The sequence below is a fragment of the Amycolatopsis keratiniphila genome (genome assembly GCF_000400635.2).
GTDB lineage: Bacteria > Actinomycetota > Actinomycetes > Mycobacteriales > Pseudonocardiaceae > Amycolatopsis > Amycolatopsis keratiniphila.
This window is the reverse complement of the sequence record NC_021252.1, coordinates 1,187,074-1,244,744: the sequence shown is the minus strand read 5'-3', so window position 1 is coordinate 1,244,744 and position 57,671 is coordinate 1,187,074. Positions and strand designations below refer to the sequence as shown.

Here is a 57,671-nt window from a genome sequence, read left to right as displayed (position 1 = left end):
GTTAGCTACGGCACGGACAACGTGGATGTCGCCCACACCTAGCGCCCAACGTTTACAGCGTGGACTACCAGGGTATCTAATCCTGTTCGCTCCCCACGCTTTCGCTCCTCAGCGTCAGTATCGGCCCAGAGACCCGCCTTCGCCACCGGTGTTCCTCCTGATATCTGCGCATTTCACCGCTACACCAGGAATTCCAGTCTCCCCTACCGAACTCAAGTCTGCCCGTATCGCCCGCACGCTCCACGTTAAGCGTGGAGTTTTCACGAACGACGCGACAAACCGCCTACGAGCTCTTTACGCCCAATAATTCCGGACAACGCTCGCACCCTACGTATTACCGCGGCTGCTGGCACGTAGTTAGCCGGTGCTTCTTATCCAGGTACCGTCACTTGCGCTTCGTCCCTGGCGAAAGAGGTTTACAACCCGAAGGCCGTCATCCCTCACGCGGCGTCGCTGCATCAGGCTTGCGCCCATTGTGCAATATTCCCCACTGCTGCCTCCCGTAGGAGTCTGGGCCGTGTCTCAGTCCCAGTGTGGCCGGTCACCCTCTCAGGCCGGCTACCCGTCGTCGCCTTGGTAGGCCATTACCCCACCAACAAGCTGATAGGCCGCGGGCTCATCCCGTACCGCCGGAGCTTTCCACCCCTCACCATGCGATGAGAAGTCATATCCGGTATTAGACCCAGTTTCCCAGGCTTATCCCAAAGTACAGGGCAGATTGCCCACGTGTTACTCACCCGTTCGCCACTAATCCCCCACCGAAGCGGGTTCATCGTTCGACTTGCATGTGTTAAGCACGCCGCCAGCGTTCGTCCTGAGCCAGGATCAAACTCTCCAACAATGTCTTCGAATTCAATCGAGGCAATATAATGCTCTCAAAGGAACCTCTTACGAGGTTTCACTACATAAGCTCTACTGGCTTAGTTCACTAGCACACTGTTGAGTTCTCAAGCAACACGCTTTGCTTCAAGCGATATTCACAAGCTTTTGGTCGAGCATGCCGAATCCTACGGTCTTAGTCGTAGGGGGTCGGCGGCCGCTCGTGGGCCGACGCTGAACGTTACCTGGTCCGGTTCGCGGTGTCAACCCGCTCGGCCCTGGTTCCTGACCTCGGGGCTTTCGGCCCCGGCGGCCCGGTGTTCCTGGCGACGAAGAGAAGATTACATGCCCCGGAACCCCCCGAAAACAGGGGGGTCACTTAACGACATCGCCGCAGGTCAGCCGGTGTAAACCCCCGTCATCCGACGGTCTTCAGGTAGCGAGGCGGTTCGCGGGCGGGGACGACGCGTTCGAAGTCGGCCGCGTAGGCGAGCACTCGGGCGTCCGCCCACTGCCCCGCCATGAACGAAACCCCGACCGGGAGCTCGCCTACGAAACCGGCCGGCACGGTCACCGCGGGGTAGCCCGAGACCGCGGCCGGCGTCGACGACGGGATCACGTCGTTGTCGCCGGTCTTGCAGTCGGTCTTCCAGGCGGGCGGGTTGGTGGGCGCGGCGATGGCGTCGAGGCGGTACTTCGCGAGGGTCTCGTCGATCGAGCGTTTCGCCAGATCGGTGAGCTCGCGGCGGTTGGCCTGATAAGTGGGGTCGGACGGACTGGGCGCGACGAGTGCCTGTTCGAAGAGTTCCTGTCCGGCGAAGCAGGTCTGCTCCAGCGGGTCGGACCGGTTGTAGGCGATCAGCGCGGCGAGGTCGCGCGGGCCTTCGGGGCGCGTGGCCAGGTAGCGATCGATGTCGCGATGGAACTCGGTGAGCAGGGCCGGGAACTCCAGTTCGCCGAGCCTCGCCTGGTACGGCGGCGTCACCTCGACGACTTCAGCCCCCGCCTTGACCAGCGAGTTCTTGGTCTTCATCATCACGGCTTCGACGTCCGGCCCGAGGACCGGCAGGCGCCAAAGCCCGATCCGGGAGCCCTTCAGCACGCCGGGCCGCAGGTGCGCGGCGTAGTCGGTCGGCTGGTTCGGCGGGTACGTGCCGGTGGCGGGGTCGCTCGGGTCGCGGCCCTGGAGCGCGGACAGCGTCAGCGCGACGTCGACGACGTGCCTGGCCATCGGGCCTGCGGTGTCCTGTTCGGCCGAGATCGGCACCACGCCGGTGCGGCTGACCAGGCCGAGACTCGGTTTGTGCCCCACTGTCGCGGTCATCCCCGCCGGGCAGACGATCGAGCCGTCGGTCTCACTGCCGATCGCCACCTGGGCGAGTGAAGCGGCGACACCCGCGGCGGATCCGGCGGACGACCCACACGGGTTGCGGTCGAGCACGTACGGGTTGTTCGTCTGCCCACCGACGCCCGACCACCCGGAAGTGGGTTTGGCGGCGCGGAAGTTCGCCCATTCCGACAGGTTCGCCTTGCCTAGGACGACCGCCCCCGCGTCACGCAGACGGCGGATCAGGGTCGCGTCCTTCGCGGGCTTGCCGCGCAGTGCGCGCGACCCCGCCGTCGTCTGCTGGGAGCGGGTGTCGACGTTGTCCTTCACGAGGACCGGGATGCCGTCCAGCGGTCCCCGCGTCTTGCCGGCACGTCGCCTGACGTCGCTCTCCGCGGCTTGCGCGATCGCGGCCAGGTTGACCGCGATGACCGCGTTCACCTTCCGGTCGATCTTGTGGATGCGGTCGAGATAAGCCGAGGTCAGGCCGACGGCGGTCAGCCGTCCGGAGGACATCCGGGCCTGGAGCGCGGGGATGTCGGCGGCGTCGAGATCGAGTGGTTTTCCGGCGGCCGATGCCGCTGGTGCGGCGCTTGCCACGATGGTCGCGGCGACCAGCGCCGTCAGAACTCCGAACACCGGCCGCCGCACCATCAGGTCTCCTTCGTCTAGAGAACCGGAAGCAGGGTCCGCAGCTCGTACGGGGTCACCGCGCTGCGGTAGTTATCCCATTCAACACGTTTGTTGCGAAGGAAGAAGTCGTAAACGTGCTCTCCGAGCGCTTCGGGCAGAAGTTCCGATTTTTCCATCTCCGCCAGCGCCTCCCCGAGGTTCTGCGGAAGCTGGGCATATCCGGCCGCGCGGCGCTCGGCGTCCGACAACTGCCAGATGTTGTCCTCGGCGGGCGGCGGGAGCTCGTAGCCCTTCTCGATGCCCTTGAGACCGGCGGCCAGGATGACCGAGTACGCCAGATAGGGGTTGCACGCCGAGTCGAGCGTGCGGATCTCCACGCGGCGTGACGACGCCTTGCCCGGCGAGTACATCGGCACCCTGACCAGCGCGGAGCGGTTGGCGCGGCCCCACGAAACGGTGGTCGGGGCCTCGCTGCCGCTGATCAGCCGCTTGTAGGAGTTCACCCACTGGTTGGTGACCGCCGAGATCTCCTTCGCGTGGTGCAAGAGCCCCGCCACGAAGGCCTTGCCCGTCGCGGACAACTCGTATGGGTCTTCCGCGTCGTAGAAGGCGTTGCGATCGCCCTCGAACAGGCTCACGTGGGTATGCATGCCGGAACCCGGCTGGTCGGTGAAGGGTTTCGGCATGAAGGTCGCGCGAACCCCCTGGGTGAGTGCGACCTCCTTGACCACGTAACGGAAGGTCATCACGTTGTCGGCCATGGTCAGCGCGTCGGCGTACCGGAGGTCGATCTCCTGCTGGCCGGGCGCGCCCTCGTGGTGACTGAACTCGACCGAGATCCCCATCGCCTCGAGTGTCTCGATGGCGTGGCGGCGGAAGTGCGTCGCGGTCGCGTGGCTCGCCTGGTCGAAGTAGCCGCCGTTGTCCGCGGGCTCGGGCTCGCTGCCGTCGTCCGGCAGGTTGGAGAGCAGGAAGAACTCGATTTCGGGGTGGACGTAGCAGGTGAAACCCGCTTCGCCCGCCTTCGAGAGCTGCCTGCGGAGGACGTGCCGGGGATCCGCCCAGGACGGGGAGCCGTCCGGCATCGCGATGTCGCAGAACATGCGCGCCGAGTACGGGCCGCCGTCAGGCGTTTCCCACGGCAGGACCTGGAACGTGGCCGGGTCGGGCTTCGCGACCATGTCCGACTCGTAGACGCGCGCGAATCCTTCGATGGCCGATCCGTCGAAGCCGATGCCCTCGCTGAAGGCGCCCTCGAGCTCGGCGGGCGCCACCGCGACGGACTTGAGAAACCCCAGCACATCCGTGAACCAGAGCCTGACGAAACGGATGTCGCGCTCTTCCAAGGTACGGAGCACGAACTCCTGCTGGCGATCCATGGCCGCACCCTAACGAGAACGTGTTAACGACATGTTTCGCGACGCGCCGATCGACCGGAAGTGGTGGTTCACCCCACGAGGACCGGCTCGGGCTTGGCCGCCTTGGTGATCGACAGCGAAGCGACCGAAGCGATCACGGCGAGGCTCGCGGCGATGTACCAAGCGAGCGCGTAGCTACCCGAGGAATCGCGGATCGCGCCCGCACCGAAGGCCGCGAGACCGGCTCCGAGCTGGTGGCTGGCGAAGACCCAGCCGAAGACGATCGGCCCGGCGGCGCCGTATTGCCGGACACAGAGCGCGACGGTGGGCGGAACCGTCGCCACCCAGTCGAGGCCGTAGAAGATGATGAACGCCCACATGCTCGGTTCCACCGTTCCGCTCAGCAGTTGTGGGAGCAGGGCGAGCGAAACGCCGCGAAGGGCGTAGTAGACGCCGAGCAGGATCCGGGGATCGACGCGGTCGGTGAGCCAGCCCGAGGCGATCGTGCCGACGACGTCGAAGATGCCGACGAGGGCGAGCAAGCCGGCGGCGGTCGTCTGCGGCATGCCGTGGTCGTGCGCCGCGGGCACGAAGTGCGTGCTGACCAGGCCGTTCGTCGTGGCGCCACAGATCGCGAAGCCGACGGCGAGCAGCCAGAACGTCCTCGTGCGGGCTGCCGAGCCGAGGACCGAAAGCGCGCGGCGGGCGGAACCGCCCGTGCGGGCGACCGGAGCGACTTCGCCCGGCTCCGCGCCGTAAGCGGTCGTTCCGACGTCGGACGGGTGATCGCGGACGACCAGGAGGACGACGGGGACGACGGCCAGCGCGGCGATGGCGATGACGAGCGACGCCGTCCGCCAGCCTTCGTCGACGGCGAGGTTCGCCACGATCGGCAGGAAGATCAGCTGGCCGGTGGCGCCCGCCGCGGTGAGGACGCCGGTGACGACGCCGCGGCTGCGGACGAACCAGCGTGCGGCGACGGTGGCGGCGAAACTCATCGCCATCGAGCCGGTGCCGACGCCGACCAGTACTCCCCAGCAGAGGATGAGCTGCCAGCTCGCGTTCATGAACACCGTGCCGCCCGCGCCGATCGCGACGACGAACAACGCCGTCGAGGCGACGCGTCGCATGCCGAAGCGCTCCATGAGAGCCGCCGCGAAGGGCGAGAAGAGTCCGTAGAGGACGAGGTTCACGGAGACGGCCGAAGCGATCGTCGCGCGCGACCAGCCGAACTCGTTGTGAAGCGGGTCGATGAGTACGCCTGGGGCCGCGCGGAAACCGGCGGCGGCGAGCAGGGCGATGAAGGCGGCGGCGGCGACGAACCACGCGCGGTGGAGCCGGGTCTCGGATTGCACGGGTACAGCGTCATGGGCGGCGGCGCCCGGCGAAAGCGGCCGGAAGGACACTGTGCGAAAGATTCGGGCCAAGCCATAGGCTTCGGTCATGCGCTGCCGTCACCTCGTGCCGGCGCTGCTGCTCACGCTCGGGCTCATCGGCGGCTGCGCGGGGTCTCCCCCGCTGCCGCCTGCCCAAGACTACGTGAGCGCGGCGGCCGACTCCCTCGTTTCGTTGCGCAGCGTGCGGTTCACGCTCGGGGTGAACGGCGTCGTCACCGGCCTGCCGGTGCGCGGGCTGGACGGCGATGTCAGCCTCGATGGAGGCGCGGTCGGTAAGGCCGACCTGCAGGACGACTCCGGGCGGCGGAAGGTCGAGTACCGGATGTCTGGCTCGGAGGTCACGCTCAGCGGGCCCGACGGGGAGCAGGTGCTGCCGGCTTCGGCGCCGTACACGCCTGAAGCGATGCTTGGGCCCGAAGGCGGGCTTCGGCGGCTGCTGACCGGTGCGACCGACCTGCGGGGCGAGCGGTGGGAGCGGGTGCAGGACACCGAGTCGTTCCGGATCGCCGCGAAGGTGCCGGCCGCGGTGATCGGCGGGATCGTGCCGGAGATCAAGTCGGACGTGTTCGTGAAGCTGTGGATTTCGCGGGACGAGCCGCGGCGGCTGGTGCGGGTGTGGCTGCAGGTGCCGCCGACGAAGCCGGAGGAGTTCGCGGTGATGTTGGAACTGGCGTTGACCAGGCATAACGCGGTGGTCGTGGGGGCCGGGCGGTAGCAAAGGTCCCCTGCTCCCTTTTGGGCGGGAAATGCCTGGTCAGCGGGGTCGGTGGTAGCAAAGGTCCCTTGCTCCCCCGCTAGGAGCAGCGGGTGTCGGGCGCGGGTAGGTCGCCATCGATCAGATAGGCGCGGCCGGCACTGTCGACGCACTCGTTGCCGTCGAGGAACACGGTGTGCTGCGCGCCCTCGAACGTGAGCAAAGCTCCCTTGAGGTCTCGCGCCAGGTTCACACCGGACGCGTACGGGGTCGCCGGATCGTCGGTGGTCGAGATGACCAGGGGCCGCGGCAGGCCGTCGACGTCCGGTTTGTGCACCTCCGACGTGGCGGGCACCGGCCATACCGAACAGATGTCCAGCTCGCTCATGTCCGGGGTGCCGCCGGTCAGGAACGGCGCGCCCTGAAGCATCCGCTGGTGAGCGTCGTCGATGACGCGCCTGTCGGCGATCCGCGTGCTGTCGACGCAACGGACGGCGAAGTACACGTCGAGGATGCCGGTGTACCGGCCGTCCGGCTCGCGGCCGTAGTAGTTGTCGGCCAACGCGACCAGCGTCTTGCCACTTCCCCGCTTGAGCTCGGCGAACCCGTCGTTGAGGAACTTCCACGCGTCCTGCGAGTACAGCGCGGCGCTGGTGCCGGTGATGGCGTCCTCGAACGAGAGCTTGCGGGTCCCCGCGGGTACCGGGGCGGTGATCAGCGGCTGGACCAGGTCCTGGAACGCCTTCGTCACCGCGCCCGCGTCACGGCCGAGCGCGCAATCCGTACGAGCCACGCACCACTTGCCGAATTCGGCGAAGGTGTTCTGGAAGCCCGCCATCTGGATGACGAGCGATTCGGCGGTGTCGAGTTGAGGATCGACGGCGCCGTCGAGGAGCAGCGCCCGCACCTTGTCCGGGTAGGCCTCGGCATAGGCGGTCCCGATCTGCGTGCCGTACGAAAAACCCAGGTAGGTGAGCTTTTCGTCGCCCAGGGCTGAGCGCAGGACGTCGAGATCGCGGACGACATCCCTGGTCCCGATGTTGGCGAGAAGCTCTTTGCCGTGCTTCGTGCGCTCAGCGCACTTCGCGGCGTACGCCCTGGCGTCGGCGAGTTGCTTCGCGATCCCGGCGGGTGTCGAGTCGCTTTCCGAATCTTCCGCGCGATCCGCGTCGCGTTCGGCATCGGTGAGGCAGACGAGCTTCGGCTCGCTGGTCCCGACCCCACGCGGGTCGAATCCGACGATGTCGAAACGCTCGGCCAGCGCCGCGGCGGGCCGGGACTTCGCGATCCGCGCCGCGGCCGAGACGCCCGAGCCACCGGGGCCACCCGGATTGAGCACGAGGGAGCCGATCCGTTTGCCGGTGTTCTTCGTCTTGTGCCGGAGGACGCCGATGGAGATCGTCTCGCCGTCCGGCTTCAGGTAGTCGAGCGGCACGGTGAGCTTCGCGCAGTCGAACCCCTTGTCCTCGAAGCACGCGCCCCACGCCAACTTCTGCGCAGTGAATTTCTCGAGCGCCTTCGGGTCCGGAGTAGGTGACGCCGTGGTGGTCGGCGACACCGTCGGCGCGGGCTGTGGCTGCTGCGTCGTGCAGGAAGCGACCAGCACGGCGACAACGAGCACGGCCGGGACGCGGCGAAGGCTCATCTCGCGATCTTCGCAGCGTCCCGGCCGTTCATGGCCCTTCACGCCGAACTCGTTACTTGGCGGCGCAGCGCGTGCCCTCGTCCGGCAGGGCGCCGTTCACCAGGTAGTCGATGCCGATCTGGTCGACACACGAGACGCCCTGGAGGAACACCGTGTGCTGGTTGCCCTCGAACGTGAGCAAAGCTCCCTTGATCGCTTTCGCGAGGTTGACGCCCGCCTGATACGGGGTCGCCGGGTCGTTCGTCGTCGAGATGACCAGCGTCTTCGGCAGGCCCTCGACGTTCGGCTGGTGCGGCTCCGAGGTGTTCGGCACCGGCCAGAAGGCGCAGGAGTCACGCGCGGCTCCGTCCGGCTTGCCGTCGTCGAGGAACGGCGCCGCCTGCGCGTACCGCTTCTGCGCGTCGAGGATCTTCGCCGGATCGGTGACCCGGGGGTCGTCGACGCAGCGGATCGCGACGAAGGCGTCCTGCGTCGTCCCGTAGCGGCCGTCGGCGCCGCGCTCGTTGTAGAGGTCGGCCAGTTTTTCCAGGCCGCCGCCGCGCTGGCGCTTCAGGTCGTTGAGCGCGGTGTTCAGCGGTTCCCAAAGATCTTCCTGGTAGAGGGCCTGTATCACGCCCGTCGTCGCGTCCTCGTACGACAGTTTCCGGCCGTCGCCGACCGGTACCGGGAAGTCGATCAGGGGCCGCACCAGGTCCTGGAACGCCTTCGTCGCGCCGGCGGCGTCGCGCCCCAGCGCGCAGTCCTCACGCGCGGCGCACCAGTTCGAGAACTCCCCGAACGCCTTGCCGAAGCCCTGCCCCTGCGCGACCAGCGACTCAACCGCGTCCTGCTCCGGGTCGACGGCACCGTCGAGCACCAGCGCGCGGACGTTCGCAGGGAACGCCTCGGCGTAGGCGGACCCGATCCGCGTCCCGTAGGAGTAGCCGAGGTAGCTCAGCTTCGGCTCGCCGAGGACCGAACGCAGGATGTCCATGTCCTTGACGACGTCACGCGTACCCAGGTTGGCGAGCATCGCGGCGCCGTGTTCGGTCCGCTCGGCACACTTCGCCGCGAAGTCCTGGGACTCGGTCTCCTGCTTTTTCACTCCCTCGGGTGACCCGTCGGTCTCGCTGTCGTCCGCGCGGTCCGCGTCGCGTTCGGCATCGGTCAGGCAGCGGACCTGTGGCTGGCTCGCGCCGATGCCGCGCGGGTCGAAGCCGACCACGTCGAAGCGCTTGCCCAGCTCGTTCGTCGCCGTCCGGGAGGCGAGACCGGCCGCGGCCTGCATGCCCGAGGCGCCGGGCCCGCCGGGGTTGACCACGAGCGCCCCAATCCTTTCGTCGGTATCCAGCGCCTTCCGGCGCAGCAGACCGAGCGTGATCGAGTCGCCTTCGGGCTTCGCGTAGTCGAGCGGGACGGTGAGCCGGGCGCACTGTGCGTCCTTCACCCGAAACGCCGCTTTCGCGTCATCGGATGTCGCGTAGGGTGCACAGTCGGCCCAGGTCAGGCTCTGTCCGTAGAACTTTTCGAGTCCGGCGGGCACCGGTCCGGTCGGAGCATGCGACTCGGTGGCCGGAGGCGGCGGCTGGGTTCTACCCTCTCCCGACGAGCACGCGGCGACGGTGACCGCGAGCAGGCCGGACAGCGTGATCGCGGCGAATCGACGGGCACGGGACCTGGCGCTGACATGAGTGGACACGGTTGGATCGTGCCATCGGCCGTGGAACTCGGCCGCACCACCACTGCGTTGGTGATACGGGTGCGGACGGCAGAAGAACAGACGGGAGCACAGGGGTGGCAGCACTGATCAGCCGGGTGGGCAAGAAGCTGCGCCGGATCATCCAGCGGCCGGGCAGCGTCGAGCTGACCCGCTACGAAGCGCTGCTGCCGGCCATCGAGAAGCTCGAGCCCGAGTTGGAGAAGCTTTCCGACGAGGAGCTGACAGAGCGGGCCGGCAAGCTTCGCGACGCCGCTTCCTTCGGCAACGACCAGCTGATCGAGGTCTGCGCGCTCGGTCGCGAGGCCGCGCGGCGGGCGCTCGGCGAGCGTGCCTTCGATGTCCAGTTGCTGGGCACGATGGGCCTGCTCAGCGGGCATATCGTGCAGATGGAGACCGGTGAGGGCAAGACGCTGGCGGGTGCGCTGGCCGGCGCCGGGTACGCCCTGCGCGGGAAGCACGTCCACGTCGTCACGGTGAACGACTACCTCGCCCGTCGTGACGCCGAGTGGATGGGCCCGATCTACGCCCTGCTCGGCGTCTCCGTCGGCTGGGTCGAGCCCGCGCACTCCCGCGACGAGCGCCGCGAGGCGTACGCGAAGGAGGTCACGTACGGCGCCGTCAGCGAGATCGGCTTCGACGTGCTGCGCGACCGCCTGGTGACCCGCGAAGAGGACCTGGTCCAGCGCGAGCCCGAGGTGGCGATCGTCGACGAGGCGGACTCCGTGCTGGTCGACGAGGCCCGCGTGCCGCTGGTGATGGCCGGCTCGATCGACCACACCGACGCCGACGAAGAGGTCGCGAACATCGTCCGGCGGCTGCGGCTCGGGCTCCACTACGAGACCGACGCCGACGGCCGCAACGCCTGGCTGACCAAGGCCGGCGCTTCGGTGGTCGAGAAGGCACTCGGCGACGACATCAACCTCTACGACGAGACGGGCTCGGACCGGCTGCCCGCGGTGAACGTGGCGCTGCACGCGCACGCGCTGCTCACCCGCGACGTCGACTACCTCGTGCGCGACGGCAAGGTGCATCTGATCAACGCCGCGCGCGGCCGCGTCGCCGAACTTCAGCGCTGGCCGGACGGTCTCCAGGCCGCCGTCGAGGCGAAGGAGCAGGTCAAGGCGACCGACCGGGGCGAAATCCTCGACTCGATCACCGTGCAGGCGCTGCTCGCGCGCTACCCCGAGGTCGCGGGCATGACCGGTACCGCGGTCGCGGTCGCCGAGCAGCTGCGCGAGTTCTACAAGCTCGAGGTCGCGGTCATCCCGCCGAACACGCCGAACATCCGTGAAGACCAGGAAGACCGGATCTTCGGGTCGCCGTCGCAGAAGCTGCGCGCGATCGAGGAGGAGATCCGGCGGGTGCACGAGAGCGGGCGGCCGATCCTCGTCGGCACCCAGGACGTCGCCGAATCCGAGGAGCTGGCCGAGAAGCTGGCGAAGGTCGACCTCGAATGTGTCGTGCTCAACGCGCGCAACGACGCCGAGGAGGCCGCGATCATCGCCGACGCCGGCAAGAAGGGCGCGGTCACCGTCTCGACCCAGATGGCGGGCCGGGGTACCGACATCCGGCTGGGCGGCAAGGACGGCGAAGGCCGCGACGAGGTCGTCGAGCTGGGCGGCCTGCACGTGATCGGCACCGCCCGTTACCCGTCGAGCAGGCTGGACGGCCAGCTGCGCGGCCGGTCCGGGCGACAGGGCGACCCGGGCAGCGCGGTGTTCTTCGCGAGCCTGAACGACGAGCTCGTGCTGTCGAACGCGCCGGACATCCCCGAGGGCATCAGCTCGGACGTGGGCAGCGGCGAGATCGTCGACCCGGCGGCGCTGCGGCAGATCAACCACGCTCAGCGCGTCGCCGAGGGTGTCGACCTGGAGATCCACCGGAACACCTGGCGCTACACACGGCTGATCGAGCGGCAGCGCGGCGAGCTGCTGGAGCACCGGGACAAGGTGCTGCGGACGGCGCACGCGGCGGAGGTGCTGGAGAAGGCGCACCCGGAGAAGTTCAAGGAGCTTTCGGAGAAGGTCGACGACGAGGCCCGCGTCGAGCAGCTGTGCCGCGAGGTGCTGCTGTTCCACATCGACCAGCTGTGGTCCGACCACCTGGCGTTCCTGACCGACGTGCGGGAGAGCATCCACCTGCGGGCGCTGGCGCGGGAGACGCCGATCGACGAGTTCCACCGCGCGGCGATCCCCGAGTTCCACAAGATCATCCCGGAGGCGGCCGAGCGGGCGGCGAAGACGCTCGAGGAGGCCGAGATCACCGACAACGGGATCGACCTCGGGGACGCGGGGGTGCGGCGGGCGAACACGACGTGGACGTACCTGGTGCACGACAACCCGTTCGACTCCGACTTCGAGCAGACCATCAAGAAGGTCCGGAGCATGATCAAGCGCAAGTAGCGCGCGGGGAGCGGGGGACCTTTGCTACCACTCTCTTTCGGCGAGTGGTAGCAAAGGTCCCCCGCTCTCTTTTCGCGACGACCGCACCCGGGTGGGCGATTCGGCACATCCGGTCGTCCCCGCGGGCGCCGGTGGGTGAGAATGTCGGCATGCCGCAACTGCGCATCGCACTGGCCCAGGTCAACACCACCGTCGGCGACCTCGAAGGCAACGCCGAGCTCACCGTCGAGTGGACTCGCAAGGCCGCCGAAGCAGGCGCCCACATCGTCGTCTTCCCGGAGATGTCCCTCACCGGTTACCCCGTCGAGGACCTCTCCCTCCGCCCGACCTTCGCCTCAGCCTCGAAGCAGATGGTCGAAGCGCTCGCCAAGCGGCTCGAAGACGCCGGCTGTGGCGAGGTGCTCACCTACATCGGCTACCTCGACCTGGACGAGACCGGCCCGCGCGACGCGGCCGCCGCGCTGTACCGCGGTGAAGTGGTCGCCCGCCAGTTCAAGCACCACCTGCCCAACTACGGCGTCTTCGACGAGCACCGCTGGTTCAAGCCGGGCCAGGAGCTCGAGATCGTCCGCTTCCACGGTGTCGACGTCGGCATGGTGATCTGCGAGGACGTCTGGCAGGACGGCGGCCCGATCTCCGCGCTGGGCAAGGCCGGGGTCGACCTCGTGGTCGCGCCCAACGCTTCGCCCTACGAGCGCGCGAAGGACGACATCCGCCTGCCGCTCATCGCCCGCCGCGCGGCCGAGGCCGGGGCGCCGCTGGTGTACACGAACCAGATCGGCGGCCAGGACGACCTCGTCTTCGACGGCGACTCGATCGTGGTCGGCGCGGACGGCCGGTTGCTGGCGCGCGCGCCGCAGTTCGTCGAGCACCTGCTCGTCGTCGACACGGACCTCGTCGCCGGCGGGCACACCGCCGAGGGCGAGTTCGAGGGCCTGCGGGTCAAGCGCCGCGTGCTCAGCGAAGACGCGGTCCCGGCCTACACGCCGAGCACCGAGTCCGCGATCAGCGAACCGCTGTCGGACGAAGCCGAGGTGTGGCACGCGCTCGTCGTCGGTCTGCGCGACTACGTGCACAAGAACGGCTTCTCGTCGGTGACCTTCGGGTTCTCGGGCGGCATCGACTCGGCGGTCGTGGCGGCGCTGGCCGCCGACGCACTCGGCGGCGACAACGTCTACGGCGTTTCGATGCCTTCGGAGTACTCCTCGGAGCACTCGAAGGGCGACGCCGAAGACCTCGCCCGCCGGATCGGCGCGCACTACCGCGTCGAACCGATCGCGGACATGGTCAAGGTCTACGTCGAGCAGCTTCAGCTGACCGGGCTCGCCGAGGAGAACATCCAGGCCCGTGTCCGCGGCATGCTGCTGATGGCGCTGTCCAACCAGGACGGTCACCTGGTGCTGGCCACCGGCAACAAGACCGAACTCGCCGTCGGCTACTCGACGATCTACGGCGACGCCGTCGGGGCCTTCGCGCCGATCAAGGACCTCTTCAAGACGCACGTCTGGCACTTGGCCAAATGGCGCAACAAGGAAGCCGAGAAGAACGGCGAAACCCCGCCGATCCCGGAGAACTCGATCACCAAACCGCCCTCGGCGGAGCTGCGGCCTGGCCAGCTGGACAGCGACTCGCTGCCCGACTACCTGATGCTCGACGACATCCTCGACGACTACATCGAGGGCGACCGCGGCTACGTCGACCTGGTCGACGCGGGCTTCGAGCCGGAGACCATCGACCGCGTGGTGCGGATGGTGGACAAGGCCGAATACAAGCGCCGCCAGTATCCGCCGGGCACCAAGATCACGTTCAAGGCGTTCGGGCGGGACCGGCGGCTGCCGATGACCAACGGCTGGCGGGAGGGCACCGTCGTGACCCGCTCAGCTCAGCGCGACCTGCTTCCCGGCTGAGTTCGTCAGCACGGCCACCAGGCCGGGCTTCGTGTCGCGCCGGACGAGCATGTCCATCCCGAGTGCGCGGACCGCGGCTTCGACCGCGGCCGGCTCGGGGTGGACACCGGTGACCATGAGCAGCGGGATCGACGGGAGCCCCCGCGTCGTCGGATGCGGGGTGCTCCCCCAGTCGATGAGGAAGGGCGCGAGCCCGTCGAGGCCGCCCGCACCGGTGAGGCGCCAGGTCAGCAGTTCGCCGTCGTCGGTGGTCCGTGACATCTCCGACGCTTCGCCCGGGTCGTAACCGCGTTGGCGTGCCTCCGCGATCGCCTCGTCGATGCCGTCCACACGCGCTGCCCAGGTGATCAGGGCGGGAGCGGTCAGCTCGTCGATGCCGAACGGACGCGGCCCGATGTGCTCGGGCTGGTCCGGGTCGGGACCGACCACCTCGAGGTAGGCACCGGCGCCCAGATCGGCCAGGTAGTTGGCCGTACCGAAACCGACATGCCTTCCGCCGCGTACCGGCGTGACACCGGTCAGCTCGGCGACGCGCTCGACGGCCTCTTCGAGGTCCGGCCCGGCGTAGACGAGGTGATCAAGCACGAGGTCGCTCATGTCCATACTCCTACCGCAGCGCAGGCTCCGGCGGCACCGCGGCCTGGCGATGCATCCGAAACTGTCGGACCGCTCTCGTACCCTGGGCTCATGACGGCACCGGGCTACTCCGTGTTCGGCACCGCGATCGGCGACTGTGGCATCGCGTGGAGCGAACGCGGGGTCGTCGCGGTACAGCTCCCCGAGGGCAGTGAAGAGAAGACGAGGGCGCGACTGACCGCGCGCCTTCCCCACGCGACCGAATCCACACCGCCGGAGGAGATCCAGCGCGCGATCGACGGGATCATCTCGTTGATGGACGGCAAGCGCACGGATCTCACCGGCGTCGAACTCGACTACGAAGGAGTACCGGACTTCCACCACCGCGTGTACGAATTCATCCGCACGATCCCCGCGGGCAAGACGCTGACCTACGGCGACATAGCGAACATCCTCGGCATGCCCGGCGGCGCGCAGGCCGTGGGGCAGGCGATGGGCCGGAACCCGGTCCCGATCATCGTGCCGTGCCATCGCGTGCTGGCCGCCGGCGGCAAGGACGGCGGCTTCTCCGCGCGCGGAGGGGTCGCCACCAAGCGCCGGATGCTGGTCATCGAAGGCGCTTTGGCGGACGAACCGACCTTGTTCTGATCGCTGTGGGCTTTAGTCGCTCTGACCCGGCGACCAAGGCTTGAGCCACGGCGTCTCCGGCCAGCCTTCCGCGGCGGCCATCAACGGGATCGCCGTCGCGCCGTCGATGTGCTCGCGGATGATGTCGGCGTGCCCGGCGTGCCGCGCGGTCTCCTCGATGAGGTGGAGCAGCACCCAGCGGACCGACCACGCGTCGACGTCCTTCGGGTACCAAGGCACGCCCTTCGGCACCGGGACCGGCTGGCCGAGGTCGGCGATGTCCGCGATGACGTCCGAGGTACGGCGGGCGACTTCGTCGTAACGCGCGAAGACGTCTTCGAGTGTCTCGCCGTCAGCCATCACGTAGCCGGCTTCGTACTCCTTCATGGCCTCGTCCATCGGCTTCGAGGGCTTCTGAAGGAGGATGTCGATCCAGCCGTCTTCAGTGAGCGCGGTGTGTTTGATCAGGCCGCCGACGCTTAGTGAGCTTCTGGTCGGGACGGCTCTGGCCTGTTCTTCGGTGAGGCCGTGCGCGGCGATGCGCAGGACGTGGCGCTGCTGCTCGAGGTACGCGAGGAGTCCTTCGCGCTCGTCGGCGACCGGGGGAACGTTTCCAGCCATGGTGGCTCCTTCCGTTGGAAGGGGATCATGACACCCGGCACCGGCTTCCTGGGGCGATTCGGCCAGGAAGGGAGCAAGGGACCTTTGCTACCACTTACCCCTGCGGACGCACGAACGGGAACAGCACCGTCTGCCGGATCGACGCCCCGGTCAGCATCATCAGCAGCCGGTCGACGCCGATGCCGAGCCCACCGGTCGGCGGCATGCCGTGTTCGAGCGCGAGCAGGAAGTCCTCGTCCAGCTCCATCGCCTCGACGTCTCCGCTCGCGGCGCGCAGCGACTGGGCCTCCAGCCGCCGTCGCTGCTCGAGCGGGTCGGTCAGCTCGGTGTAGGCCGTGCCGACCTCGGAGCCGAACGCGATCAGGTCCCAGCGCTCGGCCAGCCGCGGGTCCACGCGATGTTGCCGGGTCAGCGGCGAGACGTCGGTCGGGTAGTCGGTGTAGAAGGTCGGCAGCACCGTCGCGCCTTCGACCAGATGCTCGTGCGCCTTCAGCACGAGATCGCCGTGCCCGGCGTCCTCGTTCACCGGCACCCCGGCCGCGCGGCACAGCCGCTGGAGTTCGGCGACGGAAGTGCTCGCGTCGATCTTCTCCCCGAGCGCCGCCGAGACGGCTTCGTGCACCGGGATCACCGGCCAGTCACCGGAGATGTCGTACTCGACGACCTTCCCGTCCGGCCCCGGGCGGCGAACCACCTGCGCGCCGTACGCGGCCTCCGCGGCGCACTGCACGAGTTCGCGCGTCAAGGTCCGCATGGTGTTGTAGTCGGCATACGCCTGATATGCCTCCAGCATGGTGAATTCGGGGTTGTGCGTCGCGTCGACACCCTCGTTGCGGAAGTTCCGGTTCAGCTCGAAAACGCGCTCGACGCCCGCCACGCAAAGCCGCTTCAGGTAGAGCTCGGGCGCGATCCGCAGATACATCCGCATGTCGTAGGCGTTGATATGCGTGATGAACGGGCGCGCGTTGGCGCCGCCGTGCACGGTCTGCAGCATCGGCGTCTCGACTTCGAGGTAGTCGCCCTGGTGCAACCGCTCCCGCACCGCGCGCACGACGGTCGAGCGCATCCGCAGCATCGCCGTCGAGTCCGGGTTCACCGCGAGGTCCAGGTACCGCTGCCGCACCCGCGTCTCCGGGTCGGTGAGGCCTTTTCGCTTGTCCGGCAACGGATGCAGACTCTTCGCCGTCACGGTCCATTCGTCGACGAGCACGGAAAGCTCACCGCGCCGCGACGTCACGACCTGCCCGCTCACGCCGACATGGTCACCTAGGTCGATGCCTCGCCGCCAGCCGCCGAGGTCGAGCACGGAGGCGTCGAGCATCAGCTGGATCTCGCCGCTGAAATCCTTGATCCGCGCGAAACAGAGCCCACCGAGGTTACGCATCGCGAGCACCCGGCCCGCGACGCGGACCCGATGACCGGTGTGGGTGTCCGGGCTCAGATCGCCGAACTTCGAAACGACGTCGCCGAGCAGATCCTCCCGGGCGAAACCGACCGGGTAGGGGTCGATTCCGGCTTCCCGCAAGCGGTCCAGCTTCGCCATCCGCACCCGGACCTGGTCGGGGCGTCGCACCGGTTTCGGCGCGGGAGTGGCCGCGTTCGCTTCGATGCGGTGGACTTCGACGACGAATTCCTCGGTGACCGTCTCCAGTTTGAGCGCCCGCCCCGATCGTCCTGTCGGGACGAAACCTTCGAGCGCGCCGGCGACGATGCCGACCCGCGGCAACCGTCGAGCCGAGGAATAGCACAGGAAACGCGGCTCCCAGTCGGGCCCGTACTTGGCGTTGGACCGGTAAAGCGATTCCAGCTGGAAGAACCGCGACGCCATGCTGAGCACGCCGCGCCAGGCGCGCAGCACCGGGCCCGCGCCGATCCGCTCCCCCTCGGAGAAGACCGCGCGGAACATCGCGAAGTTCAGCGAAATCCGTTGCGCGCCAAGGTGGGAACTCGCCGCGACGACCTCGGCGACCATGTACTCGTTGAGCCCGTTCTCGGCGTCGCGGTCGCGCCGCATCAGGTCGAGCGACAGGCCGCGACGGCCCCACGGCACGAACGACAGCATGCCGCGAAGCTCGCCCTTGGCGTCGTACGCCTCCACCATCACGCTGCGACCGTCGCTCGGATCACCGAGCCTGCCGAGCGCCATCGAGAACCCGCGCTCGGTCTCCGCGCCGCGCCACTGCTGCGCGTGCAGCAACAGCCCGGCCATTTCGTCGGCCGGGATTTCGCTGTGCCGCCGGACTTTCGTGCTGTATCCGGCCCGTTCGATCCGTTTGACCGCTTGCCGGACCGAACGACGTTCCGGCCCGGCGAGGCTGAAGTCGCGGACGTCGAGGACGGCTTCGTCGCCGATTTCCAGCGCGCGCAGACCCGCGTCGGCGTAGACCTTCGCGCCGCGTTCGCTCGCGCCGAGCACGCCGGGCGTCCAACCGTAGGTGCGTGCCTCGTTCAGCCAGGCGCGGACCGCGTCGGGCCAGGCGTCGGGATCGCCGATGGGATCCGCGCTGGCGACGCTGGTGCCCGCGAGCACGCGGTAGGCCACGGCGGCGCGGCCGTTCGGCGAGAAGACGACGCTCTTCTCGCGCCTGGTGGCGAAATAGCCGAGAGAGTCGTCTTCGCCGTGTTCGGCCAGAAGACGGCGTACGCGCAGTTCTTCCTCGTCTGTCCTCAAGCGACGGCTGCGCACCCCGCGGAAGAGCGTGTACAGCGCGGCCGTCGCGACGGCCGTCGCGCTGAGGTCGAGCACGAGGTCGAGCCACGCGGGCCCCTCGCCGATCCCGACCCGGCGCAGCTGGATGTTCTCTCCGGTCGTGTGGTTGACGACCCAGGCGAACCGCGCCCAGGTATCGGCGAGACGGCCGGGGAAGGCTTCGCTCAAGCCCCAGCCGACGAGGATGACCGCGGCCAGGCCGCCGAAGAGCACCGTGAGACCGTCGCGCCAGGCTCCGGGCGCGAGCCGGGCGGGGAACGCGGGCCGCAGGATCCAGAGGAACGCGATCATCCCGATCGAGATCAGGTCGGCGATGGCCAGCACCCACACCTGGTGTGGAATGTGCCGAACCTGCCACGGGCCCAGTTTCAACAGCTCGGGTGACCACAGCAGGGCGGCCTGGAAGGCCAGCGTCACCGCCAGGCCGCCGACCTGGAACAGCAGGAGCGTGTAGAGGGCCGCGCGTTTGCGGCGGCGGAGCGCGGCGCCGAGGACGACGAGCAGCAGGACGATCACGAGGCTCGCGTTCGTCGGGATGCTCAAGGCCGAGAAGGCGATGTCACCCGTCCTGAGCACCGGCCCCTTCACGCCGCCGGCGAGCAGGAGGATCACCGAGAACACGGCCGCGAGCTGCACGAGGGTGGCGACGATCCCGCCCGCCCTCGCCTTCCACGGCGCGACTCGGCCCACTGGGTTTGCCATTCTGGTCCTTCGCGGTACACACAGGAGATCGACAGCTGTACTTACTTGACGTCACACAACCCTGTGTGGTTGTCAACGATCATCATCCTCTGGTCTGAATTTCCCCATCCGCGGGCGTGACGCCGCCGTGTGAAGCTGGTCGCAGGGCCTTGGGAGCGGTATCCGGGCATGTCACGCTTTGTCTTGTTCAGCTCCACGACCCGGGGACCTCTTGGAGGCCTCGAGGGAAGGACGGTCGACAAGGATGTCTGCCACCGAAAAGGATTCCGGCGAGCTCACCGCTCCGTACGGGACCGGCGCGGCGCCCCAGGCCACATCTGGGAAGAAGGTCCGCGTACATCACCTTCGCGACATGAAGGAGCGCGGCGAAGCCTGGCCGATGCTCACCGCCTACGACATGTACACCGCCGCACTGTTCGACGAAGTGGGCATTCCCGTGCTGCTCGTCGGGGATTCCGCGTCGAACAACGTGTTCGGTTACGACACTTCGCTTCCGGTGACCGTCGAGGAGCTGCTTCCGTTGGTCCGCGCGGTCACCCGATCGGTGAAGCGGGCCCTGGTCGTGGCCGATCTGCCGTTCGGTTCGTATCAGCTTTCACCGCAGCAGGCGCTGGAGACGTCGGTGCGGTTCATGAAGGAAGGCCGCGCGCACGCGGTGAAACTCGAAGGCGGGCGGAAATTCGCTCCGCACGTCGAGGCGCTGACGTCGGCCGGTGTCCCCGTGATGGGACATATCGGATTCACGCCGCAGAGTGAACACAATCTGGGCGGCTACCGCGTCCAGGGGCGCGGCGAAGCGGCCGAAGCGCTGCTCGCCGACGCGCTCGCCCTGGAGGAGGCCGGCGCCTTCGCGGTCGTCATGGAGATGGTGCCCGCCGAAGCCGCGAAGCGGATCACGCACGAGCTGAAGATCCCGACCGTCGGCATCGGCGCCGGGCCGGACTGCGACGCGCAGGTGCTCGTCTGGCAGGACATGGCCGGGCTTCGGCGCGGCAAGACACCTCGCTTCGTGAAGAAGTACGCCGATCTCGCCGGCGTGCTCGCCGGGGCCGCGTCCGCGTTCGCGGAGGACGTGCGGCGAGGCGAATTCCCGGCGCCGGAGCACTCTTTCCACGACTAACCCGCCTCTGACCTGCGAAAAGAGAGCAAGGGACCTTTGCTACCACTCCTGACCGAGGAGCGTGGTAGCAAAGGTCCCTTGCTCTCGTCGCGGCTGACCGTGTGGGTTTCTGGTCATCTAACGTCCCAAAATCCACACGGTCAGTCAGCGTCGCTACACGGAGTAAGGGGTATGTGGAATTGGGGACACTCAACGTCCCTATTTCCACACACCCCCCACCCGCCAGGGAGCGCGGTAGCAAGGTCCCTTGCTCCCTTTCCAGGCGGTCCTTGACCGACCACCCTCCTTTAGTCGTTCACGTATATGAACTTCAATCATGTCCTTGACTCTCATTCGTAAAGAGGCTTAACGTCTAGCCCGTCGCCGCCACGACCGAGTTTCAATCCCTCGACGAGGAGGACCACGGATGCGTGTTCGTGAGCGGATTCTGGCCGTTGCGGCCGGTGCGGCCCTGCTGTCGACGCTGGCGGCGTACCCGGCACAGGCCGCGACGGTCCGCGTCGGGACTTCGGAGCAGCTCACGGCGGCGCTCGCTTCGGTCACTCCGGGCACCGTCATCGAACTCGCGGCCGACACGACTTTCACGGGCAACTTCAAGGCGGCGAAGAGCGGCACGTCCAGCAGCCGCATCACGCTGAAGGGTCCGCGAAGCGCGGTCATCAAGGCCTCGGCCGGGCGCACACTCGAACTGACCGGCAGCTACTGGAACCTGACCGGCTTCACCCTCACCGGTGGACAAAAGGGCCTGATGGCGACAGGCGTCAAGAACACCGTCGTCGACGGCATCAAGGTCGCCGGCGTCGGCCACGAGGGCATCCATTTCCAGTACACGAGCACCGACAACGTCGTGAAGAACTCAGAGGTGACCGACACCGGCCGCGAGTACGCGGGCTACGGCGAAGGCATCTACTTCGGTTCCGCGAAGGGCAACTGGCCCGGCGGCACGCCCGACCGGAGCGACCGGAACAAGGCGCTGAACAACAAGATCGGCCCGAACGTGCGAGCCGAGTCGATCGACATCAAGGAAGGCACCACCGGCGGCGAACTGCGCGGCAACGTCTTCGACGGGACCGGGCAGAGCGGCGAGCACTTCGCCGACAGCTGGGTGGACATGAAGGGCAACAACTACGTGGTCGCGGACAACCGGGGCAGCAAGGTCTTCGTGCACGACGCGACCTACGGCGGCTTCGAGGTCCATGTCCAGCTTGACGGCTGGGGCCGCGGCAACACCTTCTCCGGCAACACCGCGGACGTGCAGTCCAGCTACGCGTACGGCTTCTATCTCGTGAAGGCCGCGACGGGCAACAAGGTCTGCGCGAGCAACAAGGTGACCGGTGCCGGGAAGGGATTCGCGAACGTGGCCGCCACGGCGGGCTGCTGACGCGACCGAAGACCGGGGGCCCGCTCAGCCCGGCGGCGGGGGCGGGCCCCCACCCTTCGGACACTCGCCGATTCGGGCAGAGTGTTCTTATGGATGACCTGTACCCGCCGATCCAGGTGCGCGCCGAGGGCATGCTCGACGTCGGCGACGGGCACCGGATCTACTGCCAGGAAGCCGGGAACCCGGACGGCAAACCCGTGGTCGTGCTGCACGGAGGCCCTGGTAGCGGCATCTCCCCCATGGCCAGGCGGCATTTCGACCCCGAGGCCTACCGGATCATCCTGTTCGACCAGCGCGGCGCCGGCCGCAGCACTCCGCATATCGGCGCACCGGATGTCGACCTGTCGGCCAACACCCTCTGGCACCTCGTCGCGGACATGGAAAAGCTGCGCGAACGGCTGAATCTCGACCAGTGGCAGCTCTTCGGCGGCTCATGGGGCGCGACCCTCGCCCTCGCCTACGCCGAAACCCACCCGAGCCGCGTCAGCGAGATCATCCTGCGCGGCGTGTTCACCGTCCGCCGTGGCGAACTCGACTGGATCTACAACGGCGGCGCCGCGAACCTCTTCCCCCGCGAGTGGGAAGACTTCCTCGCGCCGATCCCCGAAGACCTCCGCGACGACCCGCTGTCGGCCTACCGCGAACTCGTCTACCACCCCGATCAGGCTATTCGGGAACGTGCGGCCATCGCTTGGAGCACCTGGGAAGGCGCGATCGTCTGTCTGCGCCCGGATCCCGCCTTCCACAACCAGTACGCGTCGCCGGAGTTCGCGGTCACGTTCGCCCGGCTGGCGCTGCACTACTTCTGCCATGGGGCGTGGCTTGAGGAAGGGCAGCTGATCCGGGATGCCGGGAAGCTGGCTGGGATTCCCGGCGTGATCGTGCAGGGCCGGTACGACGCGGTGTGCCCGCCGGCGACCGCTTACGAACTGCACCGGGCTTGGCCGGACTCGAAGCTGGAGCTGGTGGAGGCGGCAGGGCATGCGGTGACGGATCCGGGGATGCTGGCGGCACTGCGGAAAGCGACGGATTCGTTCCGACGGCGCTGACTTCGGCCTGCGAATGGCCGATGACAAAGTGGAGTCAGACCAATAGCGTTCTCCTTGATCATCGTCCTTGGGGGGATCCGGGTGTCTTGATCGTCGCGTTGAGTCATGCCGCGTCCGCGGCACATCTTCGCCCAGGGCACGCGCGCGATCCGACGCCTTCTGGAGCTCTCTTCCTCCGAAGAAAGCAGGTCCGATGCGCACTCGAAGATCCATCGCCGCCGCGACGGCGATCTTGACCGCTCTCGGCGTCACAGTCGTCACGGCACCTGTCGCCGCGGCGGCGCCGGTACTGCCCGCCGGGTTCGTCTTGACCGATACGCCGACCGGCCAACCGGCCGGTGACCTCACCGACGTGGCCTATCTGCCTGACGGCGGCGTCCTCACGACCGGCAGGCATGGCTCCGTACGCTGGACACCAAAGGGCGGACAGCCGAGTGAAATCGCGTCGATCCCGGTCTACACCGGGGGTTCACTCGGTTTGACGAGTATCGCGGTGGCCCCGGATTTCGCCACCAGCCGAACGATCTACACCGCACGAGCACTGTCGAACGGCGGCGACCGGGCCTTCCGCGTCAGCCAATGGCAAGTGCAGGGAACGGACGCGCCGACCGGGCTCACCGACGAAAGACCGGTACTTCAGCTCCCCGCGAACTCCGACAGCCGGGGCATCCAGGATCTCGCCGTCGATCCGTCGGGCGGAGTGCTCTGGATCGCGGTCGGCGACAACGCCGCCGACCAGGCACCCGGAACCGCCACCAAGGACACCGTGGACAAGTTCGCGCTGCGCGCGCTGGACCCGGGTCAGCCGACCGGGAAGATCCTGCGGGTCACCCCCAACGGCGTCGGCGTCGGGAGCAATCCCTTCTACGACATGGCCACGCCGGATTCGTGGCGCAGCCGCAACTATCTCAGCGGGCTCCGGGATCCGCGGATCACGCTCGACCAGCGTGGCGGAATCGTGGTCACGGACAACGGATGGGCGGCCCGGGACGAGGTGAACATCGCCCTGCCAGGCCAGAACCAGAAATGGCCGTGCTGGGAAGGAACCGGCAAGACACCCGGCTACCGCGACCTGGCCGAGTGCGGCAACGTGCTGAACACCGCGCCGCTGACGGAAACGGCACGCCACACGAACGGCGACATTCTCGGTGGGGTCTTCTACGCCGGTACGTCGTACCCGGAGTCCTACCGTGCACGGCATTTCGTGGCGGACAAAGGCGCGGGCACGCTGTCGACGCTGAGGTTCGACAGCGCCGGCAAGGTGGTCGATCAGCCCGCGGTACTCGCGTCCGGGATCGGCAATCCCGCCGCCCTCGCGACCGCGCCCAACGGGGACATCGTGGCGGCGGACGCGAGCACGTCGACCCTACGGCGGTTGAGCTACCTTCCGGCCAACAAGGCTCCTGTGGCCTCCTTTGACGTCACCATCGACCCCGGCACCCGCACGGTGCGGTTCGACGCGAGCGCTTCGACCGACCCGGACTTCGACGACCTCGGCTACGAATGGGACTTCGGCGACGGCGATACCGGAACCGGACGCGTCGTGTCCCACGTCTACGACGCCGCGGCCGAGAAGGTGACCGTCACCCTGACCACAAAGGACAGCCACGGGACGGCGACGAGCACGACCCAGTCCGTCACCCCCGGCACCGCCGGTCCGACGGTCACGATGTCCTCGCCGGGGCCGGACGCGCGCTTCCAAGCAGGCGAGTCGATCAGGTTCACGGCGAAGGCGACCGATCCCGTCGATGGGTGGCGCAACGTCTACTGGACGGCGGAGCAGGTGATCTGCCCGGTTCAGGACAGCTGCACGACCAGCGTGCGCACCGGGTCGGATGAAATCTTCTCGCTGGTTTACCCGCGGGACAACGACAGCAAGATCATCATCACCGCGTACGCGACCAGCAGCCGAGGTGTCGTGAGCAGGGAGCGGTACGTCGCCCTGCCGCGGCTGGCGAGGGTCTCGATCGGTGGGTCGCGGGAGGCCCGATTCGATGTGGGCGGCGGTCAGGGCCAAGCCGTCGACAGGTGGGTGACCGTCGGTTCCGGGGTCTCGGTCACCGCACCGTCGACTGCGTTCGACGGAGCGCCGTTCACCCGGTGGGCAGACAACTCCAGTACGTCACCGAAGCGCGAGTTCATAGTGCTCCCGGGCGAAACGCAACTACGTGCCGATTACCAGTCGCCCATCGAGAAGCGCTACGCCGAAGACGCCCCACTTCAGGGAAGACTGGGTCCCGCAACGGGGATCGAGGTCATCGAAGACGGTGTTCACTGGCGTCCTTACGCCTACGGTCGTCTCTACTGGACGCCGAGGACCGGTGTGACCGCCGTCTCCGGCGCGATCCACGAAAAGTACGTCGCGCTTGGCGCGCATGCCTTCCTCGGAGTCCCGACCACGGACGAAGCCGCGGGTAAAACGACCAACGGTCGCTTCAATCAGTTCGAGGGCGGCCCTGCGACCGGCGCCGGGACGATCTATTGGGAACCAGGCTTCGGCGCGATGGCGATCTATGGCCCCATCCGCGACAAATGGCTCGAGACCGGATCAGAAGCAGGCCTACTCGGTCCCCCGACCACCGATCAAGCGGCGACGCCGGACGGGACTGGCCGGTACAACCACTTCGCCGGCTCGTCGATCTACTGGACGGCCGCTACCGGAGCGCACTACATCAAGGGCGAAATCCGGAACAAGTGGCGAGCACTCGGCTGGGAAAGGTACTTCGGTTATCCCACCACCGATGAGAGCGGGACTCCGGACGGTGTGGGCAAATACAACCACTTCAGCCAGGCAGGCTCGATCTATTGGACGCCGTCGACAGGCGCCTACGAAGTCCACGGGTTGATCCGTGCGCGGTGGTCGGCGATCGGCTGGGAGAACGGAGTCGGCTATCCCATCACCGACGAGACGTGGACACCTAGCAACACCGGGAAGTACAACCACTTCCGCCAGGGCGGCTTCGATCACTCGATCTACTGGCGTGCGGGAACGAACGTCGCCTGGGAGGTCAAGGGATTGATCCGTCTTCGCTGGCGCGACCTCGGCTGGGAGACCTCGTACCTCGGCTTCCCCACCAGCGGCGAATACAACATCCCGACCGGTAAGCGCAGTGACTTCCAGTACGGCTACATCACCTACAACGGATCGACAGGAGCGATCGAAGACCGTCGATACTGAGTGAGACGCCGGTGCGGCCCGCAAAGGGTCGCACCGGCGTTTCGCCGTCTAAAGCCGTCCGCCCGACGTCGTGTCGCCGGAAAGCCGTTGCGCCAGATAGACCGGCACCGTCGAGGCCAGGATCAGCACCGCCGCCACGACGTTGACGATCGGCGCCTGGTTCGGCCGGAACAGGTTGTTCAGGATCCAAATCGGCAGGGTCTCCAGCCCGGTCCCGAGGGTGAACGTCGTGACGATGATTTCGTCGAACGACAGGGCGAAGGCGAGCAGGCCGCCGGCCAGCAGGGCCGAACGCAGCATCGGGAAGGTCACCAGCCGGAACGTCGTGAGCCCGTCGGCGCCGAGGTCCATCGACGCCTCTTCGAGGTTGCCGCCCATACGCCGCAGGCGGGCGACGACGTTGTTGAACACCACCACGATGCAGAACGTCGCGTGCGCGACGATGGCGGTGAACAGGCCGAGGTCGATGCCGAGGATCGTGCGGAAGGCGTTGTTCAGCGCGATACCGGTGACGATACCGGGCAGCGCGATCGGCAGGATGATCAGCAGCGACACCTGGTTGCGGCCGAAGAAGCGGTACTTCTGCAGTGCGAAGGCCGCCATTGTGCCCAGTACCAAGGCGATCGCGGTGGCCGCGAGTCCTGCTTGGACACTTGTCCACAGTGCGTTCAGCGCGCCTTCGTTCTCCGCGGCCCGGCCCCACCATTCGAGGGTGAAGCTCGACGGCGGCCAGCCGAAGGTGGTGTCCGCGTTGAAGGAATTGAGCAGGACCACCAGCAGCGGGAAGTAGATGACGCCGAGGCCGAGCACCAGCGCCGCCAGCAGCAGGTATTTGGTCGTCCGGGAAAGCCGCATCGCGCGCTCCTACAGGTTGTCCAGCGCGCCCGTGCGGCGCACGGCGGCGAGGTAGGCGAGCATGATCACCACGGGCACGGTCGCGACGGTCGCCGCGAACGGGAGGTTGTTGGCCGCGCCGATGTTGTCGTAGACGACGTTGCCGAGCATCTGCGACGTGCCGCCGACGATCTTCACCGCGATGTAGTCGCCCAGTGACAAGGAAAACGTGAAGATCGAGCCGGCGACGACGGCCGGGAAGGTCACCGGCAGCACCACCGAGCGGAACGTCCGGAACGGCCGGGCACCGAGGTCGCTCGCGGCGTCCACCAACGAGTTCGGCAGCCGTTCCAGGCCCGCGTAGATCGGCAGGATCATGTACGGCAGCCACAGGTACGACAGCGTGATCACGGTCGCGAGCACGCCGTAACCCGGGGTGTCGAGGCCGAACGGGTTCAGCAGCCAGTGCAGGACTCCGTTGCCGGACAACATGGTCCGCCACGCGTAGGCCTTCACCAGGTAGCTCGCCCACAGCGGCGTCATGACGGCGATCACCAGGAGCCGCCGTGCCCTCGGTGAGGCGAATTTGGCCATGTAGAACGCCATCGGGAAGGCGATGATCGCGGTGACCACCGTGACCAGCGCGGCGATCCCGACCGTCCGGAGGGTGATCGTGCGATACACCGCGTCGCTGAACAGGGTGAGGAAGTTGTTCAGCGACCACTCGGTCACGACCTGGCCGGTGAAGACGTCGGTGCTCCAGAACGCGGTCACGAACAACGCGGCCAGCGCGCCGAGGTAGGCGAGGCCGAGCCACAGCATCGGCGCGGAGAGCAGGATTCCCAGCCGTAGCTTGGGTTTGCGGTACAGGTAGGCGGAGGCTTTCCGCCGTGGCGAGTCGAGGGTGGTCGTCATCATCTTCCGCCTTGAGATGGGACCGGGAGCAGCCGGCGTGGGGGGCCCACCGGCCGCTCCCGGAGTCGGGAGGTCAGCCCTTGATCTCGGTCCAGGCGCGAGTCCACTCGCCGTAGTCCTTGCACTTGACGTCGGTGCGGCCGTCGAGGCACTGCGTGATCGGCGTCGTCCAGTACTGGATCTTCGAGGCGTACGCGGCGTCACCGGCGTGGAAGGTCTCGCAGTGCGCCTTGTTCTTGGTTTCGGCGCACGCCTTCGGGTTCGAGGGCGATTCACCGAAGTACTCGGCGACCTGGGCGTTCGCCTTCGGGCTGACGATGTGGTTCAGCCACTTGTAGGAACACGTCTTGTGCGGTGACTTCGCGCCCACCATCCAGGTGTCCGACCAGCCGGTCGCGCCTTCGGACGGCAGCACGGACTCGACCGGCGCGCCCTCGCTCTTGGTCAGGTTCACCGTCACCTGCCAGGCGGTGCCGACCACGGCGTCACCGCTCTTGAGTGCCTGGCTCTCCTTCAGATAGTCCGACCAGTACTCCGCGACCATCGGCCGCTGCTGCTTGAGCAGGTCGACGGCGGCCTGGAACTGCTTGTCGTCCAAGGCATACGGGTTCTTGATGCCGAGTTCGGGTTTGTGCGTCTGCAGGTACAGCGCGGCGTCGGCGATGTAGATCGGCGAGTCGTAGGCGGTGATCTTGCCCTTGTACGGGCTGTTCGCGTCGAACATGACCGACCACGACGTCGGCGCCGGGGTCACCTTGTCGGTGCGCCAGGTGAGCAGGTTCGCGCCCCAGCCGTGGGGCACGCCGTAGGAGACGTTGTTGACGCTGTTCCACGGCCGGTTCTTGAGGAAGTCGAAGACGTCGGCGTAGTTCGGCACGAGCGCGGTGTTCACCGGTTCGACGTCGCCGGACGCGATGAGCCGCAGCGACGCGTCACCGGAGGCGGAGATGACGTCGTACTGTCCGGTCTTCATCAGGCTCACGGCCTCGTCGGAGGTGCCGAACGCCTTGACGTTGACCTTGCAGCCGGTCTCCTTCTCGAAGCCGGTGACCCAGTCGACGGCCGGGTCGTTGGAGCCGTTCTCCGCGTAGCCGGGCCAAGCCAGCACGTTGACCTGGCCTTCCGGCTGGCCGAGCTGCGCGAGCGCATCGAGCTTCGGCGGGGTGAAACCCTGTCCGCCGGGCGCGGCGGCGGTCGAACTGGATCCGGAGGTTCCGCAGGCGGCCACGAGCAGGCCGGCGCCGAGCAGGCCGGCGAGCGCGAGTTTCCTGTTCTTCATTGAACAACCTTTCGGTACAGGGGGAGAGCTAACCGGCTTCGGGGACGCGGAAGCTGTGTTCGTGCCGCCAGCTCAGGCGGACGCGGCCGCCTTCGAAGTCCGCGGGTTCGGCGGTGTTCTGCCGGACCACGGAGAGCTGGCCGCCGGCGTCGAGGGTGACCTCGTAGCGCACGGTCGCGCCGGCGTAGACGGTGTCGGTGACCGTGCCGGTGGCGCTGGTCTCGCCGACCCCGGCGGATTTCGAGAGATCGGCGTCGATGCGGATCTTCTCGGGGCGGATGCTGAACACACCGGGTTCGCCGATGATGTTCTCGGCGCCGCCGCCGCTGAGCAGGTTCGAGGTGCCGACGAAGCCGGCGACGAACGCCGTCGCGGGCCGCTCGTAGACCTCGACCGGTGAGCCGACCTGTTCGATGCGGCCGGCGTTGAACACCGCGATGCGGTCGCTCATCGTCAACGCCTCGTCCTGGTCGTGGGTGACGAAGATGAAGGTGATGCCGACCTCGCGCTGGATCTGTTTCAGCTCGGTCTGCATGGTGTGGCGCAGTTTCAGGTCGAGCGCGCCGAGCGGTTCGTCGAGCAGGAGCACCTTGGGCCGGTTGACCAGCGCCCTGGCGAGGGCGACCCGTTGCCGCTGACCACCGGAAAGCTGGTCGGGTTTGCGCTCGCCGAACTCGCCGAGCCGGACGGTGTCGAGAGCCTCCTTCGCGCGTTGACGGCGCTCCGCGCGGGGGACGCGTTTCACCCGGAGGCCGTACTCGACGTTCTGCTGCACCGTCATGTGCGGGAAGAGCGCGTAGTCCTGGAAGACGGTGTTGACGTCGCGGTCGAAGGGCGCGAGGCGGCTGACGTCGCGGCCGTGGAGTTCGATCGTGCCCGCCGTCGGCAGTTCGAAGCCGGCGATCATGCGGAGCACGGTCGTCTTGCCGGAGCCGGACGGGCCGAGCATGGAGAAGAACTCGCCGGGCGGGATGTCGAGGTCGACGCCGTCGACCGCGTGGACCTGGCCGAACTCCTTGCGCAGCCCGCGCAGCCGGATGGCCGGAATGTCGCCTCCACCTGCGGAAGTGGTAGCAAAGGTCCCTTGCTCCCCCGCGGCGGCGGTGGGCGCTTGATGAGGCATGGCGTGCCTTTCGGTGGTCGTCACAGCGCGCTCATCACGTGCTTGACGCGGGTGTAGTCCTCGAGGCCGTAGAGCGAGAGGTCCTTGCCGTAGCCGGACTTCTTGAAGCCGCCGTGCGGCATTTCGGCGACCAGCGGGATATGCGTGTTGATCCACACGCAGCCGAAATCGAGCTTCCCGGCCAGCCGCATCGCCCGCTGGTGGTCGGTGGTCCACACCGACGACGCGAGCGCGTACTCGACGCCGTTGGCCGCGGCGAGCGCTTCGGCTTCGGTCTCGAAGCGCTGCACGGTGATGACCGGACCGAAGATCTCCGTCTGGCTGATCTCGTCGTCCTGGCGGACCCCGGAGATCACCGTCGGTTCGTAGAAGTAACCCTCGTCCCCATGCCGCTTGCCTCCACAGTGGACTATCGCGTGCGCGGGCAGCCGGTCGACGAAACCGGCGACCCGGTCGAGCTGGGCGGCGTTGTTGAGCGGGCCATAGGTGACCGACGTGTCGTCGGGCTTGCCGGTGGTGGTCGCCCGCGCCTGCCTGGTGAGAGCCGCGACGAAGGTGTCGTGGACCTCGTCGGCGACCAGGACGCGCGTCGCCGCCGTACAGTCCTGGCCCGCGTTGAAGTACCCGGCCGCGGCGATGCCTTCTGCGGCCGCTTCGATGTCGGCGTCCGCGAAGACGACTACGGGCGCTTTACCGCCGAGTTCGAGGTGGACGCGCTTCACATCCTTCGCGGCCGAAGCGGCGACTTCGATCCCTGCCCGCACGGAGCCGGTGATGGACACCATGGCGGGGATCTCGTGCTCGACGAGCGCCCGTCCGGTGTCGCGGTCGCCACAGATCACGTTGAGCACGCCGGGCGGCAGGAATTCGGCGCAGATCTCGGCGAGGAGCAGGGTCGACGTGGGTGTCGTGTCGGCCGGTTTGAGCACCACGGTGTTCCCCGCGGCGAGCGCGGGCGCGATCTTCCAGACCGCCATGAGGAGCGGATAGTTCCACGGCGTAACCTGCGCGCACACGCCGATCGGTTCTCGGCGGACGAAAGAGGTATGCCCTTCCATGTACTCGCCCGCCGACCGTCCTTCGAGGACACGCGCGGCCCCCGCGAAGAACCGCAACTGGTCGACGATCATCGGCAGTTCTTCGGCCGCGGTGAGCGCGACCGGCTTGCCGGTGTTCGCCGATTCGACGAGGACGAGGCCGTCCGCGCGGGCTTCGACGGCGTCCGCGATCTTCAGCAGCGCGAGCTGGCGCTGCGCGGGCGTGGTCTCACGCCAGGTTTCGAACGCGGCGGCCGCGACCTTGAGCGCGCGATCGACGTCTTCGGGGCCGGCGACGGCGGCGGTGCAATACGGGCGGCCGGTGACGGGATCGACGATGTCGGCGACCTTGCCCGACGCGGATCCGGTGTACTCACCGCCGATGAAGTGCTTCAACTGCTGCACGAGACCTCCAGGGGCCTGGGGGCGTGAGGTGGTAGCAAAGGTCCCTTGCTCCCTCGTGGGGCTGCGCGGGAGCTAAAACATATAAATCCATAGGTTAAATGACAAGACGATGGTGCAAGATTGCTTCCATCGGGTAGCGGTACGGGCGAAGGGCCACCATGCGTAAGGGGATGTCGCACAGCGCGCGATCAGCGATGTTCGCTCCGCTCGACCAGATCGGCCGGGCGGAAGCGGTCACCGCGCGGCTGGTCGACGCCATCACGCTCGGGCTGCTGGCCGATTCGGAACAGCTCCCGAGCGAAGCCGAGCTGGCCGCCCAGTTCGGCGTCTCCACCGTGACGGTTCGCGAAGCGCTTGTGGCCTTGCGACAGCAGGGCCTTGTCGAGACGCGACGCGGCCGAGGCGGCGGAAGCTTCGTGAAGACGCCTGCCAATCCTTCGGCAGCTTCGTGGCGAGAGCGCCTTCGCACGGTCTCGCTGTCCGAGCTTCGCGACGTCGGCGATCACTACCTCGCGATCGCGGGCGCCGCGGCCAAACTCGCCGCCGAGCGGAGTTCGCCCGAGGACATCGAGCGGCTCGAACTGGCGACCGAGGACATCCGCACCGCCACCGGCGCGGAAGCGTCGCGCGCCGAGCGCCAGTTCCATCTCGAAGTCGCCGCGGCCGCCCAATCGCCGCGGTTGACCCGGGAAGAAGTGCAGTTGCAGAGCGAACGCGGGGGGCTGCTGTGGCTGCCGCTCGAGCCGCACGGCACCCGCGAGAACGCCTACGCCGAACACCGCGCGATCGCCGCCGCCATCGCGCAGGGCGACGGCGAGCTGGCCAGGAAGCTCACCGAGGAGCACATCCTCGAAGCGATAGACCGGCTGGCGGACGTGCATTTAGACCTTCTGGCCCCTTAAGCTGCGGCATCCGCGCATCCGAGGTGAGCATCGTGAACGACACACCGTCCGCCGGTTCCGAGGTCGTGGAACAGGTATCCGCCCTGGTCGAGGACGTCTTCGGCCGGCTGAAGCCGGTATTGGCCGGCGCCGAGGGGCTCCTGGCCGCATCCGCCGATGCCACCGCGGAAGACCTGACCCGTCTCCGGCCGCAGGTCTTCGAGGTCCTCGGTGGCCTGGTCGTCGGTGCCGGGTTCATCAGCGCGCCGAATCTGCTGTCCGATCAGGAATTCGGCTTCGAGTGGTGGACAGAGACCGGCGACGCCGAGCCGGTGCGACTGGTCATCAGCCTCGATCCGGACAGCGAGAACTTCCTCGACTACACCCGGCAGTCGTGGTTCACCGTCCCGCGTGACACGGGCCGCCGCCACATCAACGGCCCGTACGTCGACTACCTCTGCACCGACGAGTACACGCTGACCTTCACCGTCCCCGTCCAGCGCGGCGGGGCTTTCGCTGGAGTCGTCGGCGCGGACATCTACGTGCGCGAGGTCGAGCGCCTGCTGCAGCCGAAGCTGCGCGCCCTCGGCGGCCGCGCGGCGCTGGTCAACGCGCAGGGCAGGGTGATCGTGTCGAACAACGCGCGGCAGGCCACGGGCTCGCTGGTCCGCGAGGTCGACGTCCCGGCGTGGTGGTCCGCCGGCGCGGAGCCGGTCACGACGGAGACCGGCACGCAGCTGCGGCGCTGCGGGGACTCGCCGATCGCCTTGGTCAGGTCCGAGCGCTGACCTGCAACGCGAGCCAGAATTCGGCGCGCACCCCTGGGGAATCGAGGTCGCGGCCGGTGAGTTCGGCGACCTTGCGCATGCGGTTGCGCAGGGTGTGCCGGTGGACGCCGAGCCGCGCGGACGCCAGATCCCAGTGACCGTGGTGTTCGAGCCAGCAGGTCAGCGAGGCGACCAGTTCTCCCCTGCCGGTTTCGTCATGGTGCCGCAGCGGCGCCAGCAGGCTGTCCGAAAACGCTTGCGCCGCTTGGGAATCGACGATCTCCAAGAAGCCGCGTCCGGCGTGTTCGGCGAACCGGACCAGTGGGGACCGCTCGGCCTTCGCCGCTTCCGCCGCCTGTTTCGCCTGCCGTAACCCCGTCGGAAAGTCCATTATGGACACTGGCTCCGACAGCCCGGCGTGCAATCCACCGATCCGGGATGCGTGCCGGACGACCGCCTCCACGTCACCGAGGGCGAGCACGAACGCCCCGGACTCACCGAAGAACACCGTCTCCCCCGCCAGTTCGGCGTCGAGCGCGTCGGCGAGCGATCGGCGCGCACTCGCGGGACCGGCGACGGCCAGCACGGACCATGGCGCTTCCGGGACACCGCCCCAGAGCGACTTCATCGTCCGCGTGGCGAGTTCACCGTGTCCCGCGGCGAGCAGGTCGCACAGCCCCGACCGCAGCCGCCGCAAGGCTCCGCTGTACTCACGGTTCTGTTCCAGGGCAAGGGAAAGCAACGACACCGCGGTATTGACGATGTGCTGTCCTGCGGCGTCGAGCGGTTCACGGGTGCCGACGGCGAGCACGCCGCGCGCCCGAGTGTCGAGCGTCTGCAGGACGACCTCGTACTCCCCCGCCACCGTCACCAGCGTGCCCGCGCGCAGCCGCGCGAAGTCGTCCTGGAGTTCGCCGGCGAAGGGCCGCGCGGAGGGCGAAGCTTCGGTGACCGCGCCTGACGAATCGAGCAGGAGGACCCAGCCGTCGATCAGCTTCGCCAGCTTCCGCACGACCCCGCCGGGGCCGCCCTTGCCGACGGCGGTCCTCGTCAGTTCCTGCTGCCCCTTGCCGGTGCGCACGAGCGAGGCGTACTCGTCGGCGGCGACCGCACGGGAAACCGCGCGAGTGATCGCGATGAACGGCGTCTCCCTCGGCACCTCCAGCACCGGGAGCCCGACCTCCTCCGCGGTGTCCACAAGAGACCGAGGAATGCTCTCGTGACTGAGGCCGACCCCGAAACCGAGCCCCGCCACGCCCGCGTCGACCAGGCGCCGGATGTACCCGGGTGACGTGGTCTCATCGAGGGCGAGGCCGGTGGTCAGCAGCAGTTCGCCCCCTTCGAGGAAGGCCTGCGGATCGGTCAGTTCGGTGGGGTGGACCCAGCCGATCGCCCGGTCGAGCCCCGCCTCGGCCGCGCGCACCCGCAGGCCGAGCGGGCGTTCGGCCACGAGGGCGGCGAGGGTCAGTGCCATGTTGTCCAACTCTACGCCTCGATATCGACAAGATGTCGAGCTGACGGCGCCGGGCGCGGCTCCCATCCTGGAGGGCGACCACCGTCCCTCGCGTCCGCAGGAGTTTGGCCGTGACCGCCACCACCGAAACGCAGCGCAGGCTGCGCACCGAGATCCCCGGCCCCGCCTCGCGCGCCCTGCAGCAACGGCGCGCCGCCGTCGTCGCCGCGGGCGTGAGCTCGGTGCTGCCCGTCTACGTCACCTCGGCCGAAGGCGGCCTGCTCACCGACGCCGACGGCAACGTCCTGATCGACTTCGGTTCCGGCATCGCGGTGACCAACGTCGGCCACGCCGCCCCGGCGGTCGTGGACCGGGTCCGCGAGCAGGCAGGCCGGTTCACGCACACGTGTTTCATGGTCACGCCGTACGAGGGCTACGTCGAGGTGTGCGAAGCACTCGATAAGCTGACGCCGGGCACGCACGAGAAGCGTTCGGTGCTGTTCAACTCCGGCGCCGAAGCCGTCGAGAACGCGGTGAAGATCGCTCGCGCCGCGACCGGCCGCCAGGCGGTCGTCGTGTTCGACCACGCCTACCACGGCCGCACCAACCTCACGATGGCGCTGACCGCGAAGTCCATCCCCTACAAGCACGGTTTCGGCCCGTTCGCGCCCGAGGTCTACCGGGTGCCGGGCTCGTACCCGTACCGCGACGGTCTGTCCGGCCCCGAGGCCGCGCGCATCGCCATCGACCGCATCGAGAAGCAGATCGGCGGCGACCAGGTCGCGGCCGTCGTGCTGGAGCCGGTCCAGGGGGAAGGCGGCTTCATCGAGCCCGCTCCCGGTTTCCTGTCCGCGCTTTCCCGCTGGTGCACCGAGAACGGCGTCGTCTTCGTCGCCGACGAGGTGCAGACCGGGTTCTGCCGCACCGGTGAGTGGTTCGCGTCCACGCACGAGGACGTCGTGCCCGATCTGATCGCCACCGCCAAGGGCATCGCGGGCGGGCTGCCGCTCGCCGCCGTCACCGGCCGCGCGGAACTGCTCGACGCCGTCGGTCCGGGTGGCCTCGGCGGCACCTACGGCGGTAACCCGATCGCGTGTGCCGCGGCGCTCGGCTCGATCGAGATCATGCGCCAGGAGAACCTCGCCGCGTCGGCGAAGCGCATCGAGAACACGGTGCTGCCGCGGCTGCGCGCACTGGCCGAGGTGACCGGCGTGATCGGCGACGTCCGCGGCCGCGGCGCGATGCTGGCCGCCGAGTTCGTGAAGCCGGGCACCACCGAACCCGACGCCGACCTGACCAAGCGGGTCGCGCAGGCCTGCCACCAGGCGGGTGTCGTCGTCCTCACCTGCGGCACCTACGGCAACGTCGTCCGTCTGCTGCCGCCGCTGTCCCTGTCCACCGAACTGCTCGAAGAGGGCCTGTCGGTCCTGGAGCACGCTGTCCGTACGGAGGCCGCCAAGTGACCACGTTCCCTTACTGGGTAGCCGGAAAGCCGGTCACCAGCGACGAGACCGTCGTCGTCCGTCACTCCTTCGACGGGAGCGAGGCCGGATCGCATCACGCTCCGTCCACTTCGGACATCGAAGCCGCGGTCCAGGCCGCGCACGACGTTCAGGACGAGTTCGCGACGCTGCCCGCGCATGTCCGGGCGGGCGCGTTGGACCACGTGTCCCGAGTTTTGGGTGAGCGGTCCGAAGAGATCGCACAGCTGATCACCGCCGAGTCGGGCAAGCCGCTGAAGTGGGCGCGCGGCGAGGTCGGGCGGGCGGCGTCGACGTTCCGCTGGGCCGCCGAGGAGGCCCGCCGGTTCTCCGGTGACCTGCAGCGGCTCGACACCGACCCCGGCGGCACCGGACGGCTCGCGCTCGTGCGCCGGGTGCCGAAGGGCCCGGTGCTCGGCATCACGCCGTTCAACTTCCCGCTGAACCTGGTGGCGCACAAGGTGGCGCCGGCGATCGCGGTCGGCGCGCCGATCGTGCTCAAGCCCGCGCCCGCGACGCCGCTGACCGCGTTGCTGCTCGGCGAGATCCTCGCCGAGACCCAGCTGCCCGCCGGCAGCTGGTCGATCCTCCCGGTGAGCAACGAGGAATCGGCCAAGCTGGTGGCCGACCCGCGGCTGCCGGTCGTGTCGTTCACCGGATCCGTGCCGGTGGGCTGGAGTATCCGCGACAGCGTGCCGCGCAAGCACGTCGCGCTCGAACTCGGCGGCAACGCCGCGGTGCTCGTCTGTCCTGATTGGACGGACCTGGACTTCGCGGCGCAGCGGATCGCGACGTTCGCGATGTACCAGGCCGGCCAGTCGTGCATCTCGGTGCAGCGCGTGTACGCGCACGCCGACGTCTACGACGAGCTTCAGGCGAAGGTGCTGGAGCAGGTGCGCGCGCTCGGGACCGGCAATCCGCGGACTGACGGCGTGGACGTCGGGCCGCTGATCAACACCGACGCCGCTTCCCGGGTGGAATCGTGGATCACGGCGGCGGTCGAGGCGGGCGGCGAGCTGTTGACCGGCGGCAAGCGCGACGGCGCGACTGTCGAGCCGACGGTGCTCGCGAACGTGCCGGAGGACGCGTCGGTGATGGCCGACGAGGTCTTCGGGCCGGTCGTGTCGATCACGCGGGTCGACTCGGTGGAAGACGGCGTGCGGCGGATCAACGACTCGCGCTTCGGTCTCCAGGCGGGCGTGTTCACGCGTGACCTGCCGACGGCGTTCGACGTGTCCGCGAAGCTGCGTGTCGGCGGCGTGCTCGTCGGCGACGTCCCGAGCTTCCGGGCCGACCAGATGCCCTACGGCGGTGTGAAGGACTCCGGCGTCGGCCGCGAAGGCCCGGCGTCGGCGATGGCGGACTTCACCGAGGAACGCGTCACCGTCCTGACCGGCCTGACCCTCTGACCTGCCCGCATTTAGTCCTCTGGATGCGCTACGACCGCATTCAGAGGACTAAATGCGTGAGGTGGGCGTGCGCTTCGACGAGCGAAGGGCCGTACCAGGTCAGATAGCGGCCGGAGACTAGGACGTGCTTCGCGCCGGGGAACGCTTCGGGGCCGTCGTCGGCAGTGAACTCGTAGGGCTCGTCGGGCAACACGAGCAGGTTCGCGTCTTCGGTCGCGAAGCGCGCTTGGAGCTCGTCGAGCTTCGGGCGGGGGTAACGCTCTTCGTCGTCGGCGTAGACGTTGCCGATTCCGACGCGACGCAGCACGTCGCCGCCGAAGGTGTCCCTGCCGAGCACGATCCACGGCTTCCGCCAGACCGGCACGACCGCGCGGAAGCGCTCCGGCACCGTTTCCCGCCAGATCTCCTCCGCCTCGACCAGCCACTCGGGTTCGGCGAGGTCGTAGGCCTGCGTGAGAATCCGCCGGATCGAGGCGAGCGCGCTGGGCACGGTCGCCGACGCCTCCATCACCCAGACCGGGATCCCGTTGGCGCGTAAGCGTTCCACGTCCTCCGGCCGGTTCTCCTCGGAGTTGGCCAGCACCAGATCCGGTGCGAGTTCGAGCACCTTGTCCACGTTCGGGTACTTCGAGCCGCCCACCCTCGGGACGTCCAGATCCACCGGATGGGTGCAGTAGTCCGTGGCGCCCGCGAGCCTTCCCGGCGCGCTCACCTCGACGGCCTCGGTCAGCGACGGCACGAGCGAGACCACCCGCGACGCCGGTTCGCGCAGCGGGACCACTTCGCCGAGGTCGTCGATCATGCCCGCTCGAACGACAGTTTCCGCTTGTCGACGTCCACCGCGGTGAGCCGGACGCGGATCCGCTCGCCTTCCGGCGGCTTCTCACCCGCGCATTTGCCCATGACCGGGGGATTCTCGATCAGGATCTCCGACTTGGCGTCGTCGGCCCGCAGCACGATCGCGTCGAACTCCTCGCCGATGTGCTCGGCCATGACCCAGGCCTCGACCTGATCGATGCACGCACGCTCGACCTTGGCCGCCAGCGTGTCGGACGCCGACATCTGTTCCGGCACCTCCGAAAGCGCCGCGCGGACCCACTCGGGCACCTCGCGCCCCGCGCTCACCGCGAGACAGATCTCGGTGGCGAACCGGTCGACCAGCCGCCGGATCGGCGCGGTGACATGGGCGTACGCGCCGCCGATCCCGGCGTGGGTCGTCAGCTCCGGCAGTTCGCCGTCGAACGCGGTGTACCCGGCGCCGCGCAAAAGCCTTGTGGTATCGGCGAAAAGCGCCATGGACGCGGGCTGGCCGGGGTCGAGCGCGGCCAGGAACTCCGACACGCTCTTGCCTTCGGGCCACTCGATGTTCAGCGCCTGCGCGGACCGGCCCAGCCATTCGACCGCCTCGGGATCGGGCTGCGGCAGCGTGCGCAGGACACCGATCTTCGCGTCGATCATGATCTCGGCCGCGGCCATGCCGGTGAGCAGCGAGATCTCGGCGTTCCACGCGTCGACGTCGTTGCGCGGCCGCTGGATCAGCGCCCAGCCGCCGTCGGGGTCGCCGTTGATCTCCTGCTCCGGCAGCTGCAGTTCGACCGCGCCGCGCCGGATCGCGAGTTCGCGGCGCAGGCGGCCCAGCTCCGGCAGCGCGGCGACCGAGGGATGCGGGTTTCCCGCGTCGATCGAGGCCTGGACGGTCTCGTAGTCGAACTGCTCGATCGACCGGACCAGCGCCCGGCGGACCTTGGTCGCCGTCGGCTCGCCGTTCGCGTCGACGTCGATGGTCCACAGCACGGCGGGCCGGGTCTCCCCCGGCAGCAGGCTCGCCGCGCCCTCGGACAGCACCGGCGGGTGCAGCGGGACGTTCCCGTCGGGCAGGTAGAGCGTCTGGCCGCGGCGGCGTGCCTCCTTGTCGAGCGCGCCACCCGGCGGGATGAACGCGGCCAGATCGGCGATCGCGTAGTGGACCCGGAACCCGCCGCCGTCGGCGCGTTCGATCAGCACCGCCTGGTCGAGGTCCTTGGCACCGGGCGGGTCGATGGTGACGAAGGGCAGACCGGTGGCGTCTTCCCGGTCCCCGGCCGACTCGAGCGGGTCGACGACGGCCGCCTCCGCCTCGGCGAGCACGTCGGGCCCGAACGACTCCGGCAGCGCGAACTCGGCGCGCAGGTGACCGAAGTCCCCTCCCGCCGCAGGTGTCCTGATCACGAGTGGAGGCACCACCCAACCCTATCCCGATCCGGCGCCGTTGATCGCCCGTTCGGGCGCGGGCCGGTCGGGTGTACGTTACGGATCGAAATGAAAACCGATACCCTTTTCAAAACGACAGGAAGGGCCGTGGCGTGAAGATCGCGTTCGTCGGGAAGGGCGGCAGCGGCAAGACCACGCTGGCGTCGCTGTTCACCGCGTACCTGGCAGACGGCGGGAAACCGGTGCTGGCGATCGACGCGGACATCAACCAGCACCTCGCCGTCGCGCTCGGCGCGAGCGAGGAAGAGGCCATCGCGTGGCCGACGCTGGGCGACAACATGGGCCTGATCAAGGAGTACTTGCGCGGCGACAACCCGCGGATCGCCGACGCGGCCTCGATGATCAAGACGACGCCGCCGGGGCGCGGGTCACGGCTGGTCCGGCCGTTCGAGGACAACCCGATCTTCGAGGCGTGCTTCCGCGAGTTCGGCGGCGTGCGGCTCGGCGTCACCGGGCAGTTCGACGAGGACGATCTCGGCGTCGCCTGCTACCACTCGAAGGTCGGCGCGGCGGAACTGCTGCTGAACCACATGATCGACGACGCGGGCGAATACGTGGTCATGGACATGACCGCGGGTGCCGACGCGTTCGCGTCCGGGCTGTTCACGCGGTTCGACGTGACGTTCCTGGTGTGCGAGCCGACCGTGCGCAGCGTCGGCGTGTACCGGCAGTACGCCGACTACGCGCGGGACTTCGGCGTGCGGCTGGTCGTCGTGGGCAACAAGGTGACCGAGGACGAGGACATCGAGTTCCTGCGCGAAGAGGTCGGCGACGCCCTGCTGGGCTGGATGGAGAACTCGCGGCACGTCCGCGCCGCCGAACGCGGCCGCGCGCGCCCGATCGGCGAACTCGAGGCGCACAACCTCGGGACGCTGGGCTCGATGCTCGCGACCGTCGACGGCGAGCGGCGCGACTGGGCGCGTTATCAGCGTCAGGGCGTCGAGTTCCACCTGCGCAACGCGCGGGCTTGGGGCAGCGGGCGGGCCGGGGAAGATCTGACGGCCCAGGTGGATCCGGAGTTCGTGCTGGGACCGGCACTCGCCGGGCAGGACGCCTGAACTGCCGGACGCGGCACGTTGCGAAAGCCACTTTCGCAACGTTGAAGGTTGCGAAAGTGGCTTTCGCAACGTCGCTGGAGGGTAAGCGGGCGATCGGCCCGGGTGGTCGTGAGTGGCGTTTCGGGTTCTAACCCTTATCGCCACTCACGAGGTCCTACCCCGGGTCAGTCGCCGTTCCACTTGGCGTCTTCGGCGTCGGCCTGCCTCGTGCGTTCCTTGGCGATCTCCAGGGCGCGCCTGGCCGTCGCCTCGTCCGGGTACGGGCCGAGGAGGTCGATACTCCGGCCTCGTTCCAGGTGCTCGACCTGGTTCGTCTTGGTGTTGAAGTACCAGCCCTGATCCGGGTTCGGGTCGCTCGACATACGTCAAGCCTGACATCACCCGGACGTCCTGTCATCACTTGCGATAGCGGTAGGGGATCTCCGTGGGATCGCCGGTCGGGCCGAACTCGCCGCCCTCGGGCTGATCCACCTTCGAACTTTCCGGCACGTTCTCGGCGAGTTCGTCGAACCAGCCGCGGTGCATCGGCACGCCACGCGGCGGGGTCGCCGGTTCCGGGGCGACGGGGATGCCCGGCGGAGGCGACGCCGGCATCGCGACCGACGGCGGAGCCGTGACAGGCGGATCCGGAGGGCTCACGGGCGGCTCCGGTTCGGCCTGGCTGGCCGCCGCGGGCTGCACCTCCGGAGTGGCCGGAGGGGCGCTGACCGGCGGCGGCTGCATCCGACTGGGCTGAGGCAGCGGAGGCGGCGCCTGGGACACCGGTGGCTGGGTCGGAGGTGCCTGGGACACAGGCGGCTGAGGCGCGGGCGCCTGCGGTGCGGGGGCCTGAGGGGCGGGAGCCTGCGGAGCCCCGTGATTGCCCGGCAACGGCGGCGCGGGCGGGCCGGCAGGCGGCGTGACCGTGCGCCACACCGGCGCGGGTCCGATGTTCATCGGCGCCGGAGCACGCGGCGGCTGCCCGGTCGCCGGCGGCGCGGCCTGCGAAGGCGGCGGAGGTGCCTGACGCTGCGAAGGCTTCGGGATCGGATCAAGGCACGAGACGAGCACCGTGGTGTTCGCCGGATCCTCGACCTTCCGTCCGCTCCGCTCGCGGTAGATCATCTCGCCTTCGGTGTCCATCTCGACCAGGTAGCCGGCCTCCGCCAGCTGCTCTTCGTCGAGATCGACGAGCTTCTCGTAGCGCGACGGGACGACCCGGTAGATCGGCCAGGCGAGCCTGCCGTTCTCCTGGTGGAACTGGGCCAGCAGCGCGGCCATCTGCTGCTGCCACGGTAGCGACATCCCCTCGGCCAGCGAACGCGGCAGCACGACGTAACCGGGATCGACACCCGGCCAGCCCTGGTTCAGCTGGTCGGCCAGCGGCGTGCTCGACGCCGGACGCGCCGCCTGCCGTGCGGGCTGGGCGGTGCCGAAAAGATCGCGGGGGTCGACCTCCTGGCCGGCTCCCGCCGCGGGCTTGCCTCGCCTTCCGAATTTCCGTGCCACGTTCTTCATCCTCTGCCAGTGTGCGGCCGCTCGCCGGTGGACAGGCCGCCACTTCGGGTGAATCCGATGGTCCCGCGGTCGCGATACCACGCTTTCACCATGCTAAACGCCAGGACGGACCGCCTGCGCGACCACTTCGGCCTCGTCGAAGGAGAAATCGCGGATGTGCACCGGCACCCCGGTCTGCTGCGCTTCGACGATCTTGCCGTCACCCAGGTACATCATCACGTGGTGGATGGTCGCCGGGTTCGACGGCACGGTGGCGAGGAACAGCAGGTCACCCGGCTGCGCCTGGCGCACCGGCAGCATCGCGCCGCCCTTGTACTGGTCACGCGAAACCCGCGGGATGATGATCCCCGCCGACTCGTAGGCCCGCAGCATCAGCCCGGAACAGTCGTAGCTGTTCGGACCGGTGGCGCCCCAGACGTACGGCTTGCCCTGCTCGGCGAGGGCGAACTTGATGGCCTGCGCGGCCGCCTGGCTCGGCGGCACGACACTGCCGACGCTCGTCCCGCAGCCGACGACGTCGACGACCTGGCCCTCGTTCTGCACGAGGAGCGCCGCCATCGGCTCCCAGTTGTGGTACCGGTCGGGGAAGCCGGAGCGCTCGACGCGCTGGGCGGCGTCGCCGGGCCGCATGTTCTCCCAGTCCGGCACCGCGAGCAGGACGTCGTAGAACTTGTTGACCTGGTACGGCGGGTCGGTGACCTGGGCGACGGTGCCCCAGCCCATCGACGGGCGCATCTGGAAGATGCCGAGCGAGTCGCGGTCGCCGTAGGTCAGGTTCCGCAGTTTGGACTCGGTCATCCCGGCCTGGATCGCCACCTGCCACGCGCGCGGGGACAGCGTGCGCTGCTTGCCGATCGAGATGATCAGCGCGACGATGCCCTTCTGTTCCTCGTCCAGCTTGTTGACGTCCGAAGAACCGCGATCGGTCTGCCCCGGCAGGGTCGGCCCGATCGACGCGTCGCAGGAGGTCTTGACGACCCCGCCCGACTGCGCCTCGACATGATCGGTCACCACCTTGGTGACCGTGCTCGTGGTGACGACCGCGGCGAAGACCGCGGCGATCAGCACGCCGACGATGATCCCGATCTTCATCGGGTCAGCCCGCTTGCGTGTACTTGGTGACCCGCCATCCCGGGTTCGTCTTGACGACGGTGACCCGGACCTTGGGCCCGTCCGTCGGGACGTCGACCTCCATCGACCCGACCACCGAGGACGCGACCTGCGGCTCCCCGGAAACCCTGGTCGCGGTGATGTTCGCGGGATCCACCGAGGTCATTTCCCCGGCCAGGTACTCCTCGGTGGTGTACGGCCGCAAGCCGTTCAGCCACTGCTCGGTCGTCGTGCCGTCGGGATGATTCGCCCATGCCGTCACCCACTCCTTGGCGACCCGGACCCCGTCCTGGTCAGGTGGCGCGGAAGACGGCGGCGGCTGGGTGGTGAGCCTCGGCGGCAAGGTCGACGTCACGGTCACCGGCGCCGCGACGCCGGTTCGCGAGGTGGTCGTCGCCGAAGCACCCGGCCCGTTCGCCGTCTGTCCCGGTTTTCCGATGGCCTTGGGCAGCAGGATGCCCAAGGCGGTGAGCACGACCGCGAGGATCACCAGCGTGCCGACGAGGTGGCGGGGCGAGCGAAGCGGCCAGCCCCACAGTCTGCGGTAGACCGCGGTACGCCCGCGGTTGGTCCGGATCGGCATGGATCACCGGCCCACTGCGTGGTCTGTGTCCCGGACTTCCTCGCGGACCTCCAGCCCGCGCGAAGGCCGGTACAGCACGAAGACCGGCTTGCCCGCGACGACTTCGGGGTCGACGCGGCGCGGACGCGGCGTCGACGGCCCCGCCTGCACCGGCACGGCACCCGAGTAGTCGGGAGTGGTGTAACCGCCGCCCGTGGAGTTCATCCGCGACGGCACCACGACCGGCTCCGGTTCGTCGCTCCAGCGCCGGTCGGCGACCGGAGAGGTGTCCACCCGGCGGCTCGGGACCTGGATCGGGCTCCGCCCGCCCGAGGTGAACATGGAGTCGCCGGGGTTGCCCGCGGACGGGTTGTACTGGCCGAACACGGGCACGCCGCCACCACCACCGGCGGGCAGCGCGGGCAGCCCGCCGCCACCGCCGACGGCACCCGGCCACGGCGCTCCCGACCACGCCGCCGCGGGGCGGATGGCGCCGGAACCGTTGTCGAGCCGCTGGGAGCTGGCGAAGATCGTCGCCTCGGGCCGGAACCGCCCGCCGCCGACCGTCGCGCCGACGGGACCGCGGAGGTCTCCGTCGACGACGTCGTCGGTGTCGCGGACGTTCTGCCAGAAGGCGTCCTGCGGGGTCGGTTCGTTGTTCTTCTTGCGGAAGCGGGAGAAAAGCCCGCCGCGCGGCGACGGCATCGCGCCGCCGACCATGCCGACGGACATCTCGACCATCTGCCACAGCCGCCGTACCGGACGGCCGACCATGAACAGCAGCACGGTGATGATGGCGGCCAGCACCATCTTCGTCAGCAGGGACAGCGAGTTCCCCGCGGTGAAGATCGCTTCCAGGAGCAGCGTGTGCACGCCGGCCAGTACCGAAAGCACCATCAGGTTGAAGGCGACCGCGCCGACCACCTTGAGGATGCGCTGCATGATCTGGGGCTGCAGCAGCGCGATCAGGCCGATCAGCGGAGCCGTCAGGACGAAGATCCTGATCAGCACCTGCGCCAGCAGCACCGTCGCCTTGGCCAGCAGCTGGAACAGCGAGTAGAAGATCCCTTGGCCCAGCGAAAGGAAACCGGCGCCGACGCGGCTGCCGTCCTCACCGGTGAAGTACCCGGTCGCCGGGCCGAGTTTGGTGGAGATGTCCTTGAACGCCGCCTTCTTGGAGTCGACCAGCGCGGCGTCGGCGTCGCCGCCCTGCTGGATCTGACCCCAGGTGAACGCCCGCGCGTCCAGCAGGGCCGGGCCGTACTGGATCGCCTGCGGCGAGTCCGGGCTGCCGAATTCGCCGCGGAGCCAGTTGTCATAGACGACCCGGCAATGCAGCTCGGTCGGGACCCGGTCCCACGGCTGGCGCGCGGCCACGGCCTCCGGAGTCGCCTGACACGGCTGCGCGTTGGGCGGCTGCGGCTGGGACGGCGGCGGGGTCTTCGCCTCGTCGATGAAGCCGGCCTGGATGTTGGTCGTGGTCTGCACGATCGCGTTGTCGATCGGATCGAGGAACCGCAGCAACGCCAGGGAGGACGCGGCCAGCCAGACCGCGGCGAGCCCGTACAGCGCCCGTTTGCTGACGGCGGCGAGATCGCCGCGCCAGATGTTGCGGAACAACATGATCGACATGATCAGCGCGGCCAGGCCGAACAACTGGGCGTAGATGTTGTTGTAGACCTTCTCGGCCCCGGCCTTGACGGCGTTGTACAGCGGGCTGAGCAGGCTGCCCTGCAGCACGGTGTAGTGCAGCGAGTTCGTGGCACCGACGATGTTCTTGCCGATGTTGAACAGCTGGTTGCCCGCCCAGGTGTCGATCGTCGAGTTGGGCGAGGTGATCCCGGCGAGCGGGCCGCAGTCGGTTTCGAAGGTGTCCCAGACGTGTCCCGCGTACCCGTAGACGTTGTACGGGCTGCCGCCTTCGCCTCGGGCGGTGGCGGGCGGGTCGAGCGCGCCGACCATGCCCGCGCCGGGCCGTTCCGGGTTCGGCGCCTCACCACAGGCCGCGGCCGACGCCGCCGGAGCGGTCGCCACGGCCTGCAGCCCCAGGATCAGCATGACGACGAACATCGTCGCGCGACGGCTCGGTCTGGTCTTGCCCGGGCGGGGCCCCTCTTTGAGGCGGCGGCGCAGCGCGTGCCAGCCGGCGGCGAACGCGAGCACGAACGCCAGTGTCAGCACTGTGTTCATGCGGCATCCCTGCCGGTGCCACCCTTGCCGGCGCGCGCGTGCTCGCCTTGACTCCCGTTCCCGTTGTGTCCATTTTGGACAGCGCCTTGCACTTCTCCGGTTTCGGCCGCCAACGGGTCCGGGGCGCCGAGCATCTGCTCATCGGTGAGGCCGACCTCGAGTTCGGCCGCGAGCTCGAGGTCTTCTTCGAGTTCGAAGTCGTCCTCGGGCGGTGTCGGGACGTACTGCTTCTCCTCCGGGACCGCCAGTTCGTTGCCCGGCTTCGACGGCTTCGCGTCGGCCGAACCCGGCGTGGTGTCCATGACCCGGCGCAGATGGTCCAGGTGCGGGCCGGAGAAGTCGACGCGGATCCGCTCCACGCCGCCGGCGCCGTCACCGAAGATGAACTGCCGCGGCTCGACGTCGCGCTGGATGTCGCGTTGCGAACCGGGACGGCGGCCCAGCGCCGCGACGACCTGTTCGTAGCCGACACCGACCGGGACCTTCAGCAGGCGCAACGCGTCGGCCTGGGCGTCGTCGTCGTCGAGACGGCCGACGAACACCGAGTCCAGCAGCGCCACGAAACCCTGGATCTTCAGGAAGTCCGCGGGGATCTGCGAGGACAGCAGCACCCGGACGTTCCACTTTCGCGAGTCACGCGCGAAGCGGTTCATCAGCACGCGGCCGGTCGGGACCTCGGAGAGGAAGAACGCCTCGTCGATCCAGACGCCCTTGCGCAGTTCCTTCGGCTTCTCGTAGACCGATCGCTGGGTCAGCCACGCGGCGAGGTTCAGCATCTCGACGCCGAGCGATTCCGCGTCCGTCCAGTACTCGCGCGGGACGCCGTCCTTGGGCAGGGTCAGCCCCGCCATGGTCAGCACGGTCATCCGGTCGTCGCGGGTCTCGGAGTACGGGTCCGCGTCGGTCTCCGGGATGAGCAGCGCCATCCGCTCGCGCATCTCGTCGAGGAAGTCCGCGACGACGACGGCGTGCTCGTGGTGCTCGCTGGAGTCACGGCGCAGCGCGTCGATGACCTGGCCCGGGTCGGCGTCGAACCGGCCGCCGACCGCGCGGACGGCGCGCAGCAGCACGATGCGGGTCTGCGCCATCCGCGAGACCTCGTACGGCAGGACACCGGTGAGGACGTCGAGCACGAGACGGCGGCGCGTCGCGCCCGCGAGGGCCTTCTCCCTCCGCCAGGAGCGCTCAGGGTCGTCCTCGTCCATGAAGTGCTCGATCTGCGGCTCGGCGACCACCCGGTACGGGTTGAGGATGCCGGGCTGCGCGTTGAGCAGGTTGATCGGCCGCGCGTACGGTCGCAGCTCGGGCAGGTCGCACAGCCGCGACAGCGGGCCCGAGGGGTCGAGGATCGTCCAGTGCGCGCCCGCGCGCAGCGTCTTGTAGACGATGCCGCCGCCGAGGAACGACTTGCCGCCACCGAGGCCGGCGACCATCGCCGTCAGGCCGGAACCGTCGCGGATCTCCTGCGCCATCCACGGGTCCCACGCCACCGGGCGCCGGGTCGCGGTCACCGTCTCGCCGAGCAGGATGCCGCGGCGGTCGCCCACCTCGGCCGTCGCGGTCGGCACCGCCGAGGACGCCCACACGACCGAACCGCGGCGCATGTACGCCGCCGAGGCCAGTGGCTCGCCGGGGATGAACTCCCTGGCCAGCGCGTACTGCGCCTCGGGATGTTCGACGGCGATCTTCGGCTTGTAGAGGTCGAGAAGCTGCTGGGCCAGGCGCAGCGCGTCCCGCTCCGTCGGCCCGGACACCGCCAGCCGCCACCACGAACGCACACGCGTGGCCAGCGCGGTGAAGCCCGACGTCATCTCGTCGTCGATCTCCAGCACCCGGCCGGCCTGGCGCGCCAGCGACTGCGGCGGTTCCAGTTCGTGCTCGTCGGTGTAGTGCTTGACCTGCGAACGCACCTTGTTCATCTGGCGCTGCAGCTCACCGGCGACCTCTTCGGGACGCCGGACGTAGATCCGCGCGGAGACCTCGACCGCGGCGGGCAGCCGGTCCGCGTGCTGGATCCAGGGGTCGTCGACCTCGGGGATCTGCAACCCGTGCATCTGGCCGACGGTGAGGACCGCGAGATGCCGCGAGACCCCGGCGTTCGACCCGGTGCGGCCGCGGACGGTGACCGTCGGCGCATACGGCTCGGCGTGGAAGTCCGCCGCGTCGGTGAAGCTGGCGAGGTCTTCGGGCTCCCAGGCGGCACCCGGGACCGCGGGCATGTTGCGCGGCGCGGGCAGGCCCAGCGAGCACGAGCGGTGCATCAGCCAGGACATCTCCTCGGCGTGCACGGGACGGCCTTCGAGCCCGGCGGAGCCGATCACCTGGTCGAGGTGCTCGACCTCGGAGTCGAGCGCGGCCAGCTCGGCGTCGACGGCCTCGGGCAGGATCTTGCGCAGCACCGGGGCGGCGCTCTCGACCGCGCGGTCGATCATCCGCCGGGTCTGCACCTGGACGCCGAGATAGACCTCTTTTTCGGCCATTGAGCGGCCCATCAGCTGCTGCTGCTCGCCGATGAGGTAGTCGTCGAAGGACAGCGCGCCCTGGACGTCCTGGGGACGGCCGACGGCGTTGTGCACGTGGGCCTCGGCCCACATGCGGATCGGGTACGGCCGGTTGGTCACGCGCAGGTGCAGCCAGCGGCCCTGGAGCTCCGCGTACTGCCCGGCGATGGCCGCGATCAGGTCACGGCGCTGCGAATCCGACCGGAACGACCAGCGCTGCGGCGCGAGCCGGTACCAGGCGTACACCTCATAACCGGTGCGTAACAGGTGCCCGTCGATGCTTCGCGCCGCGATCGACGGGGTATATGAGGGTATGGCCGCCTCGCCGGGCAACCGCCTCCCCTTGCCGGCCTTCTTGGGCTGCGCGGAGCGGACCTGCTGGGGCGGGCTCCAGGCCCCTTGCTGCAGGTCTCGATCACGTTTTCCTCGGCTTCCGCCGCGACCGAACAACGACTACCTCCCGGCCCGAGCCGCGGGGCGGCTCCGACGCGCTCGTGGTGTTCCCTGAGCTCCGGCGCCGCCGCCGTAGCCGTGGTGCTGGTACTGCCGTCTCCTGCGGTGCTTCGGTAGCGGGCGGTTCGCCCGTACCCGGACGCGGGACGCGCTGGCCGCGCCACCCGTGCCCGTGGTCCGTTCTCTTGGTGTGTTGAGCTCTTTCGCCGCCATCGCGGCCACGGCGCCCAGCGGGCGCTCGTGGCTGATCTTGGCCGTGATCAATCTGGTGATCACAATTGTGGCGACGAAGGCCCAGGCGGTCGAGAAGAACCCGAAGCTCCAGCCCGCCCACCGTTCGACGGTGAGCACGAGCAGGAAGACCGGGATACCGACGAGCCACGCGACGTAGCGGGCTCTCCAGGGAAAAGTCGCTTTCGGCGGGCCGAGCCATACGGCATCGACCCGGTAGACCTCGTCATCGGTGCGGATACGCAACGCGAGCCCTCAGCCTGTGAAGAGGCCGGCGATCCACTGGCCCACGTTGACTCCGGCGCCACTCACCGCGAGGCCGATGATCGCCAGCGCGATCACGACACCGGCGAGGCGGCGCATGACACCCGCGTTGTCCCCTTTGCCGCCGCCGAGCCACAACAAGAGGAGCGCGACGGCCAGCAGCACCAGGGGGATGATGTTGTCGATCAGCCAGGTACGGACGTTGCCGGTGCCGAGCTCGCCGGCGGCCAGCGTGTCGAGGGTGGTCAAGGTCATCATCGCATTACTCCCGGTGCGCGGAGAGGGGGTTCGCGCGGTTCTGGCTCGGTGGTGCTTCGAACATCATGGCGTCACGAGGCGTAGTGGTCAAAGCGCGCTCTGTAGATGTCGTTTTGTCTACAGTTCACAGAGCGAGGCACAGCACCACGACCATCCTCGGTCTCCATCATCGTTGCAAGGGTCGTCTGGATTAACCCCGGCCACCCGTATTTCGCAGTGTGCGAACGGCCTCACTCGCTTGCGAGGCATCTTGCTCACTGTGAGTACGGGTCGGCCGAGGAGAATCCGGCCTCGACCAGTGTGACATGACTCGTTCGGTGGCTTCTCACGAGTCCGCTGGGTGAGCACGCATTCCACAAAAAACGCGAACGCCGATCAAGCGAAAGTCACGCTTCCGTTACCCAAAGCGAAATCGGGGACGGCATTTTCACTACATAGCGTGATTATCGGCCGGTCGAGAACACATTCGCGGGAAAAGCACCCGCTTCGACGGCCTGGCGGCTCAAAGGCCCGCAAAGCTCGTGAAGCCGCTTGGTCTTCTCCTCGCCGAGATGCTCCCAGGGCCCCGCCGAAGCCGCGTTCGTGGCGACTTCGAGCCGCTCGCGAAGATCGTTTCCGGCGTCCGTCAGGCCGCCCTGGTCATCGAGGATGCCCTGCTCGCGAAGCTTGGCGGCTGCGGCGTTCCACTGCTCGTCGCTCCAGCCGCGGGAGACCTTGGCCGCCTCGGGCAGGAAACCCTTGCCGGTGGCGGTGTGCGAAACGAGGGCGGCGAGCCCGTCGACGCCGTTGGCGACGAGCGCGGCGATGTGGCCGTCCCCGCGATGCTCGCGAAGCAGGGTGATGGCGTGCCAGAGGACGAGATGCGGCTCGCTCGGCCAGTCGAGGCCGGCGTGCCCGGCGTAGAGGGGACGACCGTCGGCCTGGCAACCGCCGGTCGCCTCGCGGGCGAGCTCGGCCGCCTCGGCGACCTCCTCGGAGCCGAGGGTCTCTTTGCCGAGCAGCCGGGTCAGCGCCGCGTCGACGGCTTCGAACCGGGCTTCGATGATCTTTTCGGGCGTGGCCAGCGTCCACGCGCGCGGGATGTGGCGGGCGACCAGTTCGGGGTTGAAGTTGTAGAACGTCGCCGCGACCACGCCGGGTCCGACCGCGCCCATCGGCGCCGCGCGGCCCGCGAAGTACGTCATGCGCCCCGGACGGAGACCGGCGCCCGTGAGCGCCTCTTCCGTCTCGGGGGCGAAGTAGGTAAGGGAATGCAGTACATCGAACGTCCCGCGGAAACGTCCCGTGACCCGACTCGCTTCACCCATGGCGGCACCCTACCGGCAGGTAAGTAGTGGGCGCAGGGTTCGCCCGTCGAATGGGCCAAGGGTCCTGCCTCGGTGCCGGAGGAAGCAAGGGACCTTTGCTACCACCTGGGGCGCTGACCTGCGGAATGGGAGCAGGGGACCTTTGCTACCACTTTGGGCCGGGGGTGTGTGGAAATAGGGACGTTGAGTGTCCCTGTTTCCACACACCCCCTACTCCGCGTGGTGACCGTGTGGATCTTGTTGCGTTGGGTGACCCGAAATCCACGCAGTCGCCAAGACGGGAGCAAGGGACCTTTGCTGTCACGGGGGCACTGTGTGGATTTTGGGACATCTGACGTCCCAAAACCCACACGGTCCTCACGCCGGGGAGCAAGGGACCTTTGCCACCACCCCGAGACGACACGGAACCGAACCCGCTCGCCTACGTCATACTCCTGAAGCCGGATCACCAAAGCGCACGGGGAGCGACGATGTCCGCCCAGATGGAACAACTGATCGCCCAGTTCGAGAACTTCCAGGCCAAGGTGCGCCAGGCCGAGGCTCGCTTCGCCGAGGTCGGCGACATGCAGGAGCGGATCGCGCAGGTCGAGCACTCCGTGACCTCCCCGTCCGGCGAGGTCACCGTCGTCGCCGGCGCGGGCGGGACCGTCACCGACCTCCGGCTCAGCGCGGGCGCCATGCACCTCGAAGCGGGCCACCTGTCCTCGGTGATCATGAGCACCCTGCGCAAGGCCGTCGCCGGCGCCGCCCGGCAGCAGGCCGGGATCGTGGACGACACGTTCGGCGAGGCGTTCGGCGTCAACACGGCGGAGCAGGTTCGCGAGGCACAGGCCGAGGCGTTCGGAACCGTCGAGGAAGAACCGGCGTCACAGCAGCAGCAACCGCAGCAGCCCGCCCGTCCGGCGCGCCGCCCCGCCCCGCGGGACGACGACGACTACTTCGACGACGGCTCCTTCCTGCGCCGCAGCTGACCGAACCGACCGAGGGACTCCCACGATGTCAAAGGGAATCGAGACGAATATCGCGGCGATCGCCGCGTACGCCCAGAAGCTCCCCTATTACGAGCAGGAAGCGGAGAAGTTCGGCGCCAAGATCGACGCCGCCGACGTGACCGACGAGGCGTGGGGCATCGTCGGGATCTGGGCCAAACAGGGCTACACCGATCGCCTCGGCGAACTCCGTTCGCTGATGAACGACATGAAGGACGGCGTGGACGGGTTCATCTCCAAGCTGAACAAGGCCTCCGAGATGTACCGGGGCATCGAGGAAGCCGGAAAAGTCGAGTTCGGCAAGCACGCGGCGACCATCGACGAAACGCTCGGAAAGTAGGGGTCATGACCGAGGAGAAGTCGAGCATCGCCGACGGGCTCAACGTCCAGGCGTACGACGAGAGCATGAGCGCGAACCTCGATCGCGCGATGGGGCACGTGCCGGTGGCGGGCACGATCTACAAGTCGGGCAAGTCGATCGCTTCGCACGCCCAGCAGGCCGCCGAGGCGGACAACCCGGCCGAGCTGGCGTCCGCGGGTGCCGCGCTGGTCGGTGACGGGGCCGCGTTCGTCGGCGCCGCCGCGGCGGACATGGTCACCTTCGCGATGGACCCGATCGGCTGGCTGGTCAGCCACGGGCTGAACATGCTGCTCGAGCTGGTCCAGCCGCTGCAGGACGCGTTGCACCAGGTCACCGGCGACGGTCCGGCGATCGGGCACGCGTCGGAGAACTTCGTGACCCTCGCGAACGGCTTCGTCGCCCTCGCCGACGACTTCGAGAAGACCGGTGACGCGGCGCTCGCCGAGTGGGTGGACGACGCGGGCAAGGCCGCGAAGGAAGCACTGGGCGACTTCTCCGCCGGGATCCGCGGCGTCGGCTCCGCCGCCGGATCGGTGGCCGAGGTGCTGCAGATGTGGTCGATGGTCATGGTGGTCATCGAGGAGCTGATCAAGGGCATCATCACCGAGCTGATCTCGTGGCTGATCACCATCTGGCTGCCCGCGCTGGCCGCGTCGGTGATCAGCTTCGGCAGCTCGGTCGCCGCCGCGATGACCGCGTCCATCGCCAAGGCCGCCAGCGTGCTGCAGAAGGTGACCAAGTACCTCGGCAAGTTCGGCAAGCTGCTCGACACCTTCATCGAGTACCTCGCGAAGTACGCGACCAAGGTCGTGGACATGACGAGGAAGTTCCGGATCGGTACCTACGCCGGTGAGTCGAAGTTCTCGCTGGACGTCCTGGAGAACACCGCCGGGGTCGCGCTGACCCCGAGCAACCGGGTGCTCACCACGATGTTCGGCACCTCGGTCGGCGCGCGCCCGCTGGTCTCCGGCGCGGCCGTCAAGGGCGGCATCGGAGCCGGGAAGGCCGCGTACACCGAGGGCAAGGAAGCCGTGACGCCGGACGGGGAGAACGAGCCGTGGTTCAACAAGAGCGAGATCGGCGGGGACAAGAGCCCGGAGGAGACGCGGGGGAACCTCGACATCTGAGCGAGTCCCGGCAGCGGGCGGCGGAAAAGATCTTCGCGCACCAGGAGCGCATGGAAGACAAGGCGGACAAGGCCCTGGTCCGTCCCGGCTTCCGTGAACGGGTCGAGGAATTGATGGCCGCCCAGTGGCGCGAGCCGGTCATCGTGCTGCGGCTGGGCGACAGCGATCTGGGTTTCGACGTGCCCGGCAGGCGCCTGGACGGCACGGTCAAGGGGAAGCGGCTCGTCCGGCGGTTCTTCTGGAACGTGTTCCGCGGTATCGGCGGCGCGTTCGTCTACGTCTTCGCGCTGCTGAACGGTGCGGGCAGTGGCGGCGGCAAGGGCGGTCACCCGTTCCAGCGAGAAATCCGGGTGAAGGGCCCCGCGAACGCGATGGCGCTCGAGCCCGCCGATCGGGTCCGGAAGGCGAGCGGGCCCTGGCTCGTGTGCTCGCCGTCCGCGATCGCGGTGGTGGACACCGGTTCGACCTACCGGGACCCGGCCGACGCGCCGCCGCCGGAGATCCTCTGGCAGGCCCGGAAACCGCAAGCGCCCGAGATCGACTTCCGCAAGCGCGTCCTGACTTGGCCGGACGGTTCGAGTTTCGCGTTCACCCTGCACGGCCGCACCGAGGAGCGGTATCTGCGGGAGCGGTTCGAGTTCCCGGACACGATTCACTGGACCGGACGGCCGGACGCCTCGAAGTAGCTCGTCGGTACAGCTGGTCGTGAGTGGCGTTTCGGGTTAGAACCCGAAACGCCACTCACGACCAGCTGTACCGACCTCGGGAAGTAGTACGGACGAGCCGGCGTGTAAGCCGGATCCTGTCCCCGCCCCGCCTTGCGGCGGCACGGGTGGCGGCCATCCATCTAGGCCCGCCGTCGCCGGCGGGCTCGAGCGGCCTACCCGCAGGCTCGGGCGGGCAGCCCTCGATCGCCTGCGCAGGAGCCTCGCGGCTCCCTCTTGGCCTTGCTCCGGGTGGGGTTTACCTAGCCGTCCTGGTCACCCAGGACGCTGGTGGTCTCTTACACCACCGTTTCACCCTTACCTCCGCCCGCGAAGCGAGCGGAGGCGGTCTGTTTTCTGTGGCACTGTCCCGCGGGTCGCCCCGGGTTGCCGTTAACAACCACCCTGCCCTGTGGAGTCCGGACTTTCCTCGAACCGGTTTCCCGGCTCGCGGCCGCCCCGCCGACTCGTCCGTCGGCGAATCCTACTGCACGGGTCCGGGCAGGCAGTTCAGGTTGCGCCGCCCGTCGGGTTGGACCACGAACCACAGGTGGTCGGTGCCCTGCCCGGTCCATTCGCCGGGCCGGGCGTTGGCGAACTTGTAGAGCGGCCAACCGGCCAAAGTCACCTGTTCGGCGCCTTCGGGACGTTTGATGGTGTCGACCAGCGCCGGATCGATGCCGGTCACCAGGGGCGTGCCGGAGGTCGTGACGGGGGTCCACACCGCGGCGCAGTCCCCGAGGCACGCCGAACGGGCTTTATGCGGGTTGTCGCGTTCGTAGCGGAAGAGCACGGCGCCGGTCTCGTCGAGGACGGCTTGCCCCATCCGGGTCATGTAGACGGCGGTGAGCCGCGTGCCGGGCGGAGGGTCCGTCGGAGTACTGGCGCGCGAGGTGACGGGTTGCGACACCCGCGGGCTGGGGAGCGATTCCGTCACCGGAGCCTGAGCCGTGAGCGAAACGGGGTCACCCGCCTGCCACCACATCGCGGCGCCCACGACGAGCGCCGCGATGACGGCGAGCATGGTCAAGCGCGATCGGCGCATCGGGCGTCTCCGTTTCTCCCGGGTGGCTGACGGGGTTCTGTTCCGCGATCTCGTTGGTCCAGTGGAGGACGGCGGACGGGCTGTCGAGGCCGACGACGCCGACGAGCCGCCCCTTGCGGACGAAGCCGGTGACGGGCCGTTCGCCACCGACGGGTGAAGCGAGCGCGACGGTGTCGGTGCCGAGCTTCGGGATGCCACCCGCTTGGATGCGCATGCCGTGCTGTTCGGACCAGAACCGCGGCACCGGCGCGAAAGGCCGCGAAGCCTGCGGGCCGGCGAGGAGGTTCTCCGCGGCCGCCCGGCCCATCTCGACGGCGTTGAGCCAGTGCTCGACCCGCCGCGGCGTCTCGTCGAAGCGCAGGTTCGGCCACTGGGCGACGTCACCGGCCGCGACGATGTTGTTCATCCCGAGCACGTGACAGGTCGGTGAGCAGACGACGCCGTCGTCGAGCGGCAGCTTCGCCCCGCGCAGCCACGAGATCGACGGCACCGTGCCGACAGCCACCACGACACACGAGACGTCCAGGATCCAGCCGTCGGACGACCGCAGCCGCAACCCGTTCGGCGTGGTCTGCCAGCTGTCGATGGACGCGCCCAGCGCCAGCCGCACCCCACGCGACCGGTGCAGCGCCGAGAGCTTCTGCCCGATGTGCTTGCCGACGACCTCGCCGAGCAGATGCGCCGACCGGCCGATGACGGTCACCTCCCGGCCGATCTCGCGCAGGCTGGCGGCGACCTCACAGCCGATGAACCCACTGCCCAGCACCGCGACCGGCCCGTGGTCGGCGGCCAGGTTGTCGCGCAGTTCCGCGGCGTCGGCCAGGGTCCGGACGACGACCACCCGCGGATGTCCGTGCGGCACCCCGGAAATCCTTCGCGGTTCGACGCCGCTGGCGATGACGAGCCCGTCGTAGGGCAGCTCTTCCGCCCCGGGCAGATGGACGACCTGGCGCCCCGGTTGCAGATGGGTCGCCGGGGTGTTGAGCCGCCATTCGGCGTCGATCTCGTCGGGCCGGGCGAGCATCGTCTCCGCCGGGCCGGTGGCGCCGGTCAGCAGTTGCTTGGACAACGCCGGCCGGTGATACGGCGGCTCCGGCTCGTTGCCGACGATCACCAGTTCGCCGTCGAACCGCAGTTCCCGCAACCGTTCCGCACAGCGCAGCCCGGCCAGCCCGCCGCCGACCACGACGATCCGTTCGCTCATCGTTCCGCCCCCTGCAATCGGATCGCCCGCATCGGGCAGGCTCTGGCCGCGGCTTGTACGAGCGGTACCTGTTTGGCGCCGGGTTTCCGGAGGTACCGCAGCTGTCCGTCGCCCTGCAATTGGAAGACCTGCGGTGCTTCGGCCTGACAGATGGCGTAGCGGTGGCACTTCTTGTCGTCGACGGAGATCCGGACCGGTTCGGCCCGGCGGGTCCCGCCTTCGAGCAGCCCCAGCAGGACCAGCGCCCGCGGCGGGAGCACCCGCAGCACGGTGAGCACCACGGCCGGGGTGAGCACGGTGATCCCGCCGAGCCAGACCGTCGCGAGGTTCCCGTTCGCGGACGCGCCCAGCCACGAGTGGATCGCCAGCAGGCCGACCGCGAAGTAACCGGCCTGATGGAACCGCTGCCCCCGGAGGTCGGCCGCGCCGCGGCGCACCGCCGCGGTGACCGCGAGGGCGATGAACAGTTCCAGCCCGACCACGCCGGCCGCGTGCCGGGCGAGCCCGCCGCCGGCGAACGGGATCAGCAGCGCGAGGACGCCGAACGAGTCGTCGTCGAGGAACAGATAGGACAGTCCATGGACGACACCGGTGGCGAGGCTGAACACCGCGAGCACGACGTGACCTCCGCGCAACGCCTCGTGACCGGTGACGCGCCTGATCCAGCCGGTGGCGCTCAGCACGCCCCACACCAGCGTCAGGCACATCGTCACGTAGGCGAACCGGGCCGACAGGGCGGCGATGTCCCGCACCCCGCTGTCGTGCGGCGACGGGGCCGGGATGACCGCCAGGAGCGCGGCGCTCATCCGCGCCTGCCCGATGCCCCGAGCACCCGGACGAGCCCGAAGGTCGCGCCCCCGGCGATCCCCGCCATGAGCACGCCGAGCGCGATGTCGCCGCCGCCGAGTTCGTCACCGTCGCCGGGAGCGACCATCAGTGAGGTGGTCTCGGCGATCCCGGTGCTTTCGAGCAGGGTCATGTGCCGCATGACGGTCTCGACGGCGGTTTGGGCGAAGGACCGCATCGCGTCGTCACGGGTGGCGGCCCGCACCTGCGAGGCGAGACCGAAGACGCTCCCGTGCGCGGCGCGGGAGCGATTGACGTAGAGGCGGTCGAAGTCGGCACCGGCGG

At 68.7% G+C, this 57,671-nt stretch carries 46 protein-coding genes, 1 rRNA gene and 1 other RNA gene (2 of these 48 only partly in view); 17 read left to right on the top strand and 31 right to left on the bottom strand.

What is annotated here, in order from left to right; all coding sequences use genetic code 11:
• From AORI_RS47085 to AORI_RS47070, 4 genes are all read right to left on the bottom strand, one after another.
• Window positions 1–841, bottom strand: a 16S ribosomal RNA gene (locus AORI_RS47085); it reaches 678 nt to the left of the window's first position.
• Between the two features lie 396 nt (window positions 842–1,237).
• Window positions 1,238–2,800, bottom strand: coding sequence for an amidase (locus AORI_RS47080; RefSeq protein ID WP_016331614.1), 1,563 nt, complete (start codon window positions 2,798–2,800; stop codon window positions 1,238–1,240).
• Between the two features lie 14 nt (window positions 2,801–2,814).
• Window positions 2,815–4,158, bottom strand: coding sequence for a type I glutamate--ammonia ligase (gene glnA / locus AORI_RS47075; RefSeq protein WP_016331613.1), 1,344 nt, complete (start codon window positions 4,156–4,158; stop codon window positions 2,815–2,817).
• Between the two features lie 68 nt (window positions 4,159–4,226).
• A complete protein-coding gene (locus AORI_RS47070; protein WP_016331612.1) occupies window positions 4,227–5,492 on the bottom strand; it encodes an MFS transporter in 1,266 nt (421 codons plus the stop codon).
• A gap of 88 nt (window positions 5,493–5,580) precedes the next feature.
• Between AORI_RS47070 and AORI_RS47065 the strand changes: the two genes are divergently transcribed.
• The gene (locus tag AORI_RS47065; protein ID WP_051552882.1) at window positions 5,581–6,249 is read left to right on the top strand and encodes an LppX_LprAFG lipoprotein; all 669 of its coding nucleotides are present in this window, start codon (window positions 5,581–5,583) and stop codon (window positions 6,247–6,249) included.
• A 79-nt stretch (window positions 6,250–6,328) separates the two neighbouring features.
• Here the strand turns inward: AORI_RS47065 and AORI_RS47060 are convergent, their stop codons facing one another.
• A complete protein-coding gene (locus AORI_RS47060) occupies window positions 6,329–7,873 on the bottom strand; it encodes an alpha/beta hydrolase (RefSeq protein ID WP_081809639.1) in 1,545 nt (514 codons plus the stop codon).
• Window positions 7,874–7,925: 52 nt separating this feature from the next.
• Window positions 7,926–9,497 carry an alpha/beta hydrolase gene (locus tag AORI_RS47055; protein ID WP_228688392.1) on the bottom strand — a complete coding sequence of 524 codons (1,572 nt, stop codon included), beginning with the start codon at window positions 9,495–9,497 and terminating at the stop codon, window positions 7,926–7,928.
• 149 nt (window positions 9,498–9,646) lie between these two features.
• On the opposite strand from AORI_RS47055, the gene secA2 reads away from it, so the two are divergent.
• Window positions 9,647–11,974 (top strand): accessory Sec system translocase SecA2, encoded by a 2,328-nt coding sequence (gene secA2, locus AORI_RS47050; RefSeq protein WP_016331608.1) that lies wholly within the window; start codon window positions 9,647–9,649, stop codon window positions 11,972–11,974.
• A 149-nt stretch (window positions 11,975–12,123) separates the two neighbouring features.
• Window positions 12,124–13,881 carry an NAD+ synthase gene (locus AORI_RS47045; protein WP_016331607.1) on the top strand — a complete coding sequence of 586 codons (1,758 nt, stop codon included), beginning with the start codon at window positions 12,124–12,126 and terminating at the stop codon, window positions 13,879–13,881.
• On the opposite strand, the gene AORI_RS47040 is transcribed toward AORI_RS47045, so the two are convergent.
• Complete coding sequence (locus AORI_RS47040; RefSeq protein ID WP_016331606.1) at window positions 13,852–14,478, bottom strand: VOC family protein; 627 nt, start codon at window positions 14,476–14,478, stop codon at window positions 13,852–13,854. The two genes, AORI_RS47045 and AORI_RS47040, sit on opposite strands and share 30 nt — an antisense overlap.
• 90 nt (window positions 14,479–14,568) lie before the next feature.
• On the opposite strand from AORI_RS47040, the gene AORI_RS47035 reads away from it, so the two are divergent.
• Complete coding sequence (locus tag AORI_RS47035) at window positions 14,569–15,105, top strand: methylated-DNA--[protein]-cysteine S-methyltransferase (protein WP_016331605.1); 537 nt, start codon at window positions 14,569–14,571, stop codon at window positions 15,103–15,105.
• 12 nt (window positions 15,106–15,117) lie between these two features.
• Here the strand turns inward: AORI_RS47035 and AORI_RS47030 are convergent, their stop codons facing one another.
• Together AORI_RS47030 and lysX are read right to left on the bottom strand one after the other, a co-directional pair.
• Complete coding sequence (locus AORI_RS47030; RefSeq protein WP_016331604.1) at window positions 15,118–15,705, bottom strand: DinB family protein; 588 nt, start codon at window positions 15,703–15,705, stop codon at window positions 15,118–15,120.
• 94 nt (window positions 15,706–15,799) lie between these two features.
• Window positions 15,800–19,117: a bifunctional lysylphosphatidylglycerol synthetase/lysine--tRNA ligase LysX gene (gene lysX / locus AORI_RS47025; protein ID WP_043847921.1), complete on the bottom strand. Its 3,318-nt coding sequence runs from the start codon at window positions 19,115–19,117 to the stop codon at window positions 15,800–15,802.
• A 244-nt stretch (window positions 19,118–19,361) separates the two neighbouring features.
• On the opposite strand from lysX, the gene panB reads away from it, so the two are divergent.
• The 4 genes from panB (at window position 19,362) to AORI_RS47005 (ending at window position 25,845) form a co-directional block, all read left to right on the top strand.
• Window positions 19,362–20,237, top strand: coding sequence for a 3-methyl-2-oxobutanoate hydroxymethyltransferase (gene panB, locus AORI_RS47020; RefSeq protein WP_016331602.1), 876 nt, complete (start codon window positions 19,362–19,364; stop codon window positions 20,235–20,237).
• Between the two features lie 406 nt (window positions 20,238–20,643).
• A complete protein-coding gene (locus tag AORI_RS47015; RefSeq protein ID WP_016331601.1) occupies window positions 20,644–21,618 on the top strand; it encodes a right-handed parallel beta-helix repeat-containing protein in 975 nt (324 codons plus the stop codon).
• An 89-nt stretch (window positions 21,619–21,707) separates the two neighbouring features.
• Complete coding sequence (gene pip / locus AORI_RS47010) at window positions 21,708–22,667, top strand: prolyl aminopeptidase (RefSeq protein WP_016331600.1); 960 nt, start codon at window positions 21,708–21,710, stop codon at window positions 22,665–22,667.
• A gap of 193 nt (window positions 22,668–22,860) precedes the next feature.
• Window positions 22,861–25,845 (top strand): PQQ-dependent sugar dehydrogenase, encoded by a 2,985-nt coding sequence (locus tag AORI_RS47005; protein ID WP_016331599.1) that lies wholly within the window; start codon window positions 22,861–22,863, stop codon window positions 25,843–25,845.
• Window positions 25,846–25,893: 48 nt separating this feature from the next.
• On the opposite strand, the gene AORI_RS47000 is transcribed toward AORI_RS47005, so the two are convergent.
• The 5 genes from AORI_RS47000 to AORI_RS46980 all read right to left on the bottom strand — a co-directional run bounded on the left by AORI_RS47000 (window position 25,894) and on the right by AORI_RS46980 (window position 31,438).
• Window positions 25,894–26,700, bottom strand: coding sequence for an ABC transporter permease (locus AORI_RS47000; protein WP_016331598.1), 807 nt, complete (start codon window positions 26,698–26,700; stop codon window positions 25,894–25,896).
• A 9-nt stretch (window positions 26,701–26,709) separates the two neighbouring features.
• A complete protein-coding gene (locus AORI_RS46995; protein ID WP_016331597.1) occupies window positions 26,710–27,594 on the bottom strand; it encodes an ABC transporter permease in 885 nt (294 codons plus the stop codon).
• Between the two features lie 73 nt (window positions 27,595–27,667).
• Complete coding sequence (locus AORI_RS46990; RefSeq protein ID WP_016331596.1) at window positions 27,668–28,873, bottom strand: ABC transporter substrate-binding protein; 1,206 nt, start codon at window positions 28,871–28,873, stop codon at window positions 27,668–27,670.
• Between the two features lie 28 nt (window positions 28,874–28,901).
• A complete protein-coding gene (locus AORI_RS46985; RefSeq protein ID WP_043848590.1) occupies window positions 28,902–29,996 on the bottom strand; it encodes an ABC transporter ATP-binding protein in 1,095 nt (364 codons plus the stop codon).
• Between the two features lie 20 nt (window positions 29,997–30,016).
• Window positions 30,017–31,438, bottom strand: coding sequence for a gamma-aminobutyraldehyde dehydrogenase (locus AORI_RS46980; protein ID WP_016331594.1), 1,422 nt, complete (start codon window positions 31,436–31,438; stop codon window positions 30,017–30,019).
• Window positions 31,439–31,596: 158 nt separating this feature from the next.
• On the opposite strand from AORI_RS46980, the gene AORI_RS46975 reads away from it, so the two are divergent.
• Together AORI_RS46975 and AORI_RS46970 are read left to right on the top strand one after the other, a co-directional pair.
• Window positions 31,597–32,340, top strand: coding sequence for a FadR/GntR family transcriptional regulator (locus AORI_RS46975; protein WP_034313079.1), 744 nt, complete (start codon window positions 31,597–31,599; stop codon window positions 32,338–32,340).
• Between the two features lie 32 nt (window positions 32,341–32,372).
• Complete coding sequence (locus tag AORI_RS46970) at window positions 32,373–33,107, top strand: cache domain-containing protein (RefSeq protein WP_016331592.1); 735 nt, start codon at window positions 32,373–32,375, stop codon at window positions 33,105–33,107.
• Here AORI_RS46970 and AORI_RS46965 read toward each other — a convergent pair.
• On the bottom strand, window positions 33,091–34,560 hold the full coding sequence (locus tag AORI_RS46965; RefSeq protein WP_043847920.1) for a PucR family transcriptional regulator: 1,470 nt from the start codon (window positions 34,558–34,560) through the stop codon (window positions 33,091–33,093). The two genes, AORI_RS46970 and AORI_RS46965, sit on opposite strands and share 17 nt — an antisense overlap.
• A gap of 110 nt (window positions 34,561–34,670) precedes the next feature.
• Between AORI_RS46965 and gabT the strand changes: the two genes are divergently transcribed.
• Both gabT and AORI_RS46955 read left to right on the top strand, forming a co-directional pair.
• Entirely contained in the window at window positions 34,671–36,002 is a 1,332-nt protein-coding gene (gabT, locus tag AORI_RS46960) for a 4-aminobutyrate--2-oxoglutarate transaminase (RefSeq protein ID WP_016331590.1), read from the top strand.
• Window positions 35,999–37,429, top strand: a complete 1,431-nt coding sequence (locus tag AORI_RS46955) for an aldehyde dehydrogenase family protein (protein WP_016331589.1) — start codon at window positions 35,999–36,001, stop codon at window positions 37,427–37,429. The genes gabT and AORI_RS46955 overlap by 4 nt, the downstream gene beginning before the upstream one ends.
• Before the next feature lie 40 nt (window positions 37,430–37,469).
• Here the strand turns inward: AORI_RS46955 and AORI_RS46950 are convergent, their stop codons facing one another.
• Complete coding sequence (locus tag AORI_RS46950) at window positions 37,470–38,231, bottom strand: helical backbone metal receptor (RefSeq protein ID WP_016331588.1); 762 nt, start codon at window positions 38,229–38,231, stop codon at window positions 37,470–37,472.
• Window positions 38,228–39,637 carry an RNB domain-containing ribonuclease gene (locus AORI_RS46945; RefSeq protein WP_016331587.1) on the bottom strand — a complete coding sequence of 470 codons (1,410 nt, stop codon included), beginning with the start codon at window positions 39,635–39,637 and terminating at the stop codon, window positions 38,228–38,230. Before AORI_RS46945 ends, AORI_RS46950 begins: the two co-directional genes overlap by 4 nt.
• A 134-nt stretch (window positions 39,638–39,771) precedes the next feature.
• Here AORI_RS46945 and AORI_RS46940 point away from each other — a divergent pair, with 134 nt between their 5' ends.
• Window positions 39,772–40,737 carry an ATP-binding protein gene (locus AORI_RS46940; RefSeq protein WP_016331586.1) on the top strand — a complete coding sequence of 322 codons (966 nt, stop codon included), beginning with the start codon at window positions 39,772–39,774 and terminating at the stop codon, window positions 40,735–40,737.
• Between the two features lie 164 nt (window positions 40,738–40,901).
• Here the strand turns inward: AORI_RS46940 and AORI_RS46935 are convergent, their stop codons facing one another.
• The 9 genes from AORI_RS46935 to AORI_RS46895 form a co-directional block, all read right to left on the bottom strand.
• Window positions 40,902–41,099: a hypothetical protein gene (locus AORI_RS46935; protein WP_016331585.1), complete on the bottom strand. Its 198-nt coding sequence runs from the start codon at window positions 41,097–41,099 to the stop codon at window positions 40,902–40,904.
• Between the two features lie 34 nt (window positions 41,100–41,133).
• Complete coding sequence (locus AORI_RS46930; RefSeq protein ID WP_016331584.1) at window positions 41,134–42,225, bottom strand: hypothetical protein; 1,092 nt, start codon at window positions 42,223–42,225, stop codon at window positions 41,134–41,136.
• Between the two features lie 102 nt (window positions 42,226–42,327).
• A complete protein-coding gene (locus AORI_RS46925; protein WP_016331583.1) occupies window positions 42,328–43,326 on the bottom strand; it encodes a C40 family peptidase in 999 nt (332 codons plus the stop codon).
• 4 nt (window positions 43,327–43,330) lie between these two features.
• Window positions 43,331–43,927 carry a hypothetical protein gene (locus AORI_RS46920; RefSeq protein WP_016331582.1) on the bottom strand — a complete coding sequence of 199 codons (597 nt, stop codon included), beginning with the start codon at window positions 43,925–43,927 and terminating at the stop codon, window positions 43,331–43,333.
• A gap of 3 nt (window positions 43,928–43,930) precedes the next feature.
• Window positions 43,931–46,096 (bottom strand): hypothetical protein, encoded by a 2,166-nt coding sequence (locus AORI_RS46915; protein WP_016331581.1) that lies wholly within the window; start codon window positions 46,094–46,096, stop codon window positions 43,931–43,933.
• Entirely contained in the window at window positions 46,093–49,047 is a 2,955-nt protein-coding gene (locus tag AORI_RS46910) for an ATP-binding protein (protein ID WP_043847918.1), read from the bottom strand. Before AORI_RS46910 ends, AORI_RS46915 begins: the two co-directional genes overlap by 4 nt.
• Window positions 49,048–49,050: 3 nt before the next feature.
• Window positions 49,051–49,527, bottom strand: coding sequence for a hypothetical protein (locus tag AORI_RS82765; protein ID WP_076153445.1), 477 nt, complete (start codon window positions 49,525–49,527; stop codon window positions 49,051–49,053).
• A 9-nt stretch (window positions 49,528–49,536) separates the two neighbouring features.
• Entirely contained in the window at window positions 49,537–49,803 is a 267-nt protein-coding gene (locus tag AORI_RS46900; RefSeq protein WP_005166545.1) for a hypothetical protein, read from the bottom strand.
• A 443-nt stretch (window positions 49,804–50,246) separates the two neighbouring features.
• Window positions 50,247–51,110, bottom strand: a complete 864-nt coding sequence (locus AORI_RS46895; RefSeq protein WP_016331578.1) for an SCO6745 family protein — start codon at window positions 51,108–51,110, stop codon at window positions 50,247–50,249.
• Window positions 51,111–51,580: 470 nt separating this feature from the next.
• Between AORI_RS46895 and AORI_RS46890 the strand changes: the two genes are divergently transcribed.
• From AORI_RS46890 to AORI_RS46875, 4 genes are read left to right on the top strand one after another with little or no spacing between them, the layout of a single operon-like run.
• Window positions 51,581–52,081 carry a YbaB/EbfC family nucleoid-associated protein gene (locus AORI_RS46890; protein ID WP_016331577.1) on the top strand — a complete coding sequence of 167 codons (501 nt, stop codon included), beginning with the start codon at window positions 51,581–51,583 and terminating at the stop codon, window positions 52,079–52,081.
• 25 nt (window positions 52,082–52,106) lie between these two features.
• On the top strand, window positions 52,107–52,439 hold the full coding sequence (locus AORI_RS46885; RefSeq protein WP_016331576.1) for a hypothetical protein: 333 nt from the start codon (window positions 52,107–52,109) through the stop codon (window positions 52,437–52,439).
• A gap of 5 nt (window positions 52,440–52,444) precedes the next feature.
• Window positions 52,445–53,587, top strand: coding sequence for a hypothetical protein (locus AORI_RS46880; RefSeq protein WP_016331575.1), 1,143 nt, complete (start codon window positions 52,445–52,447; stop codon window positions 53,585–53,587).
• 50 nt (window positions 53,588–53,637) lie between these two features.
• Window positions 53,638–54,273, top strand: a complete 636-nt coding sequence (locus AORI_RS46875; RefSeq protein ID WP_016331574.1) for a hypothetical protein — start codon at window positions 53,638–53,640, stop codon at window positions 54,271–54,273.
• Window positions 54,274–54,362: 89 nt separating this feature from the next.
• Here the strand turns inward: AORI_RS46875 and rnpB are convergent.
• The 5 genes from rnpB to AORI_RS46855 all read right to left on the bottom strand — a co-directional run.
• Window positions 54,363–54,761, bottom strand: an RNA gene (gene rnpB / locus AORI_RS82590) — RNase P RNA component class A.
• Window positions 54,762–54,775: 14 nt separating this feature from the next.
• Entirely contained in the window at window positions 54,776–55,336 is a 561-nt protein-coding gene (locus AORI_RS46870) for a COG4315 family predicted lipoprotein (protein WP_228688305.1), read from the bottom strand.
• Window positions 55,257–56,540 (bottom strand): NAD(P)/FAD-dependent oxidoreductase, encoded by a 1,284-nt coding sequence (locus AORI_RS46865; RefSeq protein ID WP_016331572.1) that lies wholly within the window; start codon window positions 56,538–56,540, stop codon window positions 55,257–55,259. Before AORI_RS46865 ends, AORI_RS46870 begins: the two co-directional genes overlap by 80 nt.
• A complete protein-coding gene (locus tag AORI_RS46860) occupies window positions 56,537–57,346 on the bottom strand; it encodes a ferredoxin (RefSeq protein WP_016331571.1) in 810 nt (269 codons plus the stop codon). The genes AORI_RS46865 and AORI_RS46860 overlap by 4 nt, the downstream gene beginning before the upstream one ends.
• Window positions 57,343–57,671 carry the 3' portion of a DUF4142 domain-containing protein gene (locus AORI_RS46855; RefSeq protein WP_016331570.1) on the bottom strand. It continues 322 nt past the right edge of the window, so only the last 329 of its 651 coding nucleotides appear in the window; its start codon lies off the right edge, out of view — the gene reads right to left on this strand; the stop codon is at window positions 57,343–57,345. Before AORI_RS46855 ends, AORI_RS46860 begins: the two co-directional genes overlap by 4 nt.

Excerpts from the sequence above, each read along its gene's own strand:
- AORI_RS46860 (WP_016331571.1), bottom strand. The coding sequence starts at position 57,346 with ATGAGCGCCGCGCTCCTGGCGGTCATCCCGGCCCCGTCGCCGCACGAC.
- AORI_RS46870 (WP_228688305.1), bottom strand. The coding sequence starts at position 55,336 with ATGCGCCGATCGCGCTTGACCATGCTCGCCGTCATCGCGGCGCTCGTC.
- AORI_RS47000 (WP_016331598.1), bottom strand. The coding sequence starts at position 26,700 with ATGCGGCTTTCCCGGACGACCAAATACCTGCTGCTGGCGGCGCTGGTG.
- AORI_RS47040 (WP_016331606.1), bottom strand. The coding sequence starts at position 14,478 with ATGAGCGACCTCGTGCTTGATCACCTCGTCTACGCCGGGCCGGACCTC.
- AORI_RS46985 (WP_043848590.1), bottom strand. The coding sequence starts at position 29,996 with ATGCCTCATCAAGCGCCCACCGCCGCCGCGGGGGAGCAAGGGACCTTT.
- AORI_RS46920 (WP_016331582.1), bottom strand. The coding sequence starts at position 43,927 with ATGCCGATCCGGACCAACCGCGGGCGTACCGCGGTCTACCGCAGACTG.
- AORI_RS46865 (WP_016331572.1), bottom strand. The coding sequence starts at position 56,540 with ATGAGCGAACGGATCGTCGTGGTCGGCGGCGGGCTGGCCGGGCTGCGC.
- AORI_RS47060 (WP_081809639.1), bottom strand. The coding sequence starts at position 7,873 with ATGAGCCTTCGCCGCGTCCCGGCCGTGCTCGTTGTCGCCGTGCTGGTC.
- AORI_RS46895 (WP_016331578.1), bottom strand. The coding sequence starts at position 51,110 with ATGGGTGAAGCGAGTCGGGTCACGGGACGTTTCCGCGGGACGTTCGAT.
- AORI_RS46900 (WP_005166545.1), bottom strand. The coding sequence starts at position 49,803 with ATGATGACCTTGACCACCCTCGACACGCTGGCCGCCGGCGAGCTCGGC.
- AORI_RS46995 (WP_016331597.1), bottom strand. The coding sequence starts at position 27,594 with ATGACGACCACCCTCGACTCGCCACGGCGGAAAGCCTCCGCCTACCTG.
- AORI_RS46975 (WP_034313079.1), top strand. The coding sequence starts at position 31,597 with ATGCGTAAGGGGATGTCGCACAGCGCGCGATCAGCGATGTTCGCTCCG.
- AORI_RS47005 (WP_016331599.1), top strand. The coding sequence starts at position 22,861 with ATGCGCACTCGAAGATCCATCGCCGCCGCGACGGCGATCTTGACCGCT.
- AORI_RS47065 (WP_051552882.1), top strand. The coding sequence starts at position 5,581 with ATGCGCTGCCGTCACCTCGTGCCGGCGCTGCTGCTCACGCTCGGGCTC.
- lysX (WP_043847921.1), bottom strand. The coding sequence starts at position 19,117 with ATGGCAAACCCAGTGGGCCGAGTCGCGCCGTGGAAGGCGAGGGCGGGC.
- AORI_RS46875 (WP_016331574.1), top strand. The coding sequence starts at position 53,638 with ATGGAAGACAAGGCGGACAAGGCCCTGGTCCGTCCCGGCTTCCGTGAA.
- AORI_RS47080 (WP_016331614.1), bottom strand. The coding sequence starts at position 2,800 with ATGGTGCGGCGGCCGGTGTTCGGAGTTCTGACGGCGCTGGTCGCCGCG.
- AORI_RS46935 (WP_016331585.1), bottom strand. The coding sequence starts at position 41,099 with ATGTCGAGCGACCCGAACCCGGATCAGGGCTGGTACTTCAACACCAAG.
- AORI_RS46990 (WP_016331596.1), bottom strand. The coding sequence starts at position 28,873 with ATGAAGAACAGGAAACTCGCGCTCGCCGGCCTGCTCGGCGCCGGCCTG.
- AORI_RS47035 (WP_016331605.1), top strand. The coding sequence starts at position 14,569 with ATGACGGCACCGGGCTACTCCGTGTTCGGCACCGCGATCGGCGACTGT.
- AORI_RS46925 (WP_016331583.1), bottom strand. The coding sequence starts at position 43,326 with ATGAAGATCGGGATCATCGTCGGCGTGCTGATCGCCGCGGTCTTCGCC.
- AORI_RS46915 (WP_016331581.1), bottom strand. The coding sequence starts at position 46,096 with ATGAACACAGTGCTGACACTGGCGTTCGTGCTCGCGTTCGCCGCCGGC.
- glnA (WP_016331613.1), bottom strand. The coding sequence starts at position 4,158 with ATGGATCGCCAGCAGGAGTTCGTGCTCCGTACCTTGGAAGAGCGCGAC.
- AORI_RS46885 (WP_016331576.1), top strand. The coding sequence starts at position 52,107 with ATGTCAAAGGGAATCGAGACGAATATCGCGGCGATCGCCGCGTACGCC.
- AORI_RS46890 (WP_016331577.1), top strand. The coding sequence starts at position 51,581 with ATGTCCGCCCAGATGGAACAACTGATCGCCCAGTTCGAGAACTTCCAG.
- AORI_RS46950 (WP_016331588.1), bottom strand. The coding sequence starts at position 38,231 with ATGATCGACGACCTCGGCGAAGTGGTCCCGCTGCGCGAACCGGCGTCG.
- AORI_RS46965 (WP_043847920.1), bottom strand. The coding sequence starts at position 34,560 with ATGGCACTGACCCTCGCCGCCCTCGTGGCCGAACGCCCGCTCGGCCTG.
- AORI_RS46880 (WP_016331575.1), top strand. The coding sequence starts at position 52,445 with ATGACCGAGGAGAAGTCGAGCATCGCCGACGGGCTCAACGTCCAGGCG.
- AORI_RS47030 (WP_016331604.1), bottom strand. The coding sequence starts at position 15,705 with ATGGCTGGAAACGTTCCCCCGGTCGCCGACGAGCGCGAAGGACTCCTC.
- panB (WP_016331602.1), top strand. The coding sequence starts at position 19,362 with ATGTCTGCCACCGAAAAGGATTCCGGCGAGCTCACCGCTCCGTACGGG.
- pip (WP_016331600.1), top strand. The coding sequence starts at position 21,708 with ATGGATGACCTGTACCCGCCGATCCAGGTGCGCGCCGAGGGCATGCTC.
- AORI_RS47045 (WP_016331607.1), top strand. The coding sequence starts at position 12,124 with ATGCCGCAACTGCGCATCGCACTGGCCCAGGTCAACACCACCGTCGGC.
- AORI_RS47015 (WP_016331601.1), top strand. The coding sequence starts at position 20,644 with ATGCGTGTTCGTGAGCGGATTCTGGCCGTTGCGGCCGGTGCGGCCCTG.